We start from the raw sequence: 56,647 nt of genomic DNA on the forward strand, positions 1-56,647 counted from the left end.
CACACGTGACGCTGAGGTTCAGCCAGGGGGTCTACACCCGGCTCAACCTGATCGCCGGCCGGACCTACATCGTGCCGAAACACATCTGGTCGACCATCGCCGACCCGTCCGCGTTCACCAACGAGAAGCCGGTCGTCACCGGGGCGTTCACGGTCGCCTCGTTCAGCCAGCAGAACTACGTCCTCGAGCGCAACCCGCACTACTGGGAGGCCGGCAAGCCGAAGATCAAGGGAATGCGCTTCCACCAGTTCGCCAGCGCGGACAGCGCGATCGCGGCGCTCGCCGCCGGCCAGCTCGACTGGGCCGGCTCGTTCATCGCCGACATCGACAAGCAGTACGTCAGCAAGGACCCCGAACACAACAGGTACCTCAACGAGTCGCAGCTCTACCTGACCAACCTGATCCCCAACCTGGACAAGGCGCCGTTCGACAGCGTCGCGGTCCGCCAGGCGATCAGCCTGGCCCTGGACCGCGACCAGATCATCCGGCTGGCCTTCTCCGGCTACGGTCGCGAGGCCAGCCCGGCCCAGCTGCCCCGACCGCTGTGGGACGACTACATCAAGCCGGAGTACAAGAACCGCAAGCTGGAGTTCGACCCGGCCCGCGCCGAGCAGACGCTGCAGCAGGACGGCTGGGTCAAGGGTGGTGACGGCATCTACGCCAAGGCCGGCCGGCGGCTGTCGTTCACCGTCAAGGTCGTCCAGGGCTACAACGACTACATCTCCGCGCTGCAGATCATGACCCAGTCGCTGAAGTCGGTCGGGATCGAGATGAAGACCCAGGAGGTGTCGTTCACCGCCTTCTCCACCGACCAGCAGACCGGCGACTTCGACATGATCATCACGAACCTGTACAGCGAGGGCACCGCGTACTCCTGGTACAGCCGGGCGTTCGCCAGCAAGACCACCGCCCCGCTGGGCAGGCAGGCCGGCTCCAACTACGGCCGGTACCGCAACCCGACGGTGGACGCCGCCCTGCTGGCGATGGAGAACACCCCGCCGGACCAGCGGGACGCGATCAAGGAACAACTGTTCAAGATCCAGGACGTGATCGTCGCCGAACTGCCGTACATCCCGCTGCAGCAGTCCAGTTCGCTGATCGAGTACCGCACCGAGAACATCACCAACTTCCCCACCGAGGACAACCACTACGCCCTGACCACCCCGTACAACGGGCCGGACATGGGCATCGTGGCCAAGAACCTGGTCCCGGTCGGCTGACCCGCTAATGCGCTACCTGCGGCGCAAGGCGCTGTTCTACCTGGTCGCCGTCTGGGCGGCGGTCACCGTCAACTTCCTGATCCCCCGACTGATCAAGGGCAACCCGGTCGACGCCGTCCTGGCCAAGACACAGAACATGACCCCGATGTCGCCAGAGGCCCGCCGCGCCCTCGAACTGCAGTTCGGGGTCTCCGACGACCCGCTGTGGCAGCAGTACCTCGGCTACCTCGGCAACCTGCTGCGCGGCGAGTTCGGACTCTCGGTCGCCTACTACCCCACCCCGGTGTCGAAGGTGCTCAGCCAGAGCCTGCCGTGGACGGTGGTGATGGTCGGGCTCGCCACCGTCCTCAGCGTGCTGCTCGGCATCACCCTCGGCACACTCGCCGGCTGGCGCCGCGGCACCTGGCTGGACGCGCTGGTACCGGCCACCACCTTCCTCGCCGCCATCCCGTACTTCTGGCTCGCCCTGGTACTGCTCTACGTCTTCGGCGGTGTGCTCGGTTGGTTCCCGCTCAACAGCGGATACAGCTACGAGACCACCATCGGGTTCAACGGGCCGTTCATCCGCAGCGCGATCCACCACGGTCTCCTGCCGGCCGCCTCGATCGTGGTCGCCTCCGTCGCCGGCTGGCTGCTCGGGATGCGCAACATGATGGTCTCCACGATGGCCGAGGACTACGTGCTGACCGCCGAGGCGAAGGGTCTGCGACCCCGCCGCATCATGATCCAGTACGCGGCCCGCAACGCCGTCCTGCCCAGCGTCGCCGGCTTCGCCATCACCCTCGGCTTCGTGGTGAGCGGCTCCATCGCCACCGAGATCGTCTTCTCCTACCCCGGCGTCGGGATGAGCCTGGTCGCCGCCGTCGCCAACGCCGACTACCCGCTGCTGCAAGGCATCTTCCTGATCATCTCGCTGGCCGTGCTCGGCGCCAACTTCGTCGTCGACCTGCTCTACGCGCTCATCGACCCCCGTACCCGGCAGGCCGGCTGATGGCGACGATCGAAACCCAGCACGACGTGACCGGCGACGTCGTACCCGCAGTGGTGGTCCCGACCCGGTACCCCCGCTGGCGCGGCCTGCTCCGGTCCCGCAAGCTGATCGCCGGCCTGGCCATCGTCGGCTTCTTCGGCCTGGTCGCGATCGTCGGACCGCTGCTGGTCGCCGACCCCGACCTGGTCAGCGACGACCGGCTGCTGCCACCGTCCGGCGCACACCCGCTCGGCACCACCAACACCGGCCAGGACGTCTTCCGGCAACTGGTCGTCGCCACCCGCGGCTCGATGGTCGTCGGCGTCGTCGTCGGACTGCTCGCCACCGTCGTCTCGGTGCTCGTCGGCGTCGTCGGCGGCTACGCCGGCGGCCGGACCGACGAAGGATTCTCCCTGGTCAGCAACGTCTTCCTGGTGCTGCCCGGGCTGCCGCTGGTGGTCCTGATCACCGACTACGTGCAGACCCGGGGCGCGCTGGCGATCGCCCTGATCGTCTCGATCACCAGCTGGGCCGGAGCCGCCCGGGTGCTACGCGCCCAGACCCTGTCCCTACGCGCCCGCGACTACGTCGACGCGGCCCGGGTCAGCGGCGAACCCGACTGGCGGATCGTCACCTTCGAGATCCTGCCGAACCTGCTGCCGCTGATCGCCGCCCAGTTCGTCTTCGCGGTCATCGGCGGCATCCTCACCGAAGCCGCGCTGGCCTTCCTCGGCCTCGGCGGAGCCGGCTCCTGGGGGACGATGCTCTACTTCGCGCAGAACTCGCAGGCACTGTCGCTCGGCGCCTGGTGGTGGTTCGTCCCACCCGGGCTCTGCATCGCGCTGGTCGGCGCCGGCCTCGCGCTGATCAACTTCAGTCTCGACGAACTCATCAACCCACGACTGCGGGCCACCCCGGCCCGACGCACCCGGCCCGGCGGCCGCCGATGAACATGGCCGACCCGGCGCCGGCCGCCGGCCGCGACGTCGTACTGTCGGTCCGCGACCTGAGCGTCGTCTACGACGGCCCGCAGCCGGTCCGCGCCGTCCGGGACGTCAGCTTCGACCTGGCCCGGGGCGAGGTGCTCGGCATCGCCGGCGAGAGCGGCTGCGGCAAGTCCACCCTCGCGTACGCGATCACCCGGCTGCTCAAGCCACCCGGCCGGGTCACCGCCGGCGAGGTCGTCTTCCGCCCCGGCGACGGCCCCGCCGTCGACCTGGCGACCCTGCACGGCGAGGCGCTGCGCCGGTTCCGCTGGAACCGGGTCGCGATGGTCTTCCAGGGCGCGATGAACGCGCTCAACCCGGTGCTGTCGGTACGCCGCCAACTCGCCGACGTCTTCACCGCGCACCGACCCGAACTCGGCCGCCGTGACCGCGAACAACGCTGCCGGGAACTGCTCGACCTGGTCGGCATCGGCCCGGAACGCCTCTCGGCGTACCCGCACGAACTCTCCGGCGGAATGCGGCAGCGGGTCCTGATCGCGATGGCGATGGCGCTCCGCCCCGACGTCATCGTGATGGACGAACCGACCACCGCCCTCGACGTGGTGGTGCAACGCGACATCCTCACCGAGATCGACCGGCTCCGGGCCCGGTTCGGGTTCGCGGTCGTCTTCATCACCCACGACCTGTCCCTGCTGCTGGAGATCAGCGACCGGCTCGCCGTCATGTACGGCGGCCGGATCGTCGAGCAGGGACGCGCCGCCGACCTGTACGCCTCAGCCCACCACCCGTACACGGTCGGACTGCTGCGGTCGTTTCCCCGGCTGCGCGGCGAGCGGACGGTGCTGCACGGCATCCCCGGCAGCCCGCCGGACCTGTCCCGTCCCCCGGCCGGCTGCGCGTTCACCGCCCGCTGTCCGTACGTCTTCGACGCCTGCCACCGCCTGGATCCGCCGCTGCTGCCGGCGACCACCGGTACGGCGTCGACCCGGGCCGCCTGTCTGCACTACGACCCGGTACGACGCCCGGACGGCCCGCCCCCGGCACTGCGGGCCGGCGACTTCGACGTCCCCGGCGAGCCTCACACCCCCGGCGGGTCCGCCACAGCCGCCGACGACGTCCCGCCCGGAACAGCGGACGGCGACACCAACGACCGGGCCGGGAACGTCGACGGCGGTACGACAACCGGGGAGACGCGGTGACCACACTGACCGTCAGCCACCTGAGCAAACACTTCCCGCTGCGGGACGGGCGCCGCCGCCGGACGCTGCGGGCGGTCGACGACGTCTCCTTCGAACTGCGCTCCGGACAGACGATGGCGCTGGTCGGCGAGAGCGGCAGCGGCAAGTCGACGATCGCCCGGATGCTGGTGCGGCTCACCCGCCCGACCGCCGGGGAGATCCTCCTCGACGGTACGCCGGTGCGCTCCGGCCGCCGGGCGGTCCGCCGGTACCGGCGGGACGTGCAGATGGTGTTCCAGGACCCGTTCGGGTCACTGAACCCCGCCCACACCGTCGACTACCACCTGCGTCGGCCGTTGCGGCTGCACGGGATCGCCCGGGACACGACCGGGCTGCGTACCGCCGTGCACGACCTGCTCACCCGGGTCAACCTGACCCCGGCCGACCAGGTCGCCCGCCGGTTGCCGCACGAACTGTCCGGCGGCCAGCGGCAGCGGGTGGCGATCGCCCGCGCGCTCGCGCCCCGGCCCCGGATCCTGCTCGCCGACGAGCCGGTGTCGATGCTCGACGTCTCCATCCGGCTGGAGATCCTCAACCTCGTCGACCGGTTGAAACGGGAGGGGGACCTGGCCGTCCTGTACGTCACGCACGACCTGGCGACCGCCCGCTACTTCGCCTCGTCGACCACGGTGCTGTACCGCGGCCAGGTGGTCGAGTCGGGTCCGAGCGACGAGGTGATCCTGCGCCCCGCCCACCCGTACACCCAGCTGCTGGCCGCCGCCGCCCCGGACCCGGGCCGGCCCAGGACCGCGCCCCCGGACGGACCGCGGCGCGGCGGCCAGGGACCGGCGACCGGCGACACCGGCTGCCTGTTCCGGGACCGGTGCCCGGCCGCGATGGAGATCTGCCGGCAGGAGGTACCGGAGTTCACCGTCGGCGCCGGCCACCTGGCCCGCTGCTGGCTACGCCAGCCCGGCACGCCCGGGGCCGCCGGCCCGCCTACGGCCTGACCGTCGCACCGGTCGGTGGGCGCGGGCGCCTGCTCCGCTGCCGCCGTCGGCATGACCGGCCGACGGCGGCAGCGTCGCGGCACCGGGAAAGCCCGGGTGGCGTCCAGCGGCCGGCTACTCCCCGGCCGACTCGGCGGCGAGCACGCTGACCCGGCCGTCGGCCAACCGGTAGAACATGCCGACCACGTCACACCGGCCGGCGGCCACCGCGTCACCCAGCTCGGTACCGGGCCGGGTCAGATTCTCGACGGTCCGCCGGACGTGGATCATCCCCACCTCGTCGTAGTCGGTGATCTGCCGCGCGTTCGCCTGCCAGATGCTCGGCGTGACCCGCTCGGCGATCGCCCCGAGCTCCCGGCCGGGCAGCCGGGTACCGGTCATCGCGGCGTGGGTGGCCTGGATCGCCCCGCACGAGTCGTGGCCGAGCACCACGACCAGCGGCGCGCCGAGCACCGTGACGCCGTACTCGAGGCTGGCGGTGACCTCGACGCCGACGATGTGCCCCGCCGTGCGTACCACGAACAGGTCACCCAACCCCCGATCGAAGATGATCTCGGCGGCGAGCCGGGAGTCGGAGCAGCCGAAGACGACCGCGAACGGCCGCTGGGCGGTGGCGACCGCGGCCCGGTGTTCGGCGTCCTGGTGCGGGTGCACACGGGTGCCGTTGACGAACCGCTCGTTGCCGGCGAGCAGTTCGGTGAGAGCCTCGGCCGGATTGGCGGGCCGGGGGTCCAGATATGCCATGACGTTCCTTCCGACGGCGCCAGACGGTGCGGTGGCGAACAGGGTCGACACCATCGGCGACCTGTGGCGTACCGATCAGATACCACGGTTCGTCGGAAAATTCAGGGATGACAGGGCGGCCCGTGAGCCACGGAACAGTCGCCGTCACGAAATGTCAGCGCCACCCGTACCCGCGGTCACCGACGACGGCTGCGTGTGGGATCACCGTACGGCCTCGGTGGGCCGGCAGACTGCCGGTGGATGTCGGCGCACCACGACCGTGGTCCCGGGCCACCGGCCGGACCCCGCGGCATAGTCTGTGGATCGTGACCTACGTTGCCGCGGATGACCGCTACGACACGATGACCTACCGCCGGACCGGCCGCAGCGGCCTCCGCCTGCCCGCGATCTCGCTCGGCCTCTGGCACAACTTCGGAGACGAACGGGCCTGGCAGACGCAGCGGGACATCTGCCGGCGCGCCTTCGACCTCGGCGTCACCCACTTCGACCTGGCCAACAACTACGGGCCGCCACCCGGCTCGGCGGAGTCGAACTTCGGCCGGATCCTCGCCACCGACCTCGCCCCCTACCGCGACGAGCTGGTCATCTCGACAAAGGCCGGCTACTACATGTGGCCCGGCCCGTACGGCGAATGGGGCTCACGCAAGTACCTCATCACGTCGCTCGACCAGTCGCTGCGCCGGATGGGACTCGACCACGTCGACATCTTCTACCACCACCGCCCCGACCCGGACACCCCGATCGAGGAGAGCATGACCGCCCTCGACGCCGTCGTCCGGGCCGGCAAGGCCCTCTACGTCGGCCTGTCGAACTACAACTCGGCGCAGACCGCGCAGGCCGCCGCGATCCTCGCCGACCTCGGCACCCCGCTGCTGATCCACCAGCCGTCGTACTCGATGCTGAACCGCTGGACCGAAGCCGACGGACTGCTCGACACCCTGGAGCAGGTCGGCGCCGGCTGCATCGCCTACAGTCCACTGGCCCAGGGGCTGCTCACCGACCGCTACCTCGACGGCATCCCGGCCGACTCCCGCGTCCGCACCAGCGTCTTCCTCAACGAGAGCGACCTCGACGAGCCGACGATGGCGACGGTACGCGCCCTGCACGGTGTCGCCACCCGCCGTGGCCAGTCACTGGCCCAACTGGCGCTGGCCTGGGCACTGCGGGACCCCCGGATGACCAGCCTGATCATCGGCGCGAGCAGCGTCACCCAGCTGGAGACCAACATCGCCGCCCTGGACAACCTCACCCTCACCGACGCCGAACTGACCGAGATCGAAGGTCACCTCGGCGCCGCCTGACCGTTCCCGGCCGGGGGCGGGGGGCCCGCCCCCCCCCCCCCCCCCAGCCCCCCCCCCCGCGCCCCCCCCGCCCCCCCCCCGCCCGGGGGGGGCGCCCCCCCCCCCCCCCCACCGCCACCGGTCCCGGCCGCCGTGCCCCCGCTCCCGCCGCCGTCGGCGTAAAGAGGTCGACGGCCGGTTCGGCGGAAGCTAACCTGACCGCCTCACGTCTCGTGGAGGTGTCTGCATGCCCCGGTCCACCACGCCAGCGGAATTCAGCCAGCCGGCCATCCCGACACCTGACGTGAGGAAACCGAGCAGTGGACCTGCCACGTAGTTTTGTCATCCGCGAACACAACCACCGCATCCACAACCCGCTCACCGAGGCCAAGCTCGCCACCCTCGGGCGGGCCATACGGCTACGCCCCGGCACGACGATCCTCGACCTGGCCTGCGGCAGCGGAGAGATGCTCTGCACGTGGGCACGCGACCACGGCGTCGTCGGCACCGGAGTCGACATCAGCACCGTCTTCGTCGCCGCCGCCCAGGACCGGGCCGCCGCGCTCGACGTCACCGACCAGGTGACGTTCGTACACGGCGACGCCGCCGGACACGTCGCACCGACCGCGGTCGACGTCGCCGCCTGCCTCGGCGCCACCTGGATCGGCGACGGCGTCGCCGGCACCGTCGACCTGCTCGGGCGCAGCCTACGCCCGAACGGGACCCTGCTGGTCGGCGAACCGTTCTGGCGGGCCGAACCGCCCGACCACGCGACCGTCGAAGGCTGCCACGCCCGGACCCGGGACGACTACCACGACCTTCCGGGCCTGGTCGGCCTCTTCACCGCGCTCGGCTACGACCTGGTCGAGATGGTCCTCGCCGACGAGGACAGCTGGGACCGGTACGTCGCCGCACAGTGGATCACGATCCGGGCCTGGCTGGACGCCAACCCGGACGACCCACTCACCGCCGACTTCCGTGCCGAACTCGACACCGCCCCACAGCGCTACGTCCGCTACCTGCGACCACACCTCGGCTGGGGTGCCTTCGCACTGAGACGACGGTGACGAACCGGGGGCGGCCCGAACCGGTGTCGAGCCGCCCCCCGGTGAAGGATCAGCGTCCGGTGTCCGGACGTGGCGACAACGCGGGCCGCCCGCCGGCCGATGCCGCGGCGACCCCCGGACCCGCCTCCCGGGCGATCCGGTCCATCGTCCGGGCCAGATGCTCACTACCGTCGTCGAGATGCCGGGCCGCCGCCTGCATGTGCGAAATCATCATCTCGCCGAAGATCCGCAACGCCTCGCGGGTCGCGACCGTGTCGTCGAACGTCGACCCCGCCGACGCCCGGTACTCCTGCACCGCCCGCTCCGCCTCGTTCCGGGCATCCTCGGCGGCCGCCCGCATGTAGTTCTCGTACTGCGTCCGGGCGTACTCGGCGACCCGCCGGGCGTAGTCGTGCGCCTGGGCGATGATCTGCTCCGCCTCCCGCTGCGCCGCCGACAGCAGATTGACCTCCTTCGGCCCCGGCAACTGCGGCGCGCCGCTGGCACTCGGCAGCACCCCGTGCCGGTGCAGCTCCACCCGGTCCTGCAGCCGCTGGTTCTCCGCCCGCAGATCCGCCAGCTGGCTCGCCAACAGGTCGAGCTCGTCGGCCACCTGATGACGGAACCGGTCCACGTCCCGGTCGTCGAACCCCCGCCGGGTGAACGACGACGACGAGAACTCCCACCGCCGGACCCGGTCCGCGGTCAACCGGACCCGCTGGCCGGTACCGGACACCGCGGTGGCCCGGTCGTACTCGCTGATCGGGCTGACGCTCACTGCGCACCTCCATCTGCCGGCCTCTGCTCCTGTCCGGCACCGACCCGCCGCCCCGGCGAATACCACTGCCCACCCGGCGCCTCGTAGTGCACCTGCCCCGCGTGGTAGCCCGCCTGGGCCAACCCGCTGACCGCACTCGACACCATCAGATCGGAGCCGCAGAGGAAGACATGCCGGCCACGCCAGTCGCCCTCCGCCAATACCCGGTCCACCACCTGCGTGAACTCGCCCGGCCGGGCCGGATCCGCGTTCACCACGTACGTCACCCGCAGCCACGGACACGACGCGGACAGCTTCTCCAGCGCGTCGACGTCGTAGAACTCGGTCCGGGACCGGGCACCGACGAACAGGTCGACCCGCCGGCCGCCACCCTCCGCCGCCACCTGCTCCACCAGCGCCTTCAACGGCGCCAGACCGGTGCCGTTGCCGATCAGCAGCAGGTCACCCGCCCCGGCCCGACGCAACGTCAACCGCTCCCCCACCGGAGCCGCCAGATGCACCTGATCGCCGACACTCGTGCCGTACACCAGCCGGGAACTCACCATCCCGCCCGGAGCCGCCCGCACATGCAACTCGATCGTGCCGTCCGTACGCGGCGCGTTCGCCGGCGAGTAGTACCGCCACGCCCGGGCCGCCGGAATCGACACCCCGATCGACTGACCCGCCTCGAACGGCAACAGATACTGCGGACGCAGCGTCAACACCGCCACGTCGAACGTCCGGGGCTCGTGCGCCACCACCTCACCCACCCACCACGGTGGGCTGACGTTCTCCGCCGCCGAGGCACCGTCCACCATCACCTTCGCGACCAGCCCGTACGCCGCCGCCCAGTCCTGGGCCAGATCCTCGGTCCAGTGGTCGGCGAGAAAATGCCGCAGCGTCGCCAACAGCGCCTCACCGACGGCCGGGTAGTGCTCCGGCCGCACCGCGAACTTGCGGTGGTCCGCGCCGAGCGCCTGCAGGAACCCGACGAGCTGGTCCACCTGGTCCACGTGGGAGACGATGTGACCCAACGCGGTCACCAGCCGGTCCCGCTGACCCGCCATGTTCGTCGGGAACATCTGCCGGGTCTCGGGATGGGCGAGAAACAGGGTCGAATAGAAGTAGAGCGGCACCTGGTCCCCATGCGAGGCGACCAGGTGCCAGCTCTGCTTGAGACGAGCGACGTCCACGATCAGACGCCCGCCGCGGTCCCGGTCGACACCACCTGGTCACGTACCGACACCAGGACCGTCCGCACATCGTCGAGAATGTCCCCCGGCACCCCCAGCTCGGTCAGCGTCGCCAGCAGATGCTCGCCCACCAACGCGTAGTGCTTGTCCGGGATCTGCAACGGCTGATGCGCCTCGGCCAGCCCACGGCCGGCGTACTCGTTCGGCCCACCGAGCACCACCGTCAGCATCAACGCCAGATGCCGCCGCTGCCCGGCCATGTCCACGCTGGTGAAGTAGCCGGCCAGCTCCGGATCCGCCAGCACCCGGTCGTAGAACAGCCGCACGGCCTCCTTGACCGACTCCGCCCCGCCGATCCGTTCGTAGTGTGACGGCTGCGGGGCCCTACCGTCGCGGGTGGTGCTGGCGTCGGTCGCGGATGACGACACGACGCTGTCCTGTGGTTCCGTCACGGTCTTCCTTCCGGCGCGAGGGGGGTCGCGCGGCGTTGAGGCGTTGGCACACAACTCTGTCCACCCGGCGAAACTGATCGCCGCCGAGCGGCACTGGGAGGGGACACTACCGTGTCCACCCGTAGTGTGTCATCAAACCCGAATCGGTGTCTTCCGTACAGTTGTCAATCAACAACTGTCGATATTTGCTGGCCGAGACCAAGCGTCCACCCACGACCCGGAAACCCTCAACCCCGCAACGCGTCCCGGACACCCCACTCCGGCCGCCCCAGAAACACCGGATCACGACCACTCGCCACGTCGTAGACGGCCTTCACCGCCGCGAACCGCTCCCGGAACCCACCCCACGCCCAGGCCCGCTCGAACCGGCGCACGCTCTCGTCCCCGACCCCCACCGCGTCAACCCCCACCCGCCGGCACACCGTCACCGCCCGGTCAATGTGGAAACCCTGCGTCACGACGATCGCCCGCTCGACCCCGAAGACCCGCCGCGCCCGCAGACACGAGTCGTACGTGTCGAAACCCGCGTGGTCCTCGACCACCTTGCCGGCCGGCACCCCCCGCTCGACCAGCCACCGCCGCATCGCACCCGGCTCGTCGTAGTCCCACCGCCGATGGTCCCCGGAAACCAGGACCACCTGAACCTTCCCCGCCTCCACCAACTGCCTGGCCACCCCCAACCGGGCCGCCAGAAACGCCGACGGCGTGCCATCCGGCTGCACCTGCGCCCCGAGCACCAACGCCACCGGCGCCGCCGGAACCCCCGCCACGTCAAAGACGTACCCCTGCGCCGACCGGCGCACCCACATCCCACTACCGACCACCACCGCCGCCGACAACACCACACCCACCAACACGAACACCACGACCCGACGCCACCAACGACGACGCCGACCCGCCCGCACCAACGACGATCCCTCAGGCATACGCACAATTATGCGACCACGATCACAACCCGGACCGCACCGCAGTTACGGGACAAGCACCCCGCGACGGTCAACCAGCCCGCCGCCGCGCCCGCCGCGCCGCCAACTCGTCCCCGGCCCCGACCTCGTCATCCGCCGACCCCGGCAACTCACCCGCCGGCTCCGCCGGCAGATGCGACAACGAACCCTGGATCTCCTTGAACGCACCACCGATCGCGATACCGAACACGCCCTGCCCACCCTGCAGAAGGTCGACAACCTCCTCCGGCGACCGGCACTCGTACACCGTCGTCCCGTCCGAGATCAGCGTGATACCCGCCAGATCAGCCACCCCACGCGACCGCAACGTCTCGATCGCCCGACGGATGTTCTGCAACGACACACCCGCGTCCAACAACCGCTTCACAACCTTCAACACCACCAGGTCACGAAACGAGTAGAGCCGCTGCGTCCCCGAACCCGACGCGTCCCGCACACTCGGCACCACCAACCCGGTACGCGCCCAGTAGTCCAACTGCCGGTAACTGATACCCACGGCATGACACGCCGTCACACCCCGATAACCGACCGCGCCATCCTCCACCGACGAACCGGCGAACGACCCGCCCTCCGCCGCCAGGGAATACCCCTCGACCTGACGCTGATGATCTGACGTACCCGGATCAGGGTCCTGCGACTCATGCATCGGACAACCTCCCCGCCCGTGCGGTGACACGTCGTTTCCGGGACGTGCACCCCTCGACAGGCCAACCCTATAGCCCGGCTGGAGGGCTACCCCGCAGAAGAAGCCGCGACACGCCGCACCACGACCGTCACCCGACGCGCACCCACGACCAACATCGGGAACGCCCCGACCACGGCACAAAAAACCAGGCGACAGAACAGCCCGGCACAACACCGGATCAGCCGGCGAAATCCTCCGGACGCACCTGCTCCAGGAACTCCCGGAACCGCTCCACCTCGTCCTCCTGCTCGTCCGGAATCACGATGCCCGCCTCCGACAGCACCTGCTCCGCACACCGGATCGGCGCACCCACCCGCAACGCCAACGCGATCGAGTCACTCGGCCGCGCAGACACCCGCACCCCGTCACCGATCAACAGATCCGCGTAGAAGACGTTCTCCTTCAACTCGACAATCTCCACCGCCCGCAACGGCGCCTGCAACGCGGCGAGAATGTCCCGAAGCAGATCATGCGTCAACGGCCGAGCCGGCTTGACCCCCTGCTGCTCATACGCGATCGCCGTGGCCTCCACCGCACCGATCCAGATCGGCAGGTAACGGTCGCCCTCGACCTCTCTGAGCAACACGATCGGCTGGTTCGTGGGCAGCTCCACCCGAACCCCGACCACGCTCAGCTCGCGCACCGCCGCCTCCGTGTCGTTGTCTTCTTCCCACCACCGACGCACAGCGACACATGTCCACCGCCGACGCCAGCATGCCCCTGCCCTGCACGGTACACGGGCCGGGATACCGGCGCCCCACGCGCGCCGCCCACCCCCCGCACCCACCAGGGCTTACCCCCGGAAGCCTACGCCACGCCCACCGCCACAGATCTTTCCCGCCAACCGGGCAGCCCGGCACACCACCCACCAGGCCGCCCGTCACCGACCCAACGTCCCCCGCAACCCCACCCGCACCAACGCGGCATGCAACTGCTGCGACAACCCAACCAACTCCCGCGCCACCTCCGCCGCCCGAGCCCGCGCCGCCGGATCACTCTGCCGAGCCAACGGCGCCACCAACTGCGCGAACAACCCCACCTCACGGTCCGCCGCCGTCCGATAACCCCGCAGATGCCGCGGCTCCAGGCCGTAACCCGCCAACCCCGCCACCGCCTGCGCGATCAGCAACGCGTCCGCGTCATACCAACCCGGCGGATGAGAAACCACCAGACCCATCCGCTCCAACTCCGCCAACAACGCCTCGTTGATGCCACTACGCGACAACAACTCGACCCGACCCAACCGACCATCCGACGACTCGGCAACCGGCTCCCGGCCCGGCACCTCACCATCCGGCCCCACCGCCACCAACGACGGACGAGGCCGCTCCAACCCCGGCAACCCCTCCCGGTCAGCCTCCGCCAACTGCTCCCGGATCACCCGCAACGGCAGATACTGATCACGCTGAGCGGTCAACACGAACCGCAACCGCGCCACGTCATCCCAGCTGTACTTCCGGTAACCCGCCGGGGTGCGCTGCGGCTCCACCAGACCCTCAGACTCGAGAAAGCGCAGCTTCGAAATCGTCGTGTCGGGAAACTCCACCCGTAGCTGCGCCAGCACCTCACCGATACTCATCAGTGGCTGGCCCCGAGCGGCCGCCCCCGAGCCGGGAACAGCCGCCGCCGCGCGCTCACTCACCCCCGGAAGGCCCCCTCCTCCGCACGCGGACCGGCGATGAACACCAGCCGGAACTTACCGACCTGCACCTCATCACCATTGCTGAGCGTCGCCGCCTCGACCCGCTCCCGATTCACGTACGTCCCGTTCAAGCTGCCCACATCGCGGACAGTGAACGTACCGCCGTCCCGATGGAACTCAGCATGACGACGCGACACCGTCACGTCATCCAGGAAGATGTCACTGTCCGGATGCCGACCACTCGTCGTCACGTCATGGTCCAACAGGAACCGGGCACCCGCGTTCGGACCCCGGCGTACCACGAGCAGCGCCATACCCGGCGGCAACGAACCCGACATGCGGCTCGGCACCACATCGGTTTCCGGGCCTTCCAGCATCTCGTCGAGCGAGCCAAGGTTGAGCGTCGACGTGACGTCGAGTGGGGGGAACTCGTCGTCTGGGCGCGTCATTCAGGACCACCTCACGGATCTGTTCGGTCGGCGTCGGGTGTGACGGGTCTGGCCGCCGAGCCGTCTCCGGGCCCAGCGGCTGGCTCCCCCGTGCCCGGGAAGGCAATTCCGCAACGCGCAACTATTTGGTTCTCGGTCGACTGGGCGAGCCTAGCCAGCGCCGAAAAACAGAGCAACCGGACGCGCGGACACAACCACACGCCGGCCTCACCGCCATCAGCTCCCGGTCAGCTCCTGGTACGCCGACGCGGAGAGCAGCCCGGCCACCGCGGCCGGATCACTCGGGGCGAGCTGAACCAACCAGCCCGCCCCGTACGGGTCGGTGTTGATCACCTCAGGAGTATCGACCAACTGATCATTACGCGCCACCACCGTGCCACTCACCGGCGCGTACAACTCCGACACGCTCTTGGTCGACTCGACCTCGCCGAAGGACTCCCCAGCCTCGACGGTCGCCCCCTCCTCGGGGAGCTGGACATACACGATGTCACCCAACGCGTCCTGCGCGAAGTGGGTAATCCCCACCCGCACCGGCCCGCTACCGTCGCCCGCCACCCACTCGTGCTCGGCGGTGTACCGCAGGTCCTCAGGAATCACCAGACGCGTCCTTCTCCATCGCACCGATCCACCGGGCCGGACCACCCGACCCGGCCACGCCGGTCAAGAGACCGGTCGCGCATACTGCAGGTCCTTCTGCGGGCTCAGGGCCGTCACCTCGACCACGTCCCGCTCCTCGATCGTCACGTTACCGCCGTCGCCACCAACCGACGCCACCACCCCGCCCGGGATGTTCAACGCGGTCCGCATCGTCGTCGGATCACCCACCACCAGAATCGTGTACGGGCCGGTGAGCCGCCGCCCACCCACCGAGATCCCACCATCGGCGTCAAGAAAGTACGTCGACGCGACAATCCGCACCGCGGCACCGTCACCACCGGTGATCTGCATCGCCTCCGCACCCGCCCCCCGCAGCTCCTGCACCGCGTCAAGCACCCGCGACGCCGCGATCGGCTTCCGCACCGGCACGAACCCCACCGCCAGCCCCGGACCCCGCACCGGCAACGTCCCCGCCAGCACACCCAACTCGTCCGCACGGCGGGTCGCCTCGTCCAACGCCGCCTGCTGCCCCTCGACCCCGGAACTCAGCTGACGCTGACTGTTCTCCAACCCGGTGATGTCCTGCCGGACCCGCTCCTCCTGCGCGTCCAGGTCCGACAGGATCCGCACCAGATCCTCCTGCCGGGCCGACTCCAACGACGCGTCGGTCGAATTCGTCCGCAACTGCACCACAAGAGTGAAACCCAGCACCGCCAACAGCACCGCGATCATCACGCTCGCCGAGCTGAACCGTCGCGACCTGCCGACCACCGCCGTGCCCTGGTCCGCCGCCCCGTCCGCCGAGTCCCCGCCGGTGACCGCCGCCCCGATCGGCACCGTCACCTCGTCGGACCCGATCGGCACGGTCGCCTCGGCGTCCGACCCGACCGCACCGCCCGGCACCGACGAACCACCCACACCGGTCACCGCCGCCGACCCGCCGACAGCACGCCCGTCCACACCCGCCGACCCAGCGGAATCCTCCGACTCCGCCAGACCACCGACACCGTCCCCCTCGGGCTTCTCCGCCATCGTGCCAACCTACGCCCGGAACAGGTGCCGACGAATAGCCGCCACATTGCCGAAGATCCGCACGCCCAGGACCACCACGACCCCCGTCGACAACTGCCCACCCACGCCGAGCTGATCCCCCAGATACACGATGATCCCCGCGACCAGCACGTTCGAGATGAACGACACCACGAACTGCTTGTCGTCGAAGATCCCGTCCAGCTTCGCCCGCACCCCACCGAACACCGCGTCCAACGCGGCCACCACCGCGATCGGCAGATACGGCTGCAACGCCGACGGCACCGACGGATCCAACCAGACGCCGAGACCCACCCCGACGAGCAACGCGAACACAGCGATCATCGGCCGCCTCCGGACGGACTGGGGGACGTCCCACCACCACTCGACGAGGGCCCCGGCGAGGTGGGCTCGACAGCGGGCGTGGCATACCGCAACTGCGGCTCGGTCGCCGCCGGCAATGTCAGGTCATCAACACCGCGGAAGTCGAACGACATCCCGTACTCCTCCGAGACACTCCGCAGCAACCGCGCCGCGGCGCTGTCCTCGAACCGCCGGCCCATCTGCCCGGGACCGATCGCCGACACCTCGTAGGGCCCGATGACCGGCTTGAAATCCACCAGGATCGCCCCACCCGCCGCCCGGATGGTCGACGTGGCGGTGAGCCGCTGCCCGTTGATCGAAATCGCCTCCGCTCCGACGCTCCACAACGCGTTCGCGATGTCCTGAAGATCACGGTCCAGCACCCGGCCCAGATTCGTCCCGCCGGCCCCGGTCACCGCGTCGGCGTTCGACGGCGCGTCCGCGACCCGCACCACCACACCGTCCCCACGGACCCGACCCAGACCGGTCGCCGCCTCCAGCTGCCGCAGCCGGGCCACCGCACTCCCGGACAGCGCCGAGTCCCGCTGCCGGGTCACCTCCGCCCGAAGCCGCTCCGCCTGCGACGTCAACGCCGCGTTCTCCGCCTCCCGCTGCCTGATCTGCGCCGCCAGACCCGCCCGCGCCTCACTACGGCTCGGCTCCGCCGCGACCGTCTGACGGTAGGCCACGGTCAGCAGGAAACCCAGGGCGACAAGTGTCAGCACACTCACCATCCGGACCGAGGAGCGCCGCCACCCGACGACGACGCGTCCGGCGGCCTCGTGACGCCGTCGCTGCTCCGCGGCCGCGGCGTAACCCGGGTCGAGCGGGTTACGGAACAACTCGGTGAGGAAGTCGGGCGTGAAGGCTCGCCCGCCGCGCTCGGTCATCCCGTCCCTGCCCGAACCGACCGGGCCAACCGGATCAGCCGCACCGCCTGCACCACGTACAGCACCCCCGCCAGCCAGTAGAGCGCCAGACCCCACCAGGCCAGCCCCCAGCCGATCGCCCCGGCGGCGGTCGAAGCGCCCGGCACCGCGTGGGCCAGCAGCAGCACCGGGAACGCGAGCAGCAGGACAAACGTCGCCGTCTTGCCGAGGTAGTGCACCGGCGGCGGCCGGTAGCCGTACCGGCGCAGCACCGCGAGGTTGACCGTCATCACCACGTCCCGGGCCAGCAGCGCGACGGTGAACTGCCAGGGCACGACCTCGCGGACGGTCAGCGCGACCAGCGTCGCCAGGATGTAGAGCCGGTCCGCGACCGGATCGAGAAGCTCACCGAGCCGGCTGACCTGTTGCAGTCGACGCGCGACGTAGCCGTCGACCCAGTCGGTCAGCCCACCGACCCCCAGGACGACGACGGCGGCGACGTCGGCGGCATCGGTCCGCACCACCAGGAACAGGTACAGGAAGACCGGGACGCCGAGCAGGCGGGTGAAGCTGATCAGGTTGGGCACGGTGAGGACCCGGCCCATCGCGGCGGTCTGCTCGGAGCCGTCGCCACCGGTTGGCTGGGCACCAGTCGCCCGCGCCGGCCGACGCGCCACCGATCCTCCCTCCGCGCCACGGTCCGATCCGCCCGCCCTCGACAACGGGCGGCGATCCAGGAACGGTACGCGCTCCGGCCGGCGCTCCCCCGCCCGGTGAAGCCGACCCGGGGACGCCGGTGTTTGACAGAAGCGCGGGATCCAGACGTGTGCACCCCGTGCCGCTCAACGCTGAGCCACTATATCCGGCCTCGTGTTTTCCCTCTCGGCGCGCACGCCGGGCGGCGTCGGATCGTGTAGATCAGATCTTGTGAGCTGGGGCACAACGCGTACGGCATCCTAGGATGCTAGTTAGATAGCCTGAAGCATGTCGGCCCGCCGTCGAGGCCCGGTCGGTCACCACGGTGGTGGTGGTTGCCGGGGGTGAGAACGGTCAGCCGCTCAGGTTGGCCCGGCCGAACAGCGGGGCGTACCCGGACGGCAGCTGGGTCAGCACGTCGTTCAGCTCCCCGCCGGAGATCGCCTCGGCGACCGTACAGAGCACCGCGCTGGCGTCCCACTCGGCGGTCCGGGCGGTCGCCCCGGCACCGGTCGCCACCCGCCCCAGGAACTCCCGCGCGCCGAAACCGCCGGGGCCACCCTGTGCCGCCGAGATCAGCGTGGCCGCGAGCGGCCCGGGAAGTTGGGCGGCCAGGTCCTCAGCCTCGTCGGGATGCAGTCGCTGGGCCAGGATGCCGAGGACCAGATGGGTCACCCGCTCCGCCTCCGCGGGGTCGGCGTACTCGCCCCGATCCCGCACCTTGGCCAGGAACTCGTCGTACCGCACTCGCCCACCCCCATCCGGAAACCGACGCGACACCGGCTACCGCAGATCGTTACCCACGGTGACGACGATGATGCGCGCCGGCTCCGGAGGGCCGGCGGGTGGGCGGAGAGGTCAGACCCGGGTGATCCGGATGGCGTCGGCGACCACGTACCCGCTGGCGCCGCTCCACCGGCTCACCCCGGCCACGTTCCTGTCCCCGGCGGTCAGGGTGAAGGTGCCCAGGGACCGCCACGCGCCGCCGCCGGTGCTCTGGTCGACCACCACGGTCTGGTTACCGCTCTTCGCCGCCACGATGTACGGCGTCGCGGTGTTGTACCCGGCGATACCCGGATACCAGGCGTCCACCCGGTACGTCCCCTCCGCCGGAATGTTCGCCCGGTACCAGGCGACGTCGCTGACCGCCTCGGGATTCGCGTACCGGTAGTCGGCGCCGTACCGCTCGGCGGAGTACGAGGAGGTCAGCCAGTTGGCGCTGGCGGTGAACCGCCCGGAGGTGGTGTTGTCGACGATCGTGCTGAACGCCGGAGGCGGGGTGCCGCCCCCACCGGCGAGCGCGTCGGCCACGTCCGCGCGCAGTTGCGGCAGCATGCCGTACAGCACGTTGCCCGGGCATGCGGTGGCGACGTAGTCCCGGTGTCCGTAGATCCGGGAGGCGGCGATGCCGTACTGGTCGCAGATGTACGCGCAGAACTGCACGAGCCGGTCGTAGAGGGCCGCCGGTGGGGTGGCGCTGGTGTAGGTGCCCTCGTTCTCGATGCCGATCGACTTGTCGTTCTGGCCGGGGCAGTGCGCCCCGACGACCATCCCGCTGCCGGCGCGCAGCCGGGTGAGGCTGTTGTGCCGGCCCTCCATCACGTAACCGCCACGGCTGATCGTGAAGTGCTGTCCCGAGTCGGACCAGCCGTTGCCGTCCATGTGGAAGTTCTGGATGCTGCGCGCCATCGCGTACGCGTGGGCCTGGGTGTAGGTGGTGCTGTTCGCACCGGCGGTGTGGTGGATCAGGATCTTGTCCGGGTTCGAGGTGATCACGCTGAGCGAGCCGGGGCTGCGGGCGCCCCAGGTGGCGCAGCTGGCGATGGTCGGGGGCTCTACCGCGAGCAGCGTGCCGGCGTCGGGGGCCGCCAGGGCGGGCGTGCCGCCGGCCAGCGACAGACCGCCGGTGGCGGCGCCGACGCCGAGCAGGACCGCGCCGCGTACGACGTCACGGCGGGACAGGGGGTTGCCGGTCACGGCGCCTCCAGAGGGGGTGATGAAGGATTCCTTGCTACAACCGAGCAATGTTGAAGGAATTCTTACCAGACCATCGACGGATGCCGCTAGACCTGCGCCGGACACCTCGGGGCCGCCGCCACGACCAGCCGCACCGGGGGTGCGACAGTCCGCCGTTCGGGACCGTCTTCCGTTAAATCCGACCTTGTCGATAGGTTGGGTAGGCAGCAGATCCGGGCGCGGCCCGGCCCGCACCGGGAAGGGCCGCCGACGGTTGGCGGACAGGAGAAGAGATGACCCGGTGGACCCCCGACCCCAGCTTCTACGCCTCACCCCGGGACGCCCTCGGCGCGCCACCGGAGAAACTCGCCTACGTCGCGGCCTTCGACCGCGGCGCGACCCGGCCCGACGCGATCGCCGTACTCGACGTGGACCCGGACTCCACCGACTACGGCACCGTGGTCGGCTGGACCGACCTGCCGAACCTCGGCGACGAACTGCACCACTTCGGCTGGAACGCGTGCAGCAGCGCGCTCTGCCCCACCGCCCCGCATCCGCACGTCGAACGCCGGTACCTGATCGTCCCCGGGCTCCGGTCGTCGCGGATCCACGTGCTCGACACCGGCCCGGACCCGCGACAGCCGGCGGTGGTCAAGGTGCTGGAGGCGAAGGAGCTGGCCGACGGGGCCGGCTACTCGCGGCCGCACACCGTGCACTGCGGACCCGACGGCATCTACCTCTCGGCGCTGGGCGGGGCGGCCGGCGCCGACGGACCCGGCGGGATCGCGGTGCTCGACCACGACACCTTCGCGGTACGCGGCGCCTGGGAGGCCGACCGGGGACCGCAGTACCTCGCCTACGACTTCTGGTGGCACCTGAACCACGACGTCCTGGTCACCTCCGAGTGGGGCACCCCGTCGATGATCGAGGACGGAATCGTCGGGGAACTGCTGCTCGGTCGGCAGTACGGACACGCGCTGCACTTCTGGGACCTGCGGCGGCGCCGCCACCTGCAGACCGTGGACCTCGGCGACCAGTACCAGATGCCGTTGGAACTGCGCCCCGCGCACGACCCGGCGAAGACGTACGGGTTCGTCGGAGTGGTGGTCAGCGTCGAGGACCTCTCCGCCTCGATCTGGGTCTGGCACCGCGACGGTGAACGCTGGGCGGCGACAAAGGTGATCGACATCCCGGCGGAACCGGCCGACCCGGCACTCCTGCCCGACCTGCTCAAGCCGTTCGGCGCGGTACCGCCGCTGGTCACCGACATCGACCTTTCCGTCGACGACCGGTTCCTCTACGTCTCCTGCTGGGGCACCGGAGAACTGCTCCAGTACGACGTCAGCGACCCGTTCCGGCCGGTGCGGACCGGCTCGGTGCGACTCGGCGGCATCGTCGGGCGCGCCGCGCACCCGGCCCGGCCCGAACTACCGCTCGCCGGCGGCCCGCAGATGGTCGAGGTGAGCCGGGACGGACGTCGGGTCTATCTCACCAACTCCCTCTACGGAGCCTGGGACGACCAGTTCTATCCGGACGGGGTCGGCGCCTGGATGGCGAAGTTGGACGTCGACCCGGAAGCCGGCGGGCTCACGGTCGACCCGAGGTTCTTCCCGCACGGCGACGACTTCCGGGGTCGGCGGGTGCACCAGACCCGGTTGCAGGGCGGAGACGCCTCATCCGACTCGTACTGCTTCCGGTGACCTGGCCACAGCTGGCGGGGCTGGCCGCGCTCGGCGCGTTCCACGGGATCAACCCGGCGATGGGCTGGCTGTTCGCGGTCGCCCGGGGGTTGCAGGAAGGAAACCGGTCGGCGCTGCTGGCCGCGCTGCCGCCGATCGCGGCCGGGCACGCCACGTCCGTCGCGGTGGTGGCCGCCCTGGTAACCGCGACCCGCTCCGCGGTGGCCAGCACCGTCGTCTCGGTGCTCTCCGGCGTGCTGCTGGTCGGCTTCGGCATGTGGCGGCTGCTCGCCCGGCGCCACTTCCGGTGGGTCGGGATGCGGCTGTCCCGGGGACAGTTGGCCGGCTGGTCGTTCCTCGTCTCCTCCGCGCACGGTGCCGGACTGATGCTGCTGCCGGTTCTGCTGGCCGGACCGGCGCCGACGGCGGCCGGGCACGCCGGGCACCTCGGCTCGGCGCCGGCCGGCGCGCTGTCCGGGATCGCCGCCGCCGGGGTGCACACGGTCGCGATGTTCACCGTCGCCACCGGCTGCGCGCTCCTGGTGTACGAGGTGCTGGGCACCGACGTACTCCGCCGGGTCTGGCTCAACCTCGACCGGCTCTGGGCCGGGGTGCTGCTGGTGGCCGGCCTGGTGACCCTGGCCGGCGCGGTGACCTGAGGGCGTGGTGGAACGCGGGTTCAGCGCGGTGACGGCAGCGGACCGGAGGGTGCGGTCTGCGGCGTTGGCACGGGTGGCTCCGTGGGCTCGTCACCGGACGCCGGGATGTCGTGGTGGATCCGACCGTCGAGCCGGGAGAGTCGGCCCCCGGTGCCACCCCACCGACCGGCGACGATCTCCGCGGCGATGCTGACCGCGGTCTCCTCCGGGGTCCGCGCCCCCAGGTCGAGTCCGAGTGGGGAGGAGAGCCGGCCCAGTTCTTCCTCGGTGAGCCCGACGGCCCGCAGTCGGCTCAGCCGGTCCAGATGGGTCCGACGGGAACCCATCGCCCCGACGTACGCCACCGGCAGCCGCAGGGCCACCTCCAGCACCGGTACGTCGAACTTCGGATCGTGGGTCAGCACGCACACCACCGTGCGGCCGTCGACGCGTCCCGCCTCCGCCTCGGCCCGCAGGTAGCGGTGCGGCCAGTCGACCACCACCTCGTCCGCCTCGGGGAACCGCCGCGCGGTGGCGAAGACCGGCCGGGCGTCGCAGACCGTCACCCGGTAACCGAGGAACGTGCCGATCCGGGCCACCGCGGCGGCGAAGTCGATCGCCCCGAACACGATCATCCGGGGCGGGGCGGCGTACGTCGCCACGAAGAGTTGCAGCTCGTCGCCGCGGCGCTGACCGTCGTACCCGTACCGGAGGGTGCCGGTACGGCCGGCGGCGAGCAGCCCGCGCGCGTCGTCGGCCGCCGCCGCGTCCAACCGGTCGGTGCCCAGTGAGCCGGCGGTGCGGTCGGGCCACACCACCAGCCGTCGGCCGACCCGGTGCTCCGGGTCGGTCCCGCCGGTGCCGACACAGGTGACCACCGCGGTCGGGTCGCCGGCCCGGATCGTCGACGCCACCTCGGCGAACTCCGCGAACCCGGCCGGATCGACCCGTTCGACGTAGACGTCGAGGACGCCGCCGCAGGTCAGGCCGACGGCGAAGGCGTCGTCGTCGGTGACGCCGTAGCGCTCGAGGGCCGGCACGCCGGTCCGGGTGACCTCTCTGGCCAGCTCGTAGACCGCGCTCTCCACGCAGCCGCCCGACACGCTGCCCACCACGGTGCCGTCCGGACCGACCAGCATCGTCGCCCCCGCGGCGCGCGGGGCCGAGCGCCAGGTGGCGACGACCGTCGCCACCCCCACCGACTCCCCCGCCCGCCACCAGCGGTCCAACTCGTCCAACACGTCACGCATGGCCGATCACCGGGTCGCCCCTCCTCCCCGCGGTCGCCGGGGTGCCGCCGTCCGGTGCGGCCGGAATCCGGGTGAATCGTCCCATATCCGCCCTTCCCCCGCCGTCGGTGTTGGCGCGTCCGCGACACACATCCATCGAGGGTACGGGCCACCGCGGCCCGGACGAGCGATCGGCGAATGCCCCGGAGCCGGGCGGGTAGACCCACCGGGAACGGCGCCGACACGACGGACGGAGGCGGGCCTGATGCCAGGACCACGACCGGGCAGCAACGCGTACGACGTGGAACGTGCGCGACTGCGCAAACGCGTCGAGAACTCGGGACGTGCCAACGACAAGAAGGCGGACGAGACAGCCAACCGCTACCTGCGGGAGCAACAGGACCGACCCGGTTTCGTCCGGGGCGAGCGCGGTCTGGGGCCGAAGGGCGAGCGCGGCCCGGGTGAGCCGAAATGAGGAGCCGCCTGCCGGGACTGCGACCGGGCGGCAGCTCACCGGGAGCGTGCCTGTCCGACCTCGCGGTCGACGGGGTCATCGCCGGCGCGGTCGGCAGTGTCGCGCTGAACGTCGTGACCTACCTGGACATGACGGTGCGGGCCCGGCCGGCGAGCAGCACCCCGGAGGAGAGTGCCCGGCGCCTGGCCCAGCTGCTGCACATCGGTCTGGGGCCCGAGGACCGGGCGGCGAACCGCCGCTCGGGCCTCGGGCCCCTGCTGGGCTATGCCACCGGCGTGCTGTGCGGTGCCGCCCTCACCGTGATCGGGACACGGCGACTGTCGGCGTCGGTCGCGGCCGTGCTCTACGGAGCCGGCGTGATGGCGGCCGCGGACGGCACCCTGACCGCCCTGCGGGTCACCGATCCCCGCCGCTGGAGCGTCACCGACTGGCTGTCCGACATCGTGCCGCACCTGGCCTACGGCGTCGCTGCGGTGGCCACCCTGCGCCAGGTGGACCGGTACCGGACGGGCTGACCTCGACCGTCCTCACCCGACGCGGAACGCGGTCAGTCGGCGTCTCGGCCGCCGGCCACCGGCCGGGCCCCGCTGCGGCCGGCCGCCCGTCGGTCCGGGTCCTCGGCTACCGGGCGGGCTGTCCGGCCGTACGGGGAGACCTGGTCCGGCGGTACCCGCCGACCGCCGCCGCCACTGGCCCGGGTCGGCTCGTCCGGCCGCGGTCCCTTGCTGTCCTGCACCGTCGGATTCAGTCCGTTGCGGCGCATCTCCGGCTGCTGCACGTTCGTCATCGTCATCCCCTTCCGCCGGCGTGCCGGTCGCCGTCCGCCGGCTGGCGGAGGCTCCGGGGCGGTCTGGTGCCCGCCACGCGGTGTGTGCGGTCTCGGACCGCCTGGACACACCTCCGGCACGCCCACGCCCTGGTTACCCGGGCCGGGTGGCGGCATTCACGCGCCGGGCCACGCCGGGCGCAGCTCGACGTGGCCCGCCGGGGCGTACCGGGGCGGATGGCGGGTAGTTGGGACGGATGGATCGCCAACGCGCACTGGTCCGGGTACTGCTCGACCGGGAGGGCCGCACGTACGCCGAGGAGGCGGGCATCCGGCTCGCCGACCGGCCGGGCCCGTTGTACCAGTTGCTGCTGCTGACCACCCTGCTCAGCACCCGGATCCGGGCCGGGGTGGCGGTCGCCGCCGCCCGGGAGCTCTTCGCCGCCGGCTGCCGTACGCCCCAGGGGACGGCGGCGACGAGCTGGCAGGACCGGGTCGACGCGCTCGGTCGGGGCCACTACCGGCGGTACGACGAACGCACCGCGACGATGCTGGGCAGGTCGGCCGACCTGTGCCTGCAGCGCTGGGGCGGCGACCTGCGGCGTCTGCACCGGGACGCCGGCGGTGACCGGTCCCAGCTGCGTCGTCTGCTCACGGAGTTTCCGGGCATCGGACCCACCGGGGCGGACATCTTCCTGCGTGAGGCACAGGCGGTGTGGACGGATCTGCGCCCGTACACCGATCGTCGGGTGGCCGGTGCGGCCGACCGGCTCGGGCTGCCGTCCGCACCGGACCGGTTGGCCCGGCTCACCGGCGGGAACGACTTTCCGCGGCTGGTCTCCGCGCTGGTCCGGGTCTCCCTCGGACAGGCGTCGATCGGCGAGTTGACCAGGGCCGCCGGCGCGCGGTGACCGGCCGCGGCGGTGCTGGTCAGCTCACCGGCTTGCCACCGGGCCGGGTGAGGTACCAGACCGCCAGTCCGGCCAGGACGGCCAGCAGCAGGACGCTGTTGGTGACTCCACCTCCGTCCTCCGGCCGGTTGCCGAAATAGATGACCGCCAGCGCGGCGCCGATCGACAGCAGCGTCCGCAATCCCTTATTTTTCACGCAAATTACCCTAATGTTCCCGCGCGTCGGGAGCCGACCTTCGACGGACCACCCCCGGTCCGGGTGACGGCCCGTAGGCGCGGGTCACGGGGTCCGTCGATGGTCCCCGGACGGTCGTCGTACAGTCTCGCCGTGACCCAAATCCGGACCAGCGTCGACCTGCGCCATCCCGCGGACCGGGTCTGGCAGGCCCTGACCGACCGCGAGCTGTTGCCCAAGTGGTTCGCCTCGGTCGAGCCGCGCCCGTCGTCGATCAGCCGGTTCGACCTGCGACCGGTGGACCTGCCCGAACTGGCCGAACGGATCACCGTCGAACTGGTCGAACTCGACGCGCCCCGCCGGATCGAGTTGCGCTGGCCGGAGTCCGGGCAGCGGACCCGGCTGGTGTGTGAACTGACGCCGACCGCCGACGGCTGCCAGCTCACCGTGACCCAGTCCGACGACGAGGAGCCGTGGGACCTCGCCGACCCGGACCGACGGCAACGCTGCTACCAGCGGGTCCTCGAGACCAGGTTGCCGGCCGTCCTGGACTGGCTGGCCTTCGGCGAGGTCGACTTCCCGGAACCGGCCGGTCCGGAGCGGGCCGCCGGACCGGTGGTCGCCGCCGCGCCGCTGACCGGCGGATCGACCGGCGCTGCCGCGCCGCCGCGCCGGTCCCGCTACCGGCTCGGTGCCGGGCTGGCGGTCGCGGCGCTGGTCGTCGGCGGGGCGGTGGTGACGGTCGGCCTGCTCAACGGCCGGGCGGCCCAGTCCCCCACCGGCACGCCGCGCGCGTGGGACGTCAGTCCGACACCCGGGCCCAGCTCGGCCGACGCCACGGCGCGCACCCCGGGGGTCGGCGTCGCGACGGCCCAGCCGAGCAGGTCGACCCGCGCGACACCCCAGCGCACCCAGAGCGCCGGCACCGCCCGGACCCCGGACCGGACCGGGCAGCCCCGGCTCACCGCCCGGTACGCCACGGTGGACCGGGACCTCCTCGACTACCAGGGCGAGGTGGTGGTGACGAACGAGGGCGACGGGACCGCCGCCGAGTGGACCCTCGTGATCACCCTGCCCGGCGCCGCCGAGGTGTCGTCGTCCACCGGCGCGGACTACCGCCAGGAGGACCGGCGGGTGACCTTCACCGGCGCCCGGCTGGCCGCCGACGAGTCGTTGACGATCCGGTTCGAGGTGAAGCAGGACGGGCTGCTCGGTCCGAAACAGCCGTCCGACTGTGTCGTGCAGGACCAGGCCTGCGCCGGGCTCTGAGCCCGGCCGGCCCGGTCAGTAGAGCAGGTAGCGCCGTCGGCGGCGGTCGAAGGCGGCGAGTTCGGCGGACCACGCGCCGACCACGTCCCCGACGTCCGCTCCGGCGTCGATCATCGTCCGCAGCCGGGTCGAACCGCTGAGCTTGTCGATCCAGTACGGCCGGGTCGGGTCCCAGCTGTCGGCCCGCCAGGCGAACGCCGGATACTTCCGGGCCTCGACCAGCATCGCCACCGCGGTGCGGATCGGGTCGAAGCGGCCCGGGTCGACGACCTTCACCTCCACGCCCGCGCAGAGCTTGTTGAGCAGGTCCGGCTTCTGCCCGGCGGCGGTCGGCGAGAAGTACGCCTCACGGAACTCCACCCCCGGCAGGTCCCGGGCGGCGAGCCGGTCCACCCAGTGGTAGTCGAAGTCGGTGGCCAGGCCGCCGACCAGCTCGAACGGCCGGGTCGTGCCCCGGCCCTCGGTCATCGACGCGACCCCTTCGAACATTCCGGTACCGGGATAGACCAGTGCGGTGTCCGGGGTCGGCATGTTCGGACTGGGCAGCACCCACGGCACACCGGTCTCGGCGGCCACCTGGTCGCGGCGCCAGTGCCGGCACCGGATCACCGTCAGGTCGACCGCCCGTCCCGCCTCGGTCGGCAGGAACTCGCCGTTGAAGAACCGGGCCAGCTCCCCCACCGTCATGCCGTGCTGCTGGACGATCTCCTTCTTGCCCACCCCGGAGGTGAACGGCGTGGTCATCATCGGCCCGTACGCCCGTCCGCCGACCGGGTTCGGTCGGTCCAGGACGACGTACCGGCGACCGAGCCGGGCGGCGGCGACCATCGAGTCGTACAAGGTCCAGATGTAGGTGTAGAAGCGGGCGCCGACGTCCTGGATGTCGAAGACCACGGTGTCGACCCCGGACTGGGTGATCAACTCGGCCCACTTCGTCTGTGAGGCGCCGTACGCGTCGTAGACGGTGATCCCGGTGCGGGCGTCGGTGCCGGTCCCCTCGCTCCCGCCGGCCTGGGCCGAACCCCGGAAGCCGTGCTCGGGGCCGAACGCGGCGGTCAGCCGGACCTGACCGGAGCCGTGCATCAGGTCGACCAGGTGCCGGTACGTCGCGTCCACCCCGGTCGGGTTGGAGAGCACCCCGACGCGTTGGCCGGAGAGCGCGTCGAACCCGGATCCGACCAGTACGTCGAGACCGGTGGCGACCCGCCGGCCCGGCCCGCCACCGGGCCCGGAACGGTCGGCGTCCCCGGTCGGCCGGGCCGAGGCGGGGGTCGGGGCGAGGGTGGTGGCTGCCGTGGCGCCCAGGGCGCTCGCGGCGGCGGTGCTGGCGAGAAAACTTCTGCGGTGCACGGCGGCCTCCGAGGCGTGATCCGGGGACGGGGGGATCCTCTTCGGAAATTACCTACGCTGCTGAGGCTCGGTCAAGAAGGAAAGCTACATGCCGACTCGTTTCTCAGAGCACCTCAAGGTCGTCCAGCTCGATGTTCTGCATCATCAGCCAACGGGCCAGTCCCGCCATGCCGTACAGCCACAGCGGCGCCGACTCGGTGGGGCCGTTGGTGGCGTAGATGGCGAACCGCAGGTCAGGTGCGCGGTACGCCTCGATTCGCCACCGGTGGGTCCGGTCCCGCCACACCGCCGACGGATCCATTCCCCCACGCTAACGCCCGAACCAGCCCCGTCGACCGGGTTCGGTGCGGGGCACCACCGCGACCGCTTCCCGCGCCGTCGGGCCGGACCGGCCTCGATCCGGTCCCCGTTCGGGATCGCCCCCGCACCATGCCCGCGCGGCACGCCCCGGCCCACGTCCACCGGTGACACCGCCGTGCCTACGGCCGCTCGGTGCCGGCGCGTCGCCACTCGCTCGGCGTCACGCCGTACGCCGCACGGAAGCGTCGGGTGAAGTGGGTGGGATCGCTGAACCCCCAGCGCCCGGCGACCGTGGCGATGGTGCGGTGCCGGCTGGCCGGCCGCAGCAGTTCCGCGCGGGCGCCCCGCAGCCGCTCCCCGATGATCCACTGCTCCAGGCTGAAGTCGGCCTGCTCGCAGACCTTGTAGAGGTAGCGCAGCGAGACGCCGTGCGCGGCCGCGATGCTGGCCGGACGCAGTCGCGGATCGGCGAGGTGCTGGCGGACGTACGCGCGGACCCGGGTGAGCAGTGTTTCGGCCAGCATCGCCCGGGAAAGCCCCTCGGCGTGCGCGGCGGACGCCAGCAGGGCCCGGGCCAACTCGATGCTGGCACTGCCCAGCGACGGTGCCGCCGCGTCGACACTGAGCCGGCCCGGGTCGGCCGTCAGGTGTCCGACGTGACTGGCGACCACGGGATAGAGCGGGCTGCTGCGCAACCGCCCGAGAGCCCGCCGGATGACGTCGACGGGCAGCCCGAGCAGGTCGACGGGAATCTGGACGCAGCCAGCCGCCCCGTCCCCGGACCAGGAGAAGTCGTACGGCGCGGAGAGGTCGACCGCCATCAGCTCGCCGGGTACGACCGTCTGCTGGTGGGCCAACTGCTCGTGCCGCCCCTCGGCACGCCGCTGTACCGAGAACGCGACCACCGGCATCGTGTCCTGCCGGGCCTGCCTGGCGGTACGCAACAGCCGGATACCGGACGCCTCGGTGGTGAAAACGCGGGCGTTCCCGAGCTCCCACAGTCCCATCCGGGCGTACACGTCACCGTCCGGGTGCTCGTGAAGCACGTAACACGGCGCGGCGGCGTTCACCATCGTCGCGCGGACCGCCTCGACGCGGTCGCCGGTCGGCAGTTGCGCGGTGTCGAGGACAACGGGCATCGCAGCACCTTCCATCCGGTGCACCCGCCCGTGGCCGGGTGTGCACGGTGGGCCGAGAAACGGTGCACGTACAGCCCCGTCACCGACGCGCTCCGCTCATAACGTTCCCACTCGAGTTTTACGGGGAGGTTTTCGTGCCGAGCGGATCGGGAGATCCGGCCCGCCCGGCCCCACTTTCGAGGAGCGCGCATGACCGCACCCGACACCGTCGTCCTCGTCCACGGCTTCTGGGTCACCCCACGCAGTTGGGAAAACTGGATCGCGCACTACGAGCAGCGCGGATTCCGGGTTCTCGCGCCCGGGTACCCGGGTTTCGAGGTCGAGGTCGAGGCGCTCAACGCCGACCCCGCGCCGATTCTGGCGGTGACCGTGCCGAAGATCATCGAACACCTCACGGCGGTGATCAACGACCTGCCGACGCCACCGGTCATCATCGGCCACTCGGCCGGCGGGGCGTTCACCCAGATCCTGCTCGACCGCGGCCTCGGCGCGGCCGGCGTGGCGCTGAACTCGGCACCGACCGAGGGCGTCCGGGTGGTACCGCTGTCACAGGTCAGGTCGACGTTCCCGGTGCTGAAAAGCCCCGCCAACCGGCACCGGGCGGTCGGCCTCACCGCCGAGCAGTGGCAGTACGCCTTCACCAACACGTTCACCGAGGAGGAGGGGCGCGCCCTCTACCAGCGCTACCACATCCCGGCCAACGGCGGCATCCTCTGGGGCAGCGTGCTGGCCAACTTCCAGCCCGGACACCAGGACACCTGGGTCGACTACCACAACAACAACCGGGCACCGCTGCTGTTCGTCTCCGGGTCCGAGGACCACATCATGCCGCCGGCGATCCAGCGGTCCAACGCCAAGCACTACAAGTCCGACACCATCACCGAGATCAGGGAGTACGAGGGGTACGCACACCTGCTGCCGGCCCAGAAGGGTTGGGAGGAGATCGCCGACCACGTACTCGACTGGGCGCTGCGGCACGCCCGGTCATGACCGGCGTCCGCCTCACCCACATCGGTGGGCCGACCGTGCTCATCGAATTCGACGGCTGGCGGATCCTGACCGACCCGACATTCGACCCGGCCGGACGGCGGTACGCGTTCGGCTGGGGCACCTCGTCACGGAAACTCACCGGGCCGGCGCTGGCCGCCGACGCGGTGGGACCGATCGACGCGGTGCTGCTCAGCCACGACCACCACGGCGACAACCTCGACGATGCCGGTCGGAAGCTGCTGCCGTCGGCGCGGACCGTGATCACCACCGAGTCGGGGGCGGCCCGGCTCGGCGGCCACGCGGTCGGGCTCACCCCATGGTCCTCGACCCGACTGGTCCGACCGGGTCTGCCCGCCATCGACGTGAGCGCCACCCCGTGCCGGCACGGCCCACCGCTGAGCGGGCCGATCGTCGGCGAGGCGACCGGGTTCGCGCTGGCCTGGGAGGGGCAGCGGCACGGCGCCCTGTGGATCACCGGCGACACCGTGCTGTACGGCGGGGTCCGCGAGGTCGCCGGCCGGCTGCCGGTCGGCCTCGCCCTCGTCCACCTCGGCGGCGTCCGGTTCCCGGTGACCGGGCCGGTGCGCTACACGATGACCGCCCGCGAGGCCGTGGAGCTGTGCCGCGCCGTCCGGCCGCACACCGTCGTTCCCGTCCACTACGAGGGCTGGCAGCACTTCCGGCAGCCACCGTCGAACGCCCGACGCGCGTTCGACCGGGCACCCGACGTGCCCGTCCGCTGGCTCGACATCGGCGCTCCCACCGACCTGGAGACCTGAGACCCGGGACGGCGCAGACCTCGCCGGGCCGGCGAGGCTCCCGGCCGGCAGGGCTGATCCCCGGCCGGGCTCCGGGCCGGCGGGACGGATCGAACCGGCGACCGGTTTCCGGGCCCGCCGATCCGCGACGACCAGGTCGAGCGCGGACGGGGCCGTCGTCGTGCCGGCGCCCGGAGAGTCCGCTGTGGTCGAGAGTTCATTTGTCGTTTGATGCCGGAACCCCGTCCGGGACCGGCCAGCCCGCGAAGATCGGTGAGGATCGAAGCCGGTGCGTCGCTCCGACCACCAGAACCGAGGTTGCCGCCGTCGGAAGGACGCCCGCTGATGCCTGGACAGTTGACCCGACGAACTCTGCTCGCGAGCGTCCCGGCCACCGGCCTGGCCATGACGATCCCTGGCGTGTCCCACGCGGAGGAGTTGACGTACGCCGCGTTTCGTGTCGTACGCCGCCGACCCGACGTACCCGGTCAACCGCAGATCACGCTGCCGGCGGGTTACGAGATCCTGCCTGGCGCCGCGTACTCGGTGGCCTCTCGGGCGGAGTACTACACGTTCGTACGTGGCCCACGGAATGCCGCCGGCATCGAGGTGACGGTCCGGTGGCCGGACACCCGGGTGGAGGCGGTCATCCACCAGGATCTCCACCTGGAGATGCGTCCCGATCCCGCCGACCGGCACAGTTTCGCCTTCAGTTTGCCCATGACCCAGCCGTCGGCCGACGCGAACCAACCGACGCTCCAGGTCTGGAGCATGCCCGACGTCTCGCCGGGGATGAACTACCGGATCGAGCACAACGACCCCGACCGCGTCGCCGGACCGTGGACGACGGTGCCGTGGCCGGCCAACCCCGTCAGGTCGGTGATCCACCAGCTCGTCGCGGCACATGCGATCTGTCGGGACTCGGGCATGGTCGAGATCGCGGCCGCCAAGGGACACCGGTTCGTCCTGATGGGGTTCGAGACCAACAACACCCTGCATGCCGACAACCCTCCGCACTGGCACATCTCCTACAACTCCGGTCGCGACTTCAGCGCGCCGACGCACAATCCGCACTTCTGGCTCGACCCGGAGGGTCGCAACTTCTACAACGGCATGGACGTCAGCGGGCTCGGACGGCTCCGGTACTACGTCGGCGAGCCCGCCCCGCTGTACGACTTCGTCGGCGACGCGAACGGCGGACGGGGAAACCTCGTGCTGACCTTCACGCTTCGCGAGGACGGCGGCATCGACATCCAGCCGGCCGACGGCCCGGGTTACGCGATCGCGGCCGGACGCGACGGTGGTCTGATCGACGAGGTCACCGCGCTGCGGGACGGGGCGCCCTGGCTACGGATCACGACCAACGACCGGGTCCGCCACGGTGTGCTGAACGTACGGGTCAGGGGCCTGCAGAACCCGGCCGAGTCCTACACCCGGGTCTACCGCTACGACCGGCTCACCGGCGTGCTGGACGCGAGCCGACAGTAACCCGCCCGGAACTCGGACCAGGACCGCAGGGTCAGGAGGCCGGGTGCACCACGATCCGGGCGTCGTCCGGTAGACGCCGGGTGGCGCCCCGCCGGTCGAGCAGTTCCAGCAGCGGTACGGCGACCCGACGGGTCGTACCGAGCGCCTGCCGGGCGGTGCTGAGGGTGAACGGTTGCGGCAGCCCGGCCAGCACCCGGACCGCCTCGTCGACCGCGCCGGGCAGCAGCACGACGTTGTCGGCCAGCCGGAGCAGCGCGCCGGCCCGTACCGCCGCGCCGATCTCCCGGTGCCCGAGGCCGACCTCGGCGAGCCGGGCCGCCTCCGGAGCGACGAACGGCCGCTCGGCCAGCTCCGCCCCGATCCGCCGGACCGCCCGGACGACCTGCTCCGGCAGCACGCCGGTCGCGGCGCCGGGCCCGACCCGGCCGCCCCGGACAACCAGCGGCGCGGCGACCAGGGCCTCGACCAGCGCCCGGTCGGGCAGGCCGAGCAGCCGGCGCAGCGTGTCGACCGGGATCCCCGGTTCCAGCGGATGTGCCGCCGACCACCGGGACACCTCGGCGCCGAGCCGGCGGCCCAACTCCCGCCAGTGCGTGGGGTCGGCGTGCCAGTCGCCGGCCACCGGGGCGGTCGTCACGGTGACCCCCATCCGTTCCAGGTCACGCCGCCGGGCCAGGCCACGGCGGCGCAACTCGCCGGCTTCGTCGGGCCGCCCGTCCAGGCCGGCCAGTACGCCGGCGCGCAGCGCCGCCGCACCTCGACGGGCCAACCCCGGCGGTACGACGTCGAGCACGGTCACCCCGCCGGCCACGTGCCGCCGCCCGGGGTCACGCAGCAGGGCCCGGTCGCCGACCCGCAGCGGCAGTCGCCGGTCCAGTCGCAGCCGGGCGGTGTCCGGGCCGAGCGGACGTACCCGGGCCGGGACGGCCGCCGCGCCGACGTGCAGCATCACCTCCGCCGGCAGCTCCCGCACCGGGTCACCGGCCAGCCGGACGTCGATCAGTTCGGTGTGCTGGAACAGGTCCGGCGTGAGCAGCGCGTCGCCTCGCCCGACCCGGTCCCTCGGTACGCCGCGCAGGTTCACCGCGACCCGGGCCACCCCGGTCACCCGGGGCAGTGGGGTGCCCAGCGACTGGAGTCCCCGGACCCGGACCCGTGCCCCGGTGCCGGTCAACTCCAGTTCGTCGTCGACCCGAAGTTCCCCGCCGCCGAGGGTGCCGGTGACCACCGTGCCACTGCCCCGGACGGTGAAGGCCCGGTCAACCCAGAACCGTACCGGCGCCACCGGATCCGGCACCGGCAACCGGGCGGCGAGCCGGTCCAGCGCGGTCCGGAGTTCCGGCAGACCGCGGCCGGTGACCGCGCTGACCGCGACCGTCTCGACCGCCCCCAGCGAGGTGCCGGCGATCTCCGCCCGCGCCTGCGCGATCGCGTCGGCCGGATCAGCCAGGTCGGTCCGGGTCACCACCAGCAGGCCGTACCGGACCCCGAGCGCGTGCAACGCGGCGAGGTGCTCGGCGGACTGCGGTTTCCAGCCCTCGTCGGCGGCGACGACCAGCAGCGCGGCCGGCGCCGGCCCGACCCCGGCCAGCATGTTCGGCACGAACCGCTCGTGCCCGGGTACGTCGACGAAGGCGACGACGGTGCCGGAGGGCAGAGTGGTCCAGGCGAAGCCGAGGTCGATGGTCATGCCCCGGCGCCGTTCCTCGGCCCACCGGTCGGGTTCCATCCCGGTCAGCGCCCGGACCAGGGTGGACTTTCCATGGTCGACATGGCCGGCGGTGGCGACGACCCGCATGTCAGCCGTCCCACCCGGCGCCGTGCGACACGTCAGTTCTCCCGCCACGGGCCGGGCACCCGCAGTACGGCGGCCCGCACCGCGTCGTCGTACTCGGCCGGTACGCAGCGCAGGTCGAGCAGCAGCCGGCCCCGTTCCAGCCGACCGATCACCGGTGGTTCGCCCCGGCGCAGCGGAGCCGCGTACGTCTCGGGCAGGGCGAGCGCCCACGACTCGAGCGTGACCTCCGGCGCTCCCCCGCCACCCACCACGGCGGCCGCGGCGACCACCTCGGTCTTCAGTCCGGCCGCGGCGAGTTGGTCCCGTAACCGTTCGGTCCGCAGTCGCAGCGCGCCCGAGGTGGCCCGCAGCGCCCGCCAGGTGGGGGTCTCCGGGCCGGTCAGGGTCGCCTCCAACGCGGCCAGCGTCAGTTTGTCCACCCGCAACGCCCGGGCCAGCGGATGCCGGCGCAGCCGCTCGACCAGCTCCGTGTCACCGAGCAGCAGCCCGGCCTGGGGGCCACCGAGCAGTTTGTCGCCGCTGGCGGTGACCAGGGTCGCGCCGGCCCGCAGCGCCGTGGCGGCGTCCGGCTCGGCGGGCAGCAGTGCATCCGGGGCCAGCAGTCCGGAGCCGATGTCCGCCACCACCGGTACGCCGAGGCCGGCCAGCGCCCCGACCGGAACGGCGGCGGTGAAACCACGGACGACGAAGTTGGACGGATGCACCTTGAGCAGGAACGCGGTCTGTGGTCCGAGCGCCGCCGCGTAGTCGGCCAGCGAGGTGCGGTTGGTGGTGCCGACCTCGCGCAGTCGGGCCCCGGTGCTGGTCAGCAGGTCCGGCAGCCGGAAACCGTCGCCGATCTCCACCAGTTCACCCCGGCTCACCACGATCTCCCGTCCGCCGCCGGCGAGCACCGTCGCGACCAGGGCGAGCGCGGCGGCACCGTTGTTGACCACGTGTACCGCGCCGGCCGCCGGGACGGCCGAGGCGAGGGCGGCCAGCGCACCCCGACCCCGCCGGGCCCGCCGCCCGGTCCGCAGGTCGAGTTCGACATCGGTGTGCCCGGCGGCCGCGACGACCGCGTTGACCGCCGCCGTCGACAGCGGCGCCCGGCCGAGGTTGGTGTGCAGGACGACGCCGGTCGCGTTGAGCACCGGGCGCAGCGCGGCGGTGTCCGGAAGTTCGGCGAGGGCGACCGCGAGCACCTGCTCCGGCGGGATCTCGCCCCGCCGGGCCCGGTCCTGGACGTCGCCGACCACCGCCCTGAGCCGGGCCCGGCCGAGCGTGGCCCCGGCGGCGGCGAGCCGTGGGTCGGCGAGCAGCACGTCGGTGCGTGGCACCCGCCGCCGAGGGTCGACCGCCCCGTTCATCCCCACCCCGTTCCGCACCCCTTACCCCTCGGCATTTGACCACGCGTGATCGACCGGCGTGGCCGAAACGTCCGACTACCTCGCCTCGCGGCCCGGCGTGGGCGCCGACGGCTGCGATCACGCCGGTTCGGGTGGGACAGTGGTCCGGTGGCCACGATGGAGCGGTACCGCCTGACCCAGTACGCGCACGGCGGCGGTTGTGCCTGCAAGATCCCCCCGGGCGAGCTGGAGACGGTGGTCGCCGGTCTGGTCGGCAACGCCGCGCCGGCCGGTCCCGGCGAACTGCTCGTCGGCCTCGACGACGGCGACGACGCGGCGGTGGTCCGGCTGGCGAACGGTACGGCGGTGGTGGCCACCGCCGACTTCTTCACCCCGGTCGTCGACGACCCGTACGACTGGGGCCGGATCGCCGTCGCCAACGCCCTCTCCGACGTGTACGCGATGGGTGGCACCCCGGTGGTGGGGGTGAACCTGCTCGCCTGGCCGCGTGAGGTGCTGCCGCTGGAACTCGCCGCCGAGGTGCTGCGCGGCGGCCTGGACGTCGCCCGGTTGGCCGGCTGTCACGTGGCCGGCGGGCACAGCGTCGACGACCCGGAACCGAAGTACGGCATGGCGGTCACCGGGATCGCCGACCCGGAACGACTGATCCGCAACGACGCGGGCCGGGCCGGGCTGCCGCTGACCCTGACCAAGCCGCTCGGCGTCGGCGTGCTGAACAGTCGGCACAAGCAGACCGGAGAGCTGTTTCCGCAGGCGGTGGCGACGATGACGGAACTCAACCAGGCGGCGTCGGTGGCCGCGGTCGGGGCCGGGATCCGGTGCGGGACGGATGTGACCGGCTTCGGTCTGCTGGGTCATCTGCACAAGCTGGCCCGGGCGTCCGGACTGACCGCCCGGGTCGATGCCGGGGCCGTACCGTACCTGGAGGGTGCCCGGCAGGCGCTGGGCGAGGGCCACGTCAGCGGCGGCACCCGCCGGAACCTGGCCTGGGTGCGGCCGCACCTGGCCGCGGAGGGCGTCGACGAGACCGAGTTGCTGCTGCTCGCCGACGCGCAGACCTCCGGCGGGCTGCTGGTCGCCGGGGAACTGCCCGGCTGTCCGGTGATCGGCGAACTCCTGCCGGCCCGGCCCGACGGCACGACCCTCCTGGTCCGTGGCTGAGGCCCCCGGGGAGGCCGGCGTGGTGTCGCCGGCCGGCTGACCGGGCCTCGGTTGTCGCGCGACGACACCGGCCCGGCATTGTCGGGGAGCTGACATGGCGACCGCAGGTGATTGACCCTCGCATCCGGTCGTGCAACGGTTGCCAGCAACGCTGACGGACCCGTTCGACCAAGGCGGCTCAGATGAGTTACGGCTTGTCGCACTCCTTCCCCGGATCCCCGTTTCCCGGATTCCCCCACCCCGGTCTGCCCGGTCACGGGTACCCACCGCCCTGGTGGCAGTGGCTGGTCCCAGCTTCCAGCGGGCCGGAACCGGCCGAACCCTCCCCCGCCGCGGTCGCCCGTGAGGTTGACTCCCTCCTGCTCGCGCTACAGCCCAACGAGTACATCGTCCGCCTGCTCGACGAGGTCGACGCGTTGGCGGTGGTCGACACGGCCGTGCAGGACGCCTGCGATCTGGTCGCCACCGAACTCCAGCCGTGTTTCGACCGGGACGAGGACGGCGTACTCCTTCAGCTGTTGTGGGTGAACGCGCAGGAACTGCTGGCTCAGCCCATTGTCCGGGCCGGCGTCCGTCGGCTGCTGCGCGCCGGACCGGTGCTGGTCGCGGCGACCCGTTGGCAACTGAGCGGCCGGATGCGCTCGACCGTGCTGGAGGCGGCGGGCGCGGAGCTGCGTAGCCGCCGGACGAGCGTTCCGGCACTGGACGAGCGGCTCCGGGCCGCGGAACGCGAACTGGCGACCGCGCTGCCCCGGCAGAAGGGGCCGCTCGCGTTGGCGGCCATCATCGTCGGCGGGACCGCCGCGATGACGTACGCGGCGGACGCCGTTTTCCACGAGCACTACGGGGTGCACCTGTGGGAGACGACGCCCCACTAGGGCCGCCACCGGACGTCGTGGTGGCCCGCCTCGTCCGTCTCCGGTCGCCCTCGGGCAACGCCGGATGCGGCTACCTGATCGCGCCCGACCTCGTCCTGACCTGCCATCATCTCGTGCCGACCCGATCGGCGGCCCGACTGACCGGGATCCTCGGGCCGGCCGGTCACCGCCGACGGCCCGACCCGGGCCGCTTCGTGACCTGTCGGTCGCTCGACTACACCCTGGTCGGCCTCGAGTGCCGGCCGGGTTCCGGGGCGGCGCCGGAGGACCCTCCGCGATCGTCCGGTCCCGCCCCGCACGACGAGCTGGTGCTCGTCCAACCCCGGCCGACGGATCCGTCGGGATTCCGCCTGACCCGGTTACGGGTGACGGACACGGCCGGACCGTTCCTGCGGTACGACGGTCGCACCACGTACGGCTCCTCGGGGGCGCCGATCTTCGACACCTGTTGGCAGCTCGTCGCGATGCACCAGCGGCGGGGTTGTCTCGACGGCGGCGGCCGTACCGCCGCGATCGTCGGCGAGGGTGTCCGGGTCGCCGCCGTCGTCGCCCGGCTCGATCCGGAGCGGGACCGGTTCCGCGGCGGTTCGGACGGCGCCCGGGGGACGTGAACGACGACACGGGCCCCCGGAACCGGAGTTCCGGGGGCCCGTGGCTGCCGTATCCGGCGACTGCCGGACGGCGTGGGTTCTGGTGCTGTTACTTGGTGAGCGCCGACAGCGTCGGGTCGTTGGCGTAGGCCTCGGCGGCGTTCGCCTTGGTGACGATCTGCGGCGGCAGCAGGTACGACGGAACGATTTTGACCCCGTTGTTGTACGAGTTGGGGTCGTTGATCTGCGGCGCGTTGCCGGCCTGCAGGGCCTTCACCATCTCGATGGTCTGCTTGACCAGGTTGCGGGTGTCCTTGTTGATCGTCGAGTACTGCTCACCGGCCATGATCGACTTGACCGACTCGACCTCGGAGTCCTGACCGGTGACCACCGGCAGCGGCTTGCCGGCGCCCTTGACCGAGGTCAGGATGGCCCGGGCCAGGGTGTCGTTCGGCGAGAGCACGCCGTCCAGGGTCTTGCTGCTGTAGGTCGAGTTCAGCAGGGAGTCCATCCGCTGCTGGGCGTTCTCGGCCTTCCAGCCCTGGGTGGCGGTCTGCTTGATGTCGGTCTGGCCGGAGCCGACCACCACGTTGCCCTTGTCGATCTCCGGCTTGAGCACGTCCATCGCGCCGTCGAAGAAGACCGCCGAGTTGTTGTCGTCCGGCGAGCCCGAGAAGAGCTCGATGGTGTACGGACCGTTCGGCTTCTTCGCCTTCATGCCGTCCAGCAGGGCCTGGCCCTGGAGCTGGCCGACCTTGAAGTTGTCGTACGCGACGTAGTAGTCCACGTCCGGGGTGTTCTTGATCAGCCGGTCGTAGGCGATGACCGTCGCGCCGGCCTCCTTGGCCTGCTTGACCTGGGTGCTCAGCTGCGCGGCGTCGGTCGCGCCGATGACGATGACCTTGGCGCCCTTGGTGACCATGGCGGAGATCTGCGCCTGCTGGTCGGCGACGGTGCTGGAGGCACCGGCGTACTGGACGTCGGACTGGAAGCCGGCCTCCTTGAGGCCGTTGGTGAACAGGTCACCGGCGAGCACCCAGTTCTCCGAGGTCTTCGCCGGCAGCGCCACGCCGATCAGCGAGTTGGCCGCGAAGCCCTTCCCGGAGTCGGCCGAGCCGCCGCCGGAGGAGTCCGAGCGCTCGGAGCAGGCGGTCAGTGCCAGCAGGGCGATGGCACCAGCGGCCACACCCCTGGCAAGGTACTTGCGCATCTCAGGTTGCCCTTCTTGTTATGTGGACCGGGATCGGAGGTGTTCCGGTCCCCTGCCGGGTGGCCGTCAGCCGGCCACCGGAGTCTTGGCGGGCTCTTGGCCCGTCTCGACCGGCGTCGCCGGGGTGGCGGGTGCCTCCCGGCGGAATGGCCGCGTGATGCTCCCGATGATCGAGAAGCGGCCGCGGTTCTTGTTGTAGACGTCGAGCGCGACGGCGAGCAGCAGGACCAGACCCTTGATCATCTGGACCCGGTCGATGCCGACACCCATCAGCTGCAGGCCGTTGTTGAGCACGGCCATCACCAGACCGCCGACGATCGAGCCGCTGATGGTGCCGAGACCGCCGGAGACGGCGGCGCCACCGATGAAGACCGCGGCGATCGCGTCCAGCTCCCAGCTGAGGCCGTCCTGCGGACCGGAGGCGGCGGACCGGGCGACGAAGATCATGCCGGCCAGCGCGGCCAGGATCGACATGTTCATCATCACCAGGAAGTTGACCCGCTTGAGCTTCACACCGGAGAGCTCGGCGGCCCGGGCGTTGCCGCCGACCGCGTAGATGTGCCGACCACCTGCGGTGTTCCGGGTGATGAAGGAGTAGAACACCACCAGGACGCCGAGGATGATGCCGGAGATCGGGAAGCTGGTGCCGACCCGGCCGCCGGCGAACCGGAAGGCCGCGAAGAGGATGACCACGACCGGCACGGCGACCCGGATCAACGAGATCCACATCGGGGCGACGTCGGCCGCCATCTCCCGGCGGGTCCGCCGCAGCCGCCACTCGCGGACCACGACCGCGGCACTGACCAGCAGGCCGAGCAGCAGGGTGAGGTTGTTGTAGCCGGTGTTCGGGCCGATCTCGGGCAGGTAGCCGGCGCCGATCTCCCGGAAGCCCTCCGGCACCGGGATGGTGTTGGCGTTGCCGATGTACTGGTTCATGCCCCGGAACAGCAGCATGCCGGCCAGGGTGACGATGAACGCCGGTACCCCGATGTAGGCCACCCAGAAGCCCTGCCAGGCGCCGATCACCGCGCCGACCAGCAGGCCGACGACGATGGCCAGCGGCCAGGGCAGGTTGTAGTCCTGCATGACCTTGGCCACGATGATGCCGACGACCGCGGCGATCGAGCCGACCGACAGGTCGATGTGGCCGGCGACGATCACCATCAGCATGCCGATGGCCAGGATCAGGATGTACGAGTACTGGCTCACCAGCGAGATCAGGTTGCTGGAGTTCAGCGTCAGCCCGTCGGTGAGGACCTGGAAGAGCAGGACGATCGCCACCAGCGTGAAGATCATCCCGAACTGCCGGGCGTTGGACTGCGTCCCCGCGAACAGGGACTTCTGTAGTTCTTTCACGCGGCTCATGGGTCTATGCCTTCTTCGCTGAGGTCATCTGCTTCATCAGGAGTTCGGGATCGGCGTCCCGTCGCTCGATGCAACCGGTGATCGCGCCCTCGAAGACCGTGTAGATCCGGTCGCAGAGCCCGATCAGCTCCGGCAGCTCGGACGAGATGACGATGACGCCCTTCCCCTGGTCCGCGAGCTGCTGGATGATGCCGTAGATCTCGTACTTGGCTCCCACGTCGATGCCCCGGGTGGGCTCGTCGAGGATGAGCAGGTCCGGGTCGGTGAACATCCACTTGGCCAGCACGACCTTCTGCTGGTTACCGCCGGAGAGCTTGTTGACGCCCTCGTCGACGGTGGGGGTCTTGACCCGCAGACTGGTCCGGTAACCCTCGGCGGCACGGTGCTCCGCGACGTGGTCGAGCACACCGTGCTTGGAGATCTTGCCGAGCTTGGCAGCGGTCACCGAGGTCTTGATGTCGTCGAGCAGGTTGAGCCCGAGCGACTTGCGGTCCTCGCTGACGTACGCCAGCCCGTGGTCGATCGCGTCCGCGACCGAGCGCAGGACGATCTCCCGGCCGTCCTTGAAGATCTGCCCCGAGACGTACGTCCCGTAGGAGCGGCCGAACAGGCTCATCGCGAGCTCGGTCCGGCCGGCGCCCATCAGTCCGGCGAACCCGACGATCTCGCCCCGGCGCACGTTGAAGTTGGAGCCCTTGGCGACCAGTCGGTCGGGCGAGATCGGGTGCCGGACGGTCCAGTCGCGGACCTCGAAGAAGACCTCGCCGATCTTCGGGGTGTGGTCCGGGAACCGGCTGTGCAGCTCCCGACCGACCATGCCCCGGACGATCCGGTCCTCGTCGACGCCGTCCGCCTTGATGTCCAGCGTCTCGATGGTCCGACCGTCCCGCAGGATGGTGATCGAGTCGGCGATCTGGGCGATCTCGTTCAGTTTGTGCGAGATGATGATTGACGTGATGCCCCGCTGCTTGAAGCCGAGGAGCAGGTCCAGCAGGTGCTGGGAGTCCGCCTCGTTCAGCGCGGCGGTCGGCTCGTCGAGGATGAGCAGCTTGACGTTCTTGGCGAACGCCTTGGCGATCTCCACGAGCTGCTGCTTGCCGACGCCGATGTCCTTGATCAGCGTGTCCGGGTCCTCCTGGAGGCCGACCCGGGCCATCAGTTCGAGGGCCTGGCGGTTGGCGGCCTTCCAGTCGATCACCCCACCGCGACCCGGCTCGTTGCCGAGGAAGATGTTCTCGGTGATGGACATGCCGGGCACCAGGGCGAGTTCCTGGTGGATGATCACGATGCCGGCCTGTTCGCTGGCCCGGATGTCCGAGAACCGGCTCTCCGTGCCCTGGTAGAGGATCTGGCCGGAGTAGCTGCCGTACGGGTAGACCCCGCTCAGCACCTTCATCAGGGTCGACTTGCCGGCCCCGTTCTCCCCCGCGATGGCGTGGATCTCACCCTTGCGCACCAGCAGGTTCACGTCGGAGAGCGCCTTGACCCCGGGGAACTCCTTGGTGATCCCCCGCATCTCCAGCAGGACGGGTGCGGTGCTCATGCCACACGCTCCCCGAGCCGGGCCCGTACGACGTACGGGCCGGTGGCGACCGGAACCGCGTGGCCTCCGTCACCGCGGCGCCGGAGGGATCCGGACGCGTCCGGCGGCCGGTGGCCGCGCCACGTCACCAACATCATTGTTGCCTCCGGGCAGCTCGTCATCGCTGACACTGTGCTGACACTGTTTTGTTGCCGCGTGAAACTTATTGGAGGCGAACTTGTTTCGCAACATTTCGGCACCGTGTCCTGGCAGTCAATCCGGTGGTCACCACCACCAGACCCGCAACTACTGGGAGTAGCGATGCCAGCGCACACTCCTGGGCCCGCTGTGGCGGGTAACAGGGCGCTGAAAAGAGAGCAAAAACACGTCCCGCGTCGCGTCCCCTGACGGGCGGGACGCCCCGGGGACGTGTCGCTGGTCCGCTCAGCCGCCGCGACCACCCGGGCGACTCCTCCGGACCATATCGCGTGCTCTGGACCACGATGACGCGGGGTGGCCCAGGTCAGGGCCCGGTCACCCGGTCGTCGGGTTGGCCGCACCCGGCCGGCACGGCATCGGGGTGACGGACGACACCACCAGGACGCGCAGGGTGGCTGGCGGGGTGCCGGCACCGCCGCCCCGGTGATCAGCGCTCCTGACCGCGTCGCGCGACCTGACCGACGCTGATCTGACGAGCATCGGATCGCGGGATCGCACCCGACCGGGCCGACCGGCGGTCAGCGTGGGCCGGCCGCGTCCTGGCCGCCCTTGCTGCGCTTGTCCGGGGTCGGGGTGGTCTGGACGCCGTCGGGTGTGATCGGCCGCGCCTGACCACGCAGATAGATGAACCAGTAGAAGCCGGCGACGAACAGGGCACCGCCCGCCGCGTTGCCGGCGAAGGCGAGGAGGAGGTTGTGCACCACGTCCCAGGCGCCGACCCCCGGAACGTGGGCGAACATCGCCGCCGGGAGGAAGAACATGTTGGCGACCACGTGGTCGAAGCCGAGCGCCACGAACGCCATGATCGGAAAGAAGATCGCCAGGATCTTCCCCGCGATGTCCTCGGCGGCGTAGGCCATCCAGACGGCGAGGCAGACCAGCCAGTTGCAGCCGACCGCGCGCAGGAAGATCTGCACGGTGTCCTCGTTCAGCGCCTTGCCCTCGGCGACGGCGGCGAGCTTGGCGAAGGTGAGCGCGCCGCCGGTGCCGGCGGCGGAATCCGCGGATCCGATGACGCCGCTCTCCACCGCGAACACGTAGGCGACCAGCAGTGAGCCGATCAGGTTGCCGATGGTCACGATCACCAGGCTCATCGCGACCCGCCCCGCCGTGGTCCGGCCGGAGGTCAGGGCCAGCGGCAGCAGCGCCATGTTGCCGGTGACCAACTCGGAACCGGCGATGATGACGATGATCAGGCCGGCCGCGAACACCGCGCCGAAGATCAGGGTGGACAGGTTCCCCCAGATCTGTACCGGCATACCGGCGGTGACGACAACGCCCAGCAGGCCGGCGAAGGCGATGTAGGCACCGGCCAGGATCCCACCGGCGAGCATCCGCCCGGGCGTGAGGTTCGCCTTGACGACGCCGGCGTTCACCGCCGTGGTCGCGACCTGGTCGGGTGTCTTGAAAGCCATGGTTCCCCCTGATGGTTCGACGCTCACGCACCCGGCGCCGCCGGCCCCCCGGCCGGCGTCGACGCCCGTCGGTCGAGCCGCTCACGCTGCGGCACCACCGTGTACCTCGGGTCCCGGGCGGACGCGACCCCCGCCTCGAAGACCCCGAACCGGGTCAGCACCGACGACGCCAGCAGGGCCGCACCCGAGAGCGCCGAGAGCACCCGGCTACGCCGGCCGAGCAACGCCCCGGCGGTACCGGCGGCGAGCAGCAGCCGGCTGGTACGCAGCAACCGCCCCCCGGGCCCCTGCCGGTACGGCTCGCCGGTCAGCCCCCTCCGGACGATCCGGTGCTCGGCCAGCTTCTCCAGCACCGCGCCGGCCACCAGCAGCCGTCGCGCCGGCCCGGCCTGGTCGACCGGTGTGCTGACCAGCCCGGCACCCGCGCCGGCCAGCAGCGCGCTGCCGGCGAACAGGAACGGCAGATCCGGATGGGCGTCGTGCCAGGCCGGCATCGCGGTGTCCGCCAGCAGCACCCCGGTGTACGTGGCCAGGGCCGGCGCCGCGACCGCGGCGGCGAGACCGGCGGCCCGACCGGTCGGGGGCAGTATGCGGCCGGCCAGCCCGGGAAGACCGTGCCGGGGCAGCAACGGCGCGAACTCGCTCACCGCCGCCACACCGGCGACCGGACCGAACACGGCGAGGATCCAGGTGCCCATCGACATCGGCGAGGTCGGTTTCACCACCCGGAGCATGTGATGGAACCGGGACGGCCGGCCGAGGTCGTTGATCAGGAAGTAGGTACTGGCGCCGAGCGCGCCCAGCGCCACCAGCCGACCGGACCGGCGCAGCGCGGGACGGCCGGTCAGGTCGGCACCAGCGGCCAGCAGCGCGGAGCCCGCGGCCAGCCCACCGGTGAACAGGTACGCCGGGATGTCGTGCCGCCACACCGGCGCCTTCAGGATCGGCCGCCCATAGTAGGAGGCGAACTGGGCGGGCGGTACCGGCAGCGGCTCGCCGCCGACCAGACCCGGCCCACCGGAGCCGCCGCGCCGGGCGCCCCGGCGCCGGCCACCGCCGTTCGACTGTTCCAGCCGGGCCCGGAACTGCCGGAAACGCTCCCCCAGCGGCTCGCCGGGCAGGCCCCGGCCGCTCACCGCGACCCCCCGACGAACGCCGCCACGGTGGTGGTCACCATGGCAAGCGCGGCCAGCCCGGCCCACCGCCACATCTCGGGGAGATCCCGGGTGGTCACCACCGGGTCGGGTGGCAGGCCGTACACCTCGGGCTCGTCGAGCAGCAGGAAGAAGGCGCCGTCCCCGCCGACCCCGTCGGCCGGGTCGTGGCCGTAGAGGCGGGCCTCCGGCACCCCGTCGGCGTGCAGCCGCTCGACCCGGACCCGGGCCCGTTCGCGGAGCTCGTCGAGTTCGCCGTACTGGATCGACTCGGTGGGGCAGGCCTGGGCACACGCCGGGGTCCGGCCGCCCTTGACCCGGTCGTAGCAGAGGGTGCACTTCCACGCCCGACCGTCGTCCCGGCGCTGGTCGATGACCCCGTACGGGCAGGCCGGGATGCAGTAGCCGCAGCCGTTGCAGATGTCCTCCTGCACCACCACGGTGCCGAACTCGGTGCGGAACAGCGAACCCGTCGGGCAGACGTCCAGGCAGGCGGCGTTGGTGCAGTGCTTGCAGACGTCCGACATCATCAGCCAGCGCAGGTCGGCCCGCCCGCTCCGGTCGCCCTTACCGGGCAGGTCGGTGCCGGGCATGCCGAGGAACTGGGTGCCGTCGACCATCCGGCCGGCCGGGGCCGCGTCGGGCGCCGGCGGAACCCCTGGGTCGGTGCCGGTGTCCACGTGGGTGTCGGCACCCGCCTCGGCGGTGGCCACACTGGCCGAGGTCCCGGTGGGCGTACCGGTCATCGGCGCCGACGACTGCCACCCGACCGGACGGGCCTGCTCCACGAAGGCGACGTGCCGCCAGGAGTTCGCGGTCAGCGCCCCGGTGTTGTCGTACGACATGCCGAGCAGGTCGAAGCCGCTGTCCGGCACCAGGTTCCACTCCTTGCAGGCCACCTCGCAGGCCTTGCAGCCGATGCAGAGACTGGTGTCGGTGAAGAAGCCCATCCGGGGCGGCGGGTCCACGTACCCGGCCCGCTCGGCGGGGTTCACCGCGACGGCCGGTCGGATGTCGACCATGCTCATTCCTTCCGGTCCGTGCCGTCGTCGGGCCGCTCGGCGGCGGTGACGACCGGTGGGTGGTGGCCGTCGAGTCCGGCCCGTCGGCGGTAGTCGGCGAGCAGGTCGAGGATGTCCGGGCCGGTCGGCCGTCGTCCGGCCCGTACGTCGCAGGTGGCGACCTTGCTCTCCTGGATCAGCACGTTCGGGTCCAGGGTGACGCCGAACAGGTCGTTGACCGAGTCGCCCCGGACCAGACCCTCGGTGCCGAAGTGGTACGGCATCCAGAGTTGGTGGATCATCCGGCCCTCCAGCCAGAGCGGGGCCATCCGGTCGGTGACCATGACCCGCGCCTCGATCACGCTGCGGCTGGTCACCATGTGCGCCCAGCCCAGGTGGGTCAGTCCCCGCTCGACGGCCAGTTCGGGCGAGACCTCCACGAACATCTCCGGCTGCAGTTCGGCGAGGTGGCGCACGGTACGACTCATCCCGCCCGCCGTGTGGTGCTCGGTCAGCCGACTGACGGTGAAGACGAACGGGAAGACGTCGCTGTGCGGTTGCGGCGGGCTGGGGTTCGTCGGGTTGTCCGACCGGCGGTAGAGCTTGCGGGTCGGATTCGCCTGCTGGCCGTAGAGCGGGTTGCGGATCGGCGACTCGGCCGGTTCGTAGTGGGTGGGCAGCGGCCCGTCCAGTACGCCGACCGGCGCGTACAGCCAGCCCTTCCCGTCGCCCTGCATGACGAACGGGTCGATGCCGTCCAGCGCGGTCACCCCGCTCGCGTCATCCGGTGCCCGGTACGACGGCGGCTTCGTCTTCTCGAAGTCCGGTACGTCCGCACCGACCCACTGGCTGGACTCCTCGTCCCACCAGACGTACCGCTTGCGCTCGCTCCACGGCCGGCCCTCCGGGTCGGCGGAGGCCCGGTTGTAGAGCAACCGGCGGTTTGCCGGCCAGGCCCAGCCCCACTCCAGGGCGACCCAGCTCTGCTCCCGGCCGGGTTTGCGCCGGGCCGCCTGGTTGACCCCGTCGGCGAAGACGCCGGTGTAGATCCAGCAGCCGCCGAGGGTCGTACCGTCGTCCTTCATCTCGACGAAGCTCGACAGCGGGCGGCGGGTCTCCACCTCGTACCCGTTGATCTCCCGCAGCACGGCCTCGGCGCTCGGCTCCGCGTGCGGACCGTGCGTGGGATAGTCCCAGGCCAGTTCCAGCAGGGCGCGGTCGCGGGGGCGGGTCGAGCCGGCCAGCCTCTCCCGGACGATCCGGCCGAGGTGGTAGAAGAACCACAGCTCCGAGCGGGCCTCGCCGGGCGCGTCGACAGCCTTCTCCCGCCACTGCAACAGCCGTTGGGTCTGGGTGAAGGTGCCCTCCTTCTCGACGTGCGAGGCGGCCGGTAGGAAGAAGACCTCGGTACGGCAGCGCTCCGGCGTGATCTCGCCGGTCTCCACCTCCTGGCTGTTCTTCCAGAACGTCGCACTCTCGATCATGAAGAGGTCGCGGACCACCAGCCAGTCCAGGTTGGCCATGCCCAGCCGCTGGGCGCGGCCGTGCGCCGACCCCACCGCCGGGTTCTGTCCGAGCAGGAAGTAGCCCTTGACCTTGCCGTCGATCATGTTGAACACGGTCTGGTACGTGCCGTGGTCGCCGGTCATCCGGGGCAGGTGGTCGTAGCAGAAGTCGTTCTCCGGGGTCGCCGCCGCACCCCAGTACGCCTTGAGCAGGTTGACCGCGTAAGCCCGGGCGTTGCCCCAGAACCCCTTCTGACCGGGGTGCTGGATGGCGGTGACCCAGTCCTCGAACTTCTGGTGCTGCTGGTACTGCGGCATCGGCAGGTAGCCGGGCAGCAGGTTGAACAGGGTCGGGATGTCGGTCGAGCCCTGGATGCTGGCGTGCCCACGCAGCGCGAGGATGCCGCCGCCGGGCCGGCCCATGTTGCCGAGCAGCAGCTGGATGATCGCCCCGGTTCGGATGTACTGCACCCCGACGGTGTGCTGGGTCCAGCCCACCGAGTAGACCAGCATGGTGGTCCGCTCCCGCCCGGAGTTCTCCGTCCAGGCCCTCGCCACCTCCTCGAACTTCGCCCGAGGCACCCCGCAGACCCGCTCCACCAGCTCCGGGGTGTAGCGGGCGTAGTGCCGCTTCAGGATCTGGTAGACGCAGTTCGGGTGCTGCAGCGTCTCGTCCCGCATCGCCTGGCCGGAGATCGGCGCGCCGTGCGACTCGTGCCGGAGCCCGGCCGCGCTCTCCCGCTCGGTCGCGGTGTCGTTCTGTCCGTTGCTCTCCTGCCCCCGGTACTGCCAGCTGGTCTGGTCGTAGCTGGAGGTCTCCGGGTCGTAGCCGGAGAAGAGGCCGTCGAGTTCCTCGGTGTCCTGGAAGTCATCGCTGACGATGGTCGCCGCGTTGGTGTAGGCCAGCACGTACTCCCGGAAGTCCAGCTCGTTCTCCAGGATGTAGCGCACGACGCCGCCGAGGAAGGCGATGTCGGCACCGGCCCGGATCGGGACGTAGCTGCTCGCCAGCGCGCTGGTCCGGGTGAACCGCGGATCGACGTGGAAGATCTTGGCGCCGCGCTCCTTCGCCTCCATCACCCACTGGAAGCCCACCGGGTGGGCCTCGGCCATGTTCGAGCCCTGGATGATGACGCAGTCACTGTTGATCAGATCCTGCTGGAAGGCCGTCGCGCCACCGCGACCGAAGCTGGTCCCCAGACCGGGGACGGTGGCGGAGTGTCAAATGCGGGCCTGGTTCTCGATCTGGATCGCACCCATCGCGGTGAACAACTTCTTGATGAGGTAGTTCTCCTCGTTGTCCAGCGTGGCGCCGCCGAGCGCGGCGATGCCCAGGGTGCGGTTCAGCGGGCGGTTCTGGTCGTCGACGTCCTCCCAGGTGGCGTCCCGGGCGGCGAGCACCCGGTCGGCGATCATCTCCATCGCGGTGGGCAGGTCGAGTTCCTCCCAGTCGGTGCCGTACGGCCGACGGTAGAGGACCTTCTGCTGGCGCAGTTCGCTGGTGACCAGGTTCTTGCTGGCCGCCCCCTTGGGGCAGAGCCGCCCCCGCGAGATCGGGCTGTCCGGGTCGCCCTCGATCTGGGTGACCCGGCCGTCCGAGACGTAGACCCGCTGGCCGCAGCCGACCGCGCAGTACGGGCAGATCGAGCGGGCCACCGAGTCGGCGGTGTCGGTACGCGGGGTCAGCCCGACGGACCGGGCGGACTGTGCCGCCGCGCCCCGGCCGAGCGGATCGGTGCCGGTCAGCTGCCGGTACACCGGCCAACCTTCGATGAAGGTGCGGATCCCCATTCCCGGCACCTCCTCCACCAACCAGGTCGGTGACCCGACCACCGTTCGCCTCGTGGTTCCCGATTCCGCCGGGCAGGCAAGCCCGGCAGCCGCCACGGGCCGGACGGAACGTCCATCCGGTTCCGGGAAATGCCGGTGACCTGCGAGAAGGGATGAAGCGCGGAAACCCACCCAGACCGTAGCCCGAACCGCTCTCACCGTGGAGCGTTTTTCGGCAGTACGCTGTCGCGATGTCTGTCGATCAATCTATCGGTGCCGATTCGGCCACACCCCCACGTATCGACTTCGACCACCACTCCCCCGAATACCGCGCCAACTGGCGGGCGGTCTCCGACGACCTGCTGGCCCGCTGCCCGGTGGCCCGGACAGATGCCTACGGCGGCTTCTGGGTGGTCGCCGACCACGCCAGCCTCAACCAGGTGATGCGCGACGACGCCACCTTCAGCTCCGGTCGCAACGCCGCCGACCCGTCCGACCCCCGCCAGGGCATCGTCATCCCGCCGAATCCGCTTCCCCAGATCCCGCTGGAACTGGATCCGCCGCAGTACAACGCGTACCGCCGGATCCTGAACCCGTTCTTCAGCCCGACCGCCGTCCGGGCCAGCGAACCGTTCGCCGCGCAGGCCGTCGACGCCCTGCTGGACCGGGTCTGCGAGAGCGGGCGGATGGACCTCGTCCTCGACCTCGGCAACCCGATGCCGGCGCTGGCCACGATGAAGCTGCTCGGCCTGCCGCTGGACGACTGGCAGACGTACGCCGAGCCGATGCACCGGCTCGCCGCCTGCCCGCCCAGCGACCCGGACTTCATGCAGAACGTACAGGTGGTGGGCCAGCTCGGCGGCGCCGTCGCCGCGACGCTGCCCCGACTGCGGGAGACCCCCGACGAGACCCTGCTGAGCGCACTGGCCAACGGCAGCATCGACGGCCGACCGCTGCCCGACGAGGAAGTGGTGATCATCGCGCTGCTGGTCATCCAGGGCGGGGTGCACACCACCACGGCGCTGTTCGCGCACGCGACGAACTGGCTGGCCGAGCACCCCGAGCACCGCAAGATGCTGGCCGCCGACCCGGCCCTGTGGGAGCACGCGACAGAGGAGTTCCTGCGGGTCTTCCCACCGGCGATGGGCTTCGCCCGGACCGCCACGAGGGACGCCGTGGTCAACGGGCAGCAGATCCGGGAGGGCGAACGGGTCTTCATGTCCTTCGCCGCCGCGAACCGGGATCCCAAGGTCTTCCCCGAGCCCGACGAGGTACGTCTCGACCGTACGCCGAACCGGCACACCAGCTTCGGGGTCGGCATCCACCGCTGCATCGGGCTGCAGTACGCCCGGCTCTGGTTCCGGTTGATGGCGCAGCGGCTGCTGGAAAGGATGCCCGACTACACGATCGACGGGGCCGGCACCCGGCAGAACGAGAGCGTCGGCATCATCAACGGCTACGTCACGATGCCGAGCACCTTCACGCCGAGCGCACCACTGGGCGTGGCGATGCCGCGCTGACCACGGCGGGCCACCACCCGGCGCGGGCCAGGTGGTCGACCGTCAGCGCGGTGACCGCCTGGCCGGCCCGGAGCCCGGGCCGAACCGGGAGAGCGGGTACGTCGAGGCCGCTGTCGACCGATCGGGCAGTTCCGGCCCGGTCGGGTTTAGGGCGCGCGGCACCGGCTATCCCGACGCATGCCCGATCCCACGCCGGTGGACGTCGTCCCGCCCTGCCTCGACGGGCCGACGACGCCCGGCGTACCCGGACCCGACGGGTTCCCGGCATGACACCGGTCCTGGCGCCGGCCGCCGAGACACGACCACCGGGACACCCCCACCCCGGGCGGGCCCCGGGGTCGAGCCGAAGGGGCGACGGGTGGGCTCGTTCCTGACCCGGCTCTACCGGGACGGCAACCTGGTCGACGAGGACTTCCCGCCCGAGGAGGTGGGTGACAGGCTCGACCGCGACGACCGGGCGATCGCTTGGCTGGACATCTGCCGGCCGGAGGAGCGTGACCTGCGGCTGCTCGCCGAGAAGCTCGGAATGCACGAACTGGCGCTCGAGGACGTGATCCAGCAGGACCAGCGGGCGAAACTCGACCGCTACGACACCCACCTCTTCCTGAACACCTACATGGTCCGGCTCGACGCCGCAGGCGGCCTGGACGACGTCGAGGTGTCGGCGTTCATCAAGCCCCGGGTGCTGGTGACGGTCCGCTACGACGAGCGGTTCAACATCCAGGAGGTGCTGGCCCGGTGGGAGGAGGGCGCCGAACTGGGCCAGCACGGCGTCGCCTTCCTGCTCTACGGGCTGCTCGACACGTTGATCGACGGGCACTTCAGCGCCGTACAGCAACTGGACGCGTCGCTGGAACAGGTGCAGGACGCGATGTTCAACGGCCGGAGGATGAACCGGAACGAGGTGCAGAAGCGGATCTTCCTGGCCCGACGGGACCTGGTCCGGCTGCGGCAGGTCACCCTGCCCATGCGCGAGGTGGTGAACGCGCTGATGCGGCCGACGATGCACACCGTCGACACCGAGATGATCCCCTACTACCAGGACCTCTACGACCACGTGCTGCGGGTGATCGAGTGGACCGACTCGCTGCGCGACCTCGACACCACGATGCTCGAAACGAACCTGATGCTGCAGAACAACCAGTTGAACCTGATCGTCAAGCAGGTCACCGGGTGGGCCGCGATCATCGCCGTACCGACCGCGGTGACCGGGTTCTTCGGCCAGAACCTGGCGTTTCCCTGGCGGCACACCCAGGGCGAGTTCATCGTGTCACTGGTCCTGACGTTCGGCCTGGCCATCATCCTGTATCTGGTCTTCCGCCGGAAGGGGTGGATCTGACCATCCCGGCGGTGCACGGCCCGGCGATCCTGCCCGGGCGCCGAGCGCGGCTCCCTGCCGGGCGGACGGAGCACGGCCGAACGGGGAAGGACCCGGGTCGGTCGTGACGTCGGGCGACGGGAAAAGGGGCCGGCCTCCGGCCGACCCCTTCCGCTGTGCCGAGGATGCTCAGTGTGCGTGCGGCCAGACGTGCGCAACGATGTCGGCGGCCTGGTCCTCCCACTGCGCGTACGCGAACGGGTACGCCGAGACCTGCACCGCCTGGGCGGCGTCGGTCAGGGGCAGGTCCCGCCAGTCGTTGACCCGCTTCAGCCCGTTGAAGAACGCACTCGCCGAGTAGTCCCGGTCGGTGAGCTGGTCGGGTGCGCCCCAGCCGGACGACGGCCGCTGCTGGAACAGGCCCAGCGAGTCGTGGTCGTTCCAGGCGCCCAGGTGGCCGAGGTTGCGCAGCTTCGACTCCTGCAACGAGGTGGCCACGCCGATCACCGCGCCACGCGGTCCGACGTCCTGCTGCCGGGCGACCCGCACGATCTCCCGCGCGTTGTCCCACTGGTCGTCGTCGAGATCGACGTGCGACTGGTCGCCCTGCACGCCGTACGGGACCAGGGCGTCCCGGCCCGGGTTGTCGTCCGAGTGCCGGTCGTTCGACCGGTCCTGGGCACTGCTGTCCTGCGCGGTCCTGTCCTGGGCCGTACCGTTCTGCGGGGCGTCCGCCCGCGTCGTCTGGGTGTACGCCGCCGGCGTCGCCGGGCCGGCCGGCGCGGCGGCGGTCGTCGCCGCGGACACCCCACCGCCGACGGCGGCGCAGGCGGCCGCGCAGGTCAGCCCCGCGACAGCCAACGCCGTACGCCGGGCGACCGGTTTCTCGGCGAGGGCCGGCAGATGGCGTACCGCCGGGCTCTCCGCGATGGCGGGTAGCCACCGTGTGGTGACGGTCTCCGCAGCGGCGGGGATCCGCCGTACCGCCCGATTCTGTGCGACGGCCGGCAGCCACCGCGTGGTGACGGTCTCCGCGATGGCGGGGAGCCATCGCCCGAAGATCGGGTTCATCTGATGGTTGCCCTTTCGATCTGGATTCCGAGGAGCGGCGCTGAGCAGAACCGGCCAGCGCACAGAGGTACGCCCGCGATCCAGGGGGCGGAGCTCGCGGGCGTACCGAGAGACACAACCAGGCGGACGGGTCCGGCATTCCGGATTTGCCAGCCCAGCCCTTGATCCGCCAGGGACCGGCTCCCGTGGTCCGTTGAAGCCGGACGGACCGGCGAAATCAGGTAGGGATCATCCGGGTCCGCCACCTTCGGGCTACCCTGAGCGCATGCAGTACGTCGCCGGGCCGCCGACCAGCGTGGCCCCGCTCGCCCGACCGGGCCGACCGGCCGTGGTGACCCGGACCGTGACCGAGCTGACCGGGCCGACCCGGGGCCGGGTGACCCTGCCCCTGCGCCTCATGTGGGGCCCGGACCGGGTCTTCGAACTCGCCGACCCGGACCAACTGCTCTGGATGTACGAGAACGTGCTGCGGGAGAGCACCCGCACCGAGGACCTGCGTCGGTACCTCAACGGGCACCTGCTCCACCAGGTGTGGCCGGTGCTCAACCTGCCGCGTGGCGTACGGGCGGCCTGGGAACTGCGACACCCGTCGCTGAACGCCGGATCCACCGCCGAGCCGTCAGGTGACCGCCGGGCGGCATGACCACCAGCCATCTCGACGACTTCTACCGCCAGGTCGCCCGGGTCGCGCTCTCCGTGGCCGACAAGCACGGTTTTGTGCTGGGTGGCGGTATCGCCTGGGCCGCACACGGACTGGTCAACCGCCCTACCGAGGACGTCGACCTGTTCGCCGACGTCGACGGAGCGGCGGCCAACGCCGCGGCGGAGGTCCGGGCCGCCCTGGAGGCGTCCGGGTTCACCGTCGCCGACGAGGACCCGTCCGCCGACCTTGCCGGGCTGTTCGACGGCTTCGCCCAGGACATGAAGGACTTCCTGGTCGGCCAGGGCGGACGACGGCTGCGACTCAGCCTGGGCAGGCTGGACCGACACCGCAGCCCGGTGGTGATGGACCTCGGCCCGGTGATGCACGTCCAGGATCTGGTGGCCAGCAAGACGGCCGCGCTGATCACCCGCCGCGAGGTGCGGGACTACATCGACATCGCCGCCGCACTGGACCGGTACACGGTCGCGGACCTGCTCCGACTCGCCCACGAGTACGACCCGGCGATCGAGCCGGAGGATGTCCCCGCGGTCGGCCGCTACCTGGACCGGCTGCCCGACCGACGCTTCGCCCGCTACGGGCGCGACGCCGATCAGGTACGGCAGATCCGCGAGAAGCTCACCGACTGGCCCCGCTGAGCACGGCCGGACGAGCGTTTCCCGCAGGTTGTGGACCGGCCGGCGTGCACCGTTGGACACGCCGCTGGCCGGGTCCCCGTGGTGGGGACCCGGCCAGCGGTCAGAGTTCAGAGTTCATGCTTCTTTAGCTGTTGTTCCAGGCGTTGGCGACCAGGTCAGCGGCCTGGTTCTCCCACTTCGCGTACGCGTCCGGGTACGCCGACACCTGCACCTTCTGCGCGGCCACGGTCAGCGGCAGATCATGCCAACCATCAACCTCACGAAGACCCTTCAGGAACGCGGTCGTCGAATACTGCGGATCAGTGACCTGCTCCGGCGAACCCCAACCCGACGACGGACGCTGCTGGAACAGACCCAGCGAGTCATGGTCGTTGCTGGCACCCAGATGACCCAGGTTCTCCAACTTCGACTCCTGCAGCGACGTACCAACGGCGATCACCGCGGCCCGCTCGTCCAGACCAGCCTTCTTCGTGGCCTTCACGATCGCCTTCACGTTGTCAGCTTGCTCACCCGAGATCGGGATCGACGCCTGCTCACCCTGCACACCATGCGGCACCAACCGGTCCCGCGACGGCCTGCCGTCCTTGTGCTCGTCCTTGTGGTCACCCTTACCGTGGTCCCTGTCGGCCATCACCGACATCGCAACCGGCGACACATGCTGCTCGGGAGCGGCCTGCGCGGCCACCGCCGGACCAGCAACAGCGCCACCAACAAACGCCAGACCAGCGGCACCCAGAACGGTCCTACGAACCAGAGAAGTCTCAGTGATGGCCGGAAGCCATCCAGCGAACAGCTTGCTGTTCATGATGGTTGTTCCTTCCAATCGGGGATGAACACCCACACGCGGGGGGGGCGTGTGAAGTGTCAGAGAGAAGAACAACGGCCCACACCAGAAGAAGGAGACTCTTCCGGGGACCAGAAACCCGCCGGCACCATAGGGGGTCGGTGCTCAAGCGAACACGAGATGTAACGACCGCAGGCCCCGGATCATTCCCAGACCCGAACCCATCAGCCCAGCTCACAAGCCGTGCTACTCAGCCGTACGCGTAATGTAACGACCCCAGCCCCGCCAACATTCCACCACAGCCTGTCGATCATGAACCCGAACCGGACACCAGGGACGACGTACCCGCCGCCCCATCCGTGGTCGGACGCGGGGAACGGACCGGTCGGTACGACGCAGGGACCCTTGAGATCGCGTTCCGGACATCGATAATGGGCGGGTGGAGACGACTCGGTGCCGGCCGACGGCCGAAAGACCGCACATGATGACGACAGCCGTACCGC

At 71.0% G+C, this 56,647-nt stretch carries 57 protein-coding genes (2 of these 57 only partly in view); 24 read left to right on the forward strand and 33 right to left on the reverse strand.

All coding sequences use genetic code 11. From position 1 onward, the window contains the following. The 5 genes in view from V1633_RS16210 to V1633_RS16230 are tightly spaced (at most 7 nt apart) and all read left to right on the forward strand, a layout consistent with a single transcriptional unit that may run on beyond the window. Positions 1 to 1,220: the 3' portion of an ABC transporter substrate-binding protein gene (locus V1633_RS16210; protein ID WP_331215137.1), read on the forward strand. 442 nt of this gene lie to the left of the window's left edge; the window shows 1,220 of its 1,662 coding nt (coding positions 443-1,662); its start codon lies beyond the left edge, outside the window; the stop codon is at positions 1,218 to 1,220. A gap of 7 nt (positions 1,221 to 1,227) precedes the next feature. Then, complete coding sequence (locus V1633_RS16215) at positions 1,228 to 2,211, forward strand: ABC transporter permease (protein WP_331215138.1); 984 nt, start codon at positions 1,228 to 1,230, stop codon at positions 2,209 to 2,211. Next, on the forward strand, positions 2,211 to 3,140 hold the full coding sequence (locus tag V1633_RS16220; RefSeq protein ID WP_331215139.1) for an ABC transporter permease: 930 nt from the start codon (positions 2,211 to 2,213) through the stop codon (positions 3,138 to 3,140). Before V1633_RS16215 ends, V1633_RS16220 begins: the two co-directional genes overlap by 1 nt. Beyond that, on the forward strand, positions 3,137 to 4,336 hold the full coding sequence (locus V1633_RS16225) for an ABC transporter ATP-binding protein (RefSeq protein ID WP_331215140.1): 1,200 nt from the start codon (positions 3,137 to 3,139) through the stop codon (positions 4,334 to 4,336). The genes V1633_RS16220 and V1633_RS16225 overlap by 4 nt, the downstream gene beginning before the upstream one ends. Further along, positions 4,333 to 5,325, forward strand: a complete 993-nt coding sequence (locus tag V1633_RS16230) for an ABC transporter ATP-binding protein (protein ID WP_331215141.1) — start codon at positions 4,333 to 4,335, stop codon at positions 5,323 to 5,325. Before V1633_RS16225 ends, V1633_RS16230 begins: the two co-directional genes overlap by 4 nt. Positions 5,326 to 5,439: 114 nt before the next feature. On the opposite strand, the gene V1633_RS16235 is transcribed toward V1633_RS16230, so the two are convergent. Next, positions 5,440 to 6,069, reverse strand: coding sequence for a carbonic anhydrase (locus V1633_RS16235; protein WP_331215142.1), 630 nt, complete (start codon positions 6,067 to 6,069; stop codon positions 5,440 to 5,442). A 305-nt stretch (positions 6,070 to 6,374) separates the two neighbouring features. Between V1633_RS16235 and mgrA the strand changes: the two genes are divergently transcribed. Both mgrA and V1633_RS16245 read left to right on the forward strand, forming a co-directional pair. Then, positions 6,375 to 7,370, forward strand: a complete 996-nt coding sequence (gene mgrA, locus V1633_RS16240) for an L-glyceraldehyde 3-phosphate reductase (RefSeq protein WP_331215143.1) — start codon at positions 6,375 to 6,377, stop codon at positions 7,368 to 7,370. Positions 7,371 to 7,669: 299 nt separating this feature from the next. After that, positions 7,670 to 8,416 carry an SAM-dependent methyltransferase gene (locus tag V1633_RS16245; protein WP_331215144.1) on the forward strand — a complete coding sequence of 249 codons (747 nt, stop codon included), beginning with the start codon at positions 7,670 to 7,672 and terminating at the stop codon, positions 8,414 to 8,416. 49 nt (positions 8,417 to 8,465) lie between these two features. On the opposite strand, the gene V1633_RS16250 is transcribed toward V1633_RS16245, so the two are convergent. From V1633_RS16250 to V1633_RS16320, 15 genes are all read right to left on the reverse strand, one after another. After that, entirely contained in the window at positions 8,466 to 9,173 is a 708-nt protein-coding gene (locus tag V1633_RS16250) for a DivIVA domain-containing protein (protein WP_331215145.1), read from the reverse strand. After that, complete coding sequence (locus V1633_RS16255) at positions 9,170 to 10,345, reverse strand: globin domain-containing protein (RefSeq protein ID WP_331215146.1); 1,176 nt, start codon at positions 10,343 to 10,345, stop codon at positions 9,170 to 9,172. The genes V1633_RS16250 and V1633_RS16255 overlap by 4 nt, the downstream gene beginning before the upstream one ends. 2 nt (positions 10,346 to 10,347) lie before the next feature. Beyond that, positions 10,348 to 10,797 carry a group I truncated hemoglobin gene (locus V1633_RS16260; RefSeq protein ID WP_331215147.1) on the reverse strand — a complete coding sequence of 150 codons (450 nt, stop codon included), beginning with the start codon at positions 10,795 to 10,797 and terminating at the stop codon, positions 10,348 to 10,350. 227 nt (positions 10,798 to 11,024) lie between these two features. Further along, on the reverse strand, positions 11,025 to 11,723 hold the full coding sequence (locus V1633_RS16265; RefSeq protein ID WP_331215148.1) for a SanA/YdcF family protein: 699 nt from the start codon (positions 11,721 to 11,723) through the stop codon (positions 11,025 to 11,027). 70 nt (positions 11,724 to 11,793) lie between these two features. Next, positions 11,794 to 12,408 carry a MerR family transcriptional regulator gene (locus tag V1633_RS16270; RefSeq protein WP_331215149.1) on the reverse strand — a complete coding sequence of 205 codons (615 nt, stop codon included), beginning with the start codon at positions 12,406 to 12,408 and terminating at the stop codon, positions 11,794 to 11,796. A 217-nt stretch (positions 12,409 to 12,625) separates the two neighbouring features. Further along, positions 12,626 to 13,090: a bifunctional nuclease family protein gene (locus V1633_RS16275; RefSeq protein WP_331215150.1), complete on the reverse strand. Its 465-nt coding sequence runs from the start codon at positions 13,088 to 13,090 to the stop codon at positions 12,626 to 12,628. A 237-nt stretch (positions 13,091 to 13,327) separates the two neighbouring features. Next, complete coding sequence (ftsR, locus tag V1633_RS16280; RefSeq protein WP_331215151.1) at positions 13,328 to 14,089, reverse strand: transcriptional regulator FtsR; 762 nt, start codon at positions 14,087 to 14,089, stop codon at positions 13,328 to 13,330. After that, the gene (gene odhI, locus V1633_RS16285) at positions 14,086 to 14,538 is read right to left on the reverse strand and encodes an oxoglutarate dehydrogenase inhibitor Odhl (protein ID WP_331215152.1); all 453 of its coding nucleotides are present in this window, start codon (positions 14,536 to 14,538) and stop codon (positions 14,086 to 14,088) included. Before odhI ends, ftsR begins: the two co-directional genes overlap by 4 nt. 216 nt (positions 14,539 to 14,754) lie before the next feature. Beyond that, positions 14,755 to 15,135, reverse strand: a complete 381-nt coding sequence (gene gcvH / locus V1633_RS16290) for a glycine cleavage system protein GcvH (RefSeq protein ID WP_331215153.1) — start codon at positions 15,133 to 15,135, stop codon at positions 14,755 to 14,757. Between the two features lie 63 nt (positions 15,136 to 15,198). Beyond that, positions 15,199 to 16,167 carry a DUF881 domain-containing protein gene (locus V1633_RS16295; RefSeq protein ID WP_331215154.1) on the reverse strand — a complete coding sequence of 323 codons (969 nt, stop codon included), beginning with the start codon at positions 16,165 to 16,167 and terminating at the stop codon, positions 15,199 to 15,201. Between the two features lie 9 nt (positions 16,168 to 16,176). After that, on the reverse strand, positions 16,177 to 16,509 hold the full coding sequence (locus V1633_RS16300; RefSeq protein ID WP_331215155.1) for a small basic family protein: 333 nt from the start codon (positions 16,507 to 16,509) through the stop codon (positions 16,177 to 16,179). After that, on the reverse strand, positions 16,506 to 17,417 hold the full coding sequence (locus tag V1633_RS16305) for a DUF881 domain-containing protein (RefSeq protein WP_331215156.1): 912 nt from the start codon (positions 17,415 to 17,417) through the stop codon (positions 16,506 to 16,508). The genes V1633_RS16300 and V1633_RS16305 overlap by 4 nt, the downstream gene beginning before the upstream one ends. Continuing rightward, a complete protein-coding gene (locus tag V1633_RS16310; RefSeq protein WP_407952023.1) occupies positions 17,414 to 18,073 on the reverse strand; it encodes a CDP-alcohol phosphatidyltransferase family protein in 660 nt (219 codons plus the stop codon). Before V1633_RS16310 ends, V1633_RS16305 begins: the two co-directional genes overlap by 4 nt. A gap of 373 nt (positions 18,074 to 18,446) precedes the next feature. Next, a complete protein-coding gene (locus V1633_RS16315; protein WP_331215157.1) occupies positions 18,447 to 18,839 on the reverse strand; it encodes a DUF2267 domain-containing protein in 393 nt (130 codons plus the stop codon). 111 nt (positions 18,840 to 18,950) lie between these two features. Further along, on the reverse strand, positions 18,951 to 20,069 hold the full coding sequence (locus V1633_RS16320) for a golvesin C-terminal-like domain-containing protein (protein ID WP_331215158.1): 1,119 nt from the start codon (positions 20,067 to 20,069) through the stop codon (positions 18,951 to 18,953). 272 nt (positions 20,070 to 20,341) lie between these two features. Between V1633_RS16320 and V1633_RS16325 the strand changes: the two genes are divergently transcribed. Next, positions 20,342 to 21,748 (forward strand): selenium-binding protein SBP56-related protein, encoded by a 1,407-nt coding sequence (locus tag V1633_RS16325; protein WP_331215159.1) that lies wholly within the window; start codon positions 20,342 to 20,344, stop codon positions 21,746 to 21,748. After that, positions 21,745 to 22,386 carry a hypothetical protein gene (locus V1633_RS16330; protein WP_331215160.1) on the forward strand — a complete coding sequence of 214 codons (642 nt, stop codon included), beginning with the start codon at positions 21,745 to 21,747 and terminating at the stop codon, positions 22,384 to 22,386. Before V1633_RS16325 ends, V1633_RS16330 begins: the two co-directional genes overlap by 4 nt. 20 nt (positions 22,387 to 22,406) lie before the next feature. Here the strand turns inward: V1633_RS16330 and V1633_RS16335 are convergent, their stop codons facing one another. After that, entirely contained in the window at positions 22,407 to 23,615 is a 1,209-nt protein-coding gene (locus V1633_RS16335; RefSeq protein ID WP_331215161.1) for an XdhC family protein, read from the reverse strand. Positions 23,616 to 23,859: 244 nt separating this feature from the next. Here V1633_RS16335 and V1633_RS16340 point away from each other — a divergent pair, with 244 nt between their 5' ends. Then, complete coding sequence (locus V1633_RS16340; protein WP_331215162.1) at positions 23,860 to 24,069, forward strand: phosphatidylethanolamine-binding protein; 210 nt, start codon at positions 23,860 to 23,862, stop codon at positions 24,067 to 24,069. Further along, on the forward strand, positions 24,066 to 24,584 hold the full coding sequence (locus V1633_RS16345; protein WP_331215163.1) for a hypothetical protein: 519 nt from the start codon (positions 24,066 to 24,068) through the stop codon (positions 24,582 to 24,584). The genes V1633_RS16340 and V1633_RS16345 overlap by 4 nt, the downstream gene beginning before the upstream one ends. Positions 24,585 to 24,616: 32 nt before the next feature. Here V1633_RS16345 and V1633_RS16350 read toward each other — a convergent pair whose 3' ends face one another. Next, on the reverse strand, positions 24,617 to 24,856 hold the full coding sequence (locus V1633_RS16350) for a hypothetical protein (protein ID WP_331215164.1): 240 nt from the start codon (positions 24,854 to 24,856) through the stop codon (positions 24,617 to 24,619). A 236-nt stretch (positions 24,857 to 25,092) separates the two neighbouring features. Here V1633_RS16350 and V1633_RS16355 point away from each other — a divergent pair, with 236 nt between their 5' ends. Continuing rightward, complete coding sequence (locus tag V1633_RS16355) at positions 25,093 to 25,746, forward strand: hypothetical protein (protein WP_331215165.1); 654 nt, start codon at positions 25,093 to 25,095, stop codon at positions 25,744 to 25,746. Positions 25,747 to 25,765: 19 nt separating this feature from the next. On the opposite strand, the gene V1633_RS16360 is transcribed toward V1633_RS16355, so the two are convergent. Further along, entirely contained in the window at positions 25,766 to 25,942 is a 177-nt protein-coding gene (locus V1633_RS16360) for a hypothetical protein (RefSeq protein WP_407952024.1), read from the reverse strand. A 132-nt stretch (positions 25,943 to 26,074) separates the two neighbouring features. On the opposite strand from V1633_RS16360, the gene V1633_RS16365 reads away from it, so the two are divergent. After that, the gene (locus V1633_RS16365; RefSeq protein WP_331215166.1) at positions 26,075 to 27,190 is read left to right on the forward strand and encodes an SRPBCC domain-containing protein; all 1,116 of its coding nucleotides are present in this window, start codon (positions 26,075 to 26,077) and stop codon (positions 27,188 to 27,190) included. A gap of 15 nt (positions 27,191 to 27,205) precedes the next feature. Here the strand turns inward: V1633_RS16365 and V1633_RS16370 are convergent, their stop codons facing one another. The 3 genes from V1633_RS16370 to V1633_RS16380 form a co-directional block, all read right to left on the reverse strand. Beyond that, positions 27,206 to 28,540, reverse strand: a complete 1,335-nt coding sequence (locus tag V1633_RS16370; RefSeq protein ID WP_331215167.1) for an exo-beta-N-acetylmuramidase NamZ family protein — start codon at positions 28,538 to 28,540, stop codon at positions 27,206 to 27,208. 103 nt (positions 28,541 to 28,643) lie between these two features. Next, positions 28,644 to 28,841, reverse strand: a complete 198-nt coding sequence (locus tag V1633_RS16375; RefSeq protein ID WP_331215168.1) for a hypothetical protein — start codon at positions 28,839 to 28,841, stop codon at positions 28,644 to 28,646. A gap of 178 nt (positions 28,842 to 29,019) precedes the next feature. After that, on the reverse strand, positions 29,020 to 29,979 hold the full coding sequence (locus V1633_RS16380) for a helix-turn-helix domain-containing protein (protein ID WP_331215169.1): 960 nt from the start codon (positions 29,977 to 29,979) through the stop codon (positions 29,020 to 29,022). Between the two features lie 189 nt (positions 29,980 to 30,168). Between V1633_RS16380 and V1633_RS16385 the strand changes: the two genes are divergently transcribed. The 3 genes from V1633_RS16385 (at position 30,169) to V1633_RS16395 (ending at position 33,215) form a co-directional block, all read left to right on the forward strand. Continuing rightward, the gene (locus V1633_RS16385; RefSeq protein ID WP_331215170.1) at positions 30,169 to 30,969 is read left to right on the forward strand and encodes an alpha/beta hydrolase; all 801 of its coding nucleotides are present in this window, start codon (positions 30,169 to 30,171) and stop codon (positions 30,967 to 30,969) included. Continuing rightward, complete coding sequence (locus V1633_RS16390) at positions 30,966 to 31,748, forward strand: MBL fold metallo-hydrolase (protein ID WP_331215171.1); 783 nt, start codon at positions 30,966 to 30,968, stop codon at positions 31,746 to 31,748. Before V1633_RS16385 ends, V1633_RS16390 begins: the two co-directional genes overlap by 4 nt. 324 nt (positions 31,749 to 32,072) lie before the next feature. After that, complete coding sequence (locus tag V1633_RS16395) at positions 32,073 to 33,215, forward strand: hypothetical protein (protein WP_331215172.1); 1,143 nt, start codon at positions 32,073 to 32,075, stop codon at positions 33,213 to 33,215. 31 nt (positions 33,216 to 33,246) lie between these two features. Here V1633_RS16395 and selB read toward each other — a convergent pair whose 3' ends face one another. Then, positions 33,247 to 35,013: a selenocysteine-specific translation elongation factor gene (gene selB, locus V1633_RS16400; protein WP_331215173.1), complete on the reverse strand. Its 1,767-nt coding sequence runs from the start codon at positions 35,011 to 35,013 to the stop codon at positions 33,247 to 33,249. 32 nt (positions 35,014 to 35,045) lie between these two features. Further along, the gene (gene selA, locus V1633_RS16405) at positions 35,046 to 36,362 is read right to left on the reverse strand and encodes an L-seryl-tRNA(Sec) selenium transferase (RefSeq protein ID WP_331215222.1); all 1,317 of its coding nucleotides are present in this window, start codon (positions 36,360 to 36,362) and stop codon (positions 35,046 to 35,048) included. A gap of 156 nt (positions 36,363 to 36,518) precedes the next feature. Here selA and selD point away from each other — a divergent pair, with 156 nt between their 5' ends. From selD to V1633_RS16420, 3 genes are all read left to right on the forward strand, one after another. Further along, positions 36,519 to 37,523, forward strand: a complete 1,005-nt coding sequence (gene selD / locus V1633_RS16410) for a selenide, water dikinase SelD (protein ID WP_331215223.1) — start codon at positions 36,519 to 36,521, stop codon at positions 37,521 to 37,523. 182 nt (positions 37,524 to 37,705) lie between these two features. Then, positions 37,706 to 38,401, forward strand: a complete 696-nt coding sequence (locus V1633_RS16415) for a hypothetical protein (protein ID WP_331215174.1) — start codon at positions 37,706 to 37,708, stop codon at positions 38,399 to 38,401. A 20-nt stretch (positions 38,402 to 38,421) separates the two neighbouring features. After that, positions 38,422 to 39,012, forward strand: a complete 591-nt coding sequence (locus tag V1633_RS16420; protein ID WP_331215175.1) for a trypsin-like serine peptidase — start codon at positions 38,422 to 38,424, stop codon at positions 39,010 to 39,012. Positions 39,013 to 39,100: 88 nt separating this feature from the next. Here the strand turns inward: V1633_RS16420 and V1633_RS16425 are convergent, their stop codons facing one another. From V1633_RS16425 to fdh, 7 genes are all read right to left on the reverse strand, one after another. Next, positions 39,101 to 40,201: a sugar-binding protein gene (locus tag V1633_RS16425; RefSeq protein WP_331215176.1), complete on the reverse strand. Its 1,101-nt coding sequence runs from the start codon at positions 40,199 to 40,201 to the stop codon at positions 39,101 to 39,103. Between the two features lie 66 nt (positions 40,202 to 40,267). Beyond that, on the reverse strand, positions 40,268 to 41,566 hold the full coding sequence (gene mmsB, locus V1633_RS16430) for a multiple monosaccharide ABC transporter permease (protein ID WP_331215177.1): 1,299 nt from the start codon (positions 41,564 to 41,566) through the stop codon (positions 40,268 to 40,270). 4 nt (positions 41,567 to 41,570) lie between these two features. After that, entirely contained in the window at positions 41,571 to 43,109 is a 1,539-nt protein-coding gene (mmsA, locus tag V1633_RS16435; protein WP_331215178.1) for a multiple monosaccharide ABC transporter ATP-binding protein, read from the reverse strand. 716 nt (positions 43,110 to 43,825) lie between these two features. Beyond that, positions 43,826 to 44,722 carry a formate/nitrite transporter family protein gene (locus V1633_RS16440; RefSeq protein ID WP_331215179.1) on the reverse strand — a complete coding sequence of 299 codons (897 nt, stop codon included), beginning with the start codon at positions 44,720 to 44,722 and terminating at the stop codon, positions 43,826 to 43,828. Positions 44,723 to 44,745: 23 nt separating this feature from the next. Continuing rightward, positions 44,746 to 45,858: an NrfD/PsrC family molybdoenzyme membrane anchor subunit gene (nrfD, locus tag V1633_RS16445; RefSeq protein WP_407952025.1), complete on the reverse strand. Its 1,113-nt coding sequence runs from the start codon at positions 45,856 to 45,858 to the stop codon at positions 44,746 to 44,748. Beyond that, the gene (locus V1633_RS16450; protein ID WP_331215180.1) at positions 45,855 to 46,898 is read right to left on the reverse strand and encodes a 4Fe-4S dicluster domain-containing protein; all 1,044 of its coding nucleotides are present in this window, start codon (positions 46,896 to 46,898) and stop codon (positions 45,855 to 45,857) included. Before V1633_RS16450 ends, nrfD begins: the two co-directional genes overlap by 4 nt. A gap of 2 nt (positions 46,899 to 46,900) precedes the next feature. Further along, entirely contained in the window at positions 46,901 to 50,173 is a 3,273-nt protein-coding gene (gene fdh, locus V1633_RS16455) for a formate dehydrogenase (protein WP_331215181.1), read from the reverse strand. A 230-nt stretch (positions 50,174 to 50,403) separates the two neighbouring features. Between fdh and V1633_RS16460 the strand changes: the two genes are divergently transcribed. Both V1633_RS16460 and V1633_RS16465 read left to right on the forward strand, forming a co-directional pair. Further along, complete coding sequence (locus V1633_RS16460) at positions 50,404 to 51,672, forward strand: cytochrome P450 (RefSeq protein WP_331215182.1); 1,269 nt, start codon at positions 50,404 to 50,406, stop codon at positions 51,670 to 51,672. Between the two features lie 358 nt (positions 51,673 to 52,030). Then, on the forward strand, positions 52,031 to 53,011 hold the full coding sequence (locus tag V1633_RS16465) for a magnesium transporter CorA family protein (protein WP_331215183.1): 981 nt from the start codon (positions 52,031 to 52,033) through the stop codon (positions 53,009 to 53,011). Between the two features lie 168 nt (positions 53,012 to 53,179). Here V1633_RS16465 and V1633_RS16470 read toward each other — a convergent pair whose 3' ends face one another. Next, positions 53,180 to 54,061, reverse strand: coding sequence for a hypothetical protein (locus V1633_RS16470; protein WP_331215184.1), 882 nt, complete (start codon positions 54,059 to 54,061; stop codon positions 53,180 to 53,182). Positions 54,062 to 54,326: 265 nt separating this feature from the next. Here V1633_RS16470 and V1633_RS16475 point away from each other — a divergent pair, with 265 nt between their 5' ends. Further along, positions 54,327 to 54,704, forward strand: a complete 378-nt coding sequence (locus tag V1633_RS16475; protein WP_331215185.1) for a hypothetical protein — start codon at positions 54,327 to 54,329, stop codon at positions 54,702 to 54,704. Further along, positions 54,701 to 55,360 carry a nucleotidyl transferase AbiEii/AbiGii toxin family protein gene (locus V1633_RS16480; protein ID WP_331215186.1) on the forward strand — a complete coding sequence of 220 codons (660 nt, stop codon included), beginning with the start codon at positions 54,701 to 54,703 and terminating at the stop codon, positions 55,358 to 55,360. Before V1633_RS16475 ends, V1633_RS16480 begins: the two co-directional genes overlap by 4 nt. Positions 55,361 to 55,484: 124 nt before the next feature. On the opposite strand, the gene V1633_RS16485 is transcribed toward V1633_RS16480, so the two are convergent. Continuing rightward, positions 55,485 to 56,165: a hypothetical protein gene (locus V1633_RS16485; RefSeq protein ID WP_331215187.1), complete on the reverse strand. Its 681-nt coding sequence runs from the start codon at positions 56,163 to 56,165 to the stop codon at positions 55,485 to 55,487. Between the two features lie 432 nt (positions 56,166 to 56,597). Here V1633_RS16485 and V1633_RS16490 point away from each other — a divergent pair, with 432 nt between their 5' ends. Beyond that, positions 56,598 to 56,647, forward strand: partial view of a hypothetical protein gene (locus V1633_RS16490; protein ID WP_331215188.1) — the 5' portion only. Its footprint extends 292 nt past the window's final position; 50 of the gene's 342 nt are visible here — the first part of the coding sequence; it begins with the start codon at positions 56,598 to 56,600; its stop codon lies beyond the right edge, outside the window.

The sequence above is a fragment of the Plantactinospora sonchi genome, from assembly GCF_036422035.1.
Lineage (GTDB): Bacteria > Actinomycetota > Actinomycetes > Mycobacteriales > Micromonosporaceae > Plantactinospora > Plantactinospora sonchi.

What these genes read in the sequence shown, in the direction of transcription:
- V1633_RS16335 (WP_331215161.1), bottom strand. Translation starts at nt 23,615, where the DNA reads ATGCGTGACGTGTTGGACGAGTTGGACCGCTGGTGGCGGGCGGGGGAG.
- V1633_RS16350 (WP_331215164.1), bottom strand. Translation starts at nt 24,856, where the DNA reads ATGACGAACGTGCAGCAGCCGGAGATGCGCCGCAACGGACTGAATCCG.
- V1633_RS16485 (WP_331215187.1), bottom strand. Translation starts at nt 56,165, where the DNA reads ATGAACAGCAAGCTGTTCGCTGGATGGCTTCCGGCCATCACTGAGACT.
- V1633_RS16440 (WP_331215179.1), bottom strand. Translation starts at nt 44,722, where the DNA reads ATGGCTTTCAAGACACCCGACCAGGTCGCGACCACGGCGGTGAACGCC.
- V1633_RS16265 (WP_331215148.1), bottom strand. Translation starts at nt 11,723, where the DNA reads ATGCCTGAGGGATCGTCGTTGGTGCGGGCGGGTCGGCGTCGTCGTTGG.
- V1633_RS16270 (WP_331215149.1), bottom strand. Translation starts at nt 12,408, where the DNA reads ATGCATGAGTCGCAGGACCCTGATCCGGGTACGTCAGATCATCAGCGT.
- V1633_RS16475 (WP_331215185.1), top strand. Translation starts at nt 54,327, where the DNA reads ATGCAGTACGTCGCCGGGCCGCCGACCAGCGTGGCCCCGCTCGCCCGA.
- V1633_RS16355 (WP_331215165.1), top strand. Translation starts at nt 25,093, where the DNA reads ATGGATCGCCAACGCGCACTGGTCCGGGTACTGCTCGACCGGGAGGGC.
- V1633_RS16470 (WP_331215184.1), bottom strand. Translation starts at nt 54,061, where the DNA reads ATGAACCCGATCTTCGGGCGATGGCTCCCCGCCATCGCGGAGACCGTC.
- V1633_RS16460 (WP_331215182.1), top strand. Translation starts at nt 50,404, where the DNA reads ATGTCTGTCGATCAATCTATCGGTGCCGATTCGGCCACACCCCCACGT.
- V1633_RS16390 (WP_331215171.1), top strand. Translation starts at nt 30,966, where the DNA reads ATGACCGGCGTCCGCCTCACCCACATCGGTGGGCCGACCGTGCTCATC.
- V1633_RS16305 (WP_331215156.1), bottom strand. Translation starts at nt 17,417, where the DNA reads ATGACCGAGCGCGGCGGGCGAGCCTTCACGCCCGACTTCCTCACCGAG.
- V1633_RS16380 (WP_331215169.1), bottom strand. Translation starts at nt 29,979, where the DNA reads ATGCCCGTTGTCCTCGACACCGCGCAACTGCCGACCGGCGACCGCGTC.
- selD (WP_331215223.1), top strand. Translation starts at nt 36,519, where the DNA reads ATGGAGCGGTACCGCCTGACCCAGTACGCGCACGGCGGCGGTTGTGCC.
- V1633_RS16345 (WP_331215163.1), top strand. Translation starts at nt 24,066, where the DNA reads ATGAGGAGCCGCCTGCCGGGACTGCGACCGGGCGGCAGCTCACCGGGA.
- V1633_RS16215 (WP_331215138.1), top strand. Translation starts at nt 1,228, where the DNA reads ATGCGCTACCTGCGGCGCAAGGCGCTGTTCTACCTGGTCGCCGTCTGG.
- mmsB (WP_331215177.1), bottom strand. Translation starts at nt 41,566, where the DNA reads ATGAGCCGCGTGAAAGAACTACAGAAGTCCCTGTTCGCGGGGACGCAG.
- odhI (WP_331215152.1), bottom strand. Translation starts at nt 14,538, where the DNA reads ATGACGCGCCCAGACGACGAGTTCCCCCCACTCGACGTCACGTCGACG.
- V1633_RS16295 (WP_331215154.1), bottom strand. Translation starts at nt 16,167, where the DNA reads ATGGCGGAGAAGCCCGAGGGGGACGGTGTCGGTGGTCTGGCGGAGTCG.
- V1633_RS16325 (WP_331215159.1), top strand. Translation starts at nt 20,342, where the DNA reads ATGACCCGGTGGACCCCCGACCCCAGCTTCTACGCCTCACCCCGGGAC.
- V1633_RS16235 (WP_331215142.1), bottom strand. Translation starts at nt 6,069, where the DNA reads ATGGCATATCTGGACCCCCGGCCCGCCAATCCGGCCGAGGCTCTCACC.
- V1633_RS16375 (WP_331215168.1), bottom strand. Translation starts at nt 28,841, where the DNA reads ATGGATCCGTCGGCGGTGTGGCGGGACCGGACCCACCGGTGGCGAATC.
- V1633_RS16385 (WP_331215170.1), top strand. Translation starts at nt 30,169, where the DNA reads ATGACCGCACCCGACACCGTCGTCCTCGTCCACGGCTTCTGGGTCACC.
- V1633_RS16425 (WP_331215176.1), bottom strand. Translation starts at nt 40,201, where the DNA reads ATGCGCAAGTACCTTGCCAGGGGTGTGGCCGCTGGTGCCATCGCCCTG.
- V1633_RS16220 (WP_331215139.1), top strand. Translation starts at nt 2,211, where the DNA reads ATGGCGACGATCGAAACCCAGCACGACGTGACCGGCGACGTCGTACCC.
- V1633_RS16340 (WP_331215162.1), top strand. Translation starts at nt 23,860, where the DNA reads ATGCCAGGACCACGACCGGGCAGCAACGCGTACGACGTGGAACGTGCG.
- V1633_RS16415 (WP_331215174.1), top strand. Translation starts at nt 37,706, where the DNA reads ATGAGTTACGGCTTGTCGCACTCCTTCCCCGGATCCCCGTTTCCCGGA.
- selA (WP_331215222.1), bottom strand. Translation starts at nt 36,362, where the DNA reads ATGAACGGGGCGGTCGACCCTCGGCGGCGGGTGCCACGCACCGACGTG.
- mmsA (WP_331215178.1), bottom strand. Translation starts at nt 43,109, where the DNA reads ATGAGCACCGCACCCGTCCTGCTGGAGATGCGGGGGATCACCAAGGAG.
- V1633_RS16300 (WP_331215155.1), bottom strand. Translation starts at nt 16,509, where the DNA reads ATGATCGCTGTGTTCGCGTTGCTCGTCGGGGTGGGTCTCGGCGTCTGG.
- V1633_RS16480 (WP_331215186.1), top strand. Translation starts at nt 54,701, where the DNA reads ATGACCACCAGCCATCTCGACGACTTCTACCGCCAGGTCGCCCGGGTC.
- V1633_RS16395 (WP_331215172.1), top strand. Translation starts at nt 32,073, where the DNA reads ATGCCTGGACAGTTGACCCGACGAACTCTGCTCGCGAGCGTCCCGGCC.
- V1633_RS16450 (WP_331215180.1), bottom strand. Translation starts at nt 46,898, where the DNA reads ATGGTCGACATCCGACCGGCCGTCGCGGTGAACCCCGCCGAGCGGGCC.
- selB (WP_331215173.1), bottom strand. Translation starts at nt 35,013, where the DNA reads ATGCGGGTCGTCGCCACCGCCGGCCATGTCGACCATGGAAAGTCCACC.
- V1633_RS16225 (WP_331215140.1), top strand. Translation starts at nt 3,137, where the DNA reads ATGAACATGGCCGACCCGGCGCCGGCCGCCGGCCGCGACGTCGTACTG.